The sequence below is a fragment of the Rhodanobacter humi genome (assembly GCF_041107455.1).
In the GTDB taxonomy this organism is placed as follows: Bacteria; Pseudomonadota; Gammaproteobacteria; order Xanthomonadales; family Rhodanobacteraceae; genus Rhodanobacter_A.
In genome coordinates this window covers 1,363,707-1,421,377 of record NZ_JBGBPY010000001.1, presented here as the reverse complement: position 1 = coordinate 1,421,377, position 57,671 = coordinate 1,363,707, and the positions used below count along the sequence as shown (strand labels likewise).

The 57,671-nt window shown below is 65.1% G+C and carries 42 protein-coding genes, 1 other RNA gene and 1 riboswitch (2 of these 44 cut by a window edge); of the genes, 27 read left to right on the top strand and 16 right to left on the bottom strand.

Annotated elements, in window-relative coordinates; translation table 11 throughout:
• The 3 genes in view from AB7878_RS06280 to AB7878_RS06270 are tightly spaced (at most 47 nt apart) and all read left to right on the top strand, a layout consistent with a single transcriptional unit that may run on beyond the window.
• A protein-coding gene (locus AB7878_RS06280; protein WP_369493536.1) for a serine/threonine-protein kinase crosses the window boundary here: on the top strand, positions 1–1,809 show its 3' portion. The gene continues 1,089 nt to the left of window position 1, outside the view; 1,809 of the gene's 2,898 nt are visible here — the last part of the coding sequence; the start codon falls outside the window, past its left edge; the stop codon is at positions 1,807–1,809.
• A 47-nt stretch (positions 1,810–1,856) separates the two neighbouring features.
• Positions 1,857–2,009, top strand: coding sequence for a hypothetical protein (locus AB7878_RS06275; protein WP_369493535.1), 153 nt, complete (start codon positions 1,857–1,859; stop codon positions 2,007–2,009).
• Between the two features lie 27 nt (positions 2,010–2,036).
• Positions 2,037–3,089, top strand: coding sequence for a GSU2403 family nucleotidyltransferase fold protein (locus tag AB7878_RS06270; protein WP_369493534.1), 1,053 nt, complete (start codon positions 2,037–2,039; stop codon positions 3,087–3,089).
• 85 nt (positions 3,090–3,174) lie between these two features.
• On the opposite strand, the gene metK is transcribed toward AB7878_RS06270, so the two are convergent.
• Positions 3,175–4,374, bottom strand: a complete 1,200-nt coding sequence (gene metK / locus AB7878_RS06265; protein ID WP_369493533.1) for a methionine adenosyltransferase — start codon at positions 4,372–4,374, stop codon at positions 3,175–3,177.
• A 166-nt stretch (positions 4,375–4,540) separates the two neighbouring features.
• Positions 4,541–6,847 (bottom strand): 5-methyltetrahydropteroyltriglutamate--homocysteine S-methyltransferase, encoded by a 2,307-nt coding sequence (metE, locus tag AB7878_RS06260; RefSeq protein WP_369493532.1) that lies wholly within the window; start codon positions 6,845–6,847, stop codon positions 4,541–4,543.
• A 188-nt stretch (positions 6,848–7,035) separates the two neighbouring features.
• A riboswitch (cobalamin riboswitch) is annotated at positions 7,036–7,255 on the bottom strand.
• Between the two features lie 185 nt (positions 7,256–7,440).
• Here metE and olsF point away from each other — a divergent pair.
• Together olsF and AB7878_RS06250 are read left to right on the top strand one after the other, a co-directional pair.
• Positions 7,441–9,147 carry a bifunctional ornithine lipid synthase OlsF gene (gene olsF / locus AB7878_RS06255; protein ID WP_369493531.1) on the top strand — a complete coding sequence of 569 codons (1,707 nt, stop codon included), beginning with the start codon at positions 7,441–7,443 and terminating at the stop codon, positions 9,145–9,147.
• The gene (locus AB7878_RS06250) at positions 9,144–9,971 is read left to right on the top strand and encodes a UDP-2,3-diacylglucosamine diphosphatase (protein ID WP_369493530.1); all 828 of its coding nucleotides are present in this window, start codon (positions 9,144–9,146) and stop codon (positions 9,969–9,971) included. Before olsF ends, AB7878_RS06250 begins: the two co-directional genes overlap by 4 nt.
• 7 nt (positions 9,972–9,978) lie before the next feature.
• Here the strand turns inward: AB7878_RS06250 and dusB are convergent, their stop codons facing one another.
• The gene (gene dusB, locus AB7878_RS06245; RefSeq protein ID WP_369493529.1) at positions 9,979–10,965 is read right to left on the bottom strand and encodes a tRNA dihydrouridine synthase DusB; all 987 of its coding nucleotides are present in this window, start codon (positions 10,963–10,965) and stop codon (positions 9,979–9,981) included.
• Between the two features lie 159 nt (positions 10,966–11,124).
• Between dusB and AB7878_RS06240 the strand changes: the two genes are divergently transcribed.
• Entirely contained in the window at positions 11,125–12,903 is a 1,779-nt protein-coding gene (locus tag AB7878_RS06240; RefSeq protein WP_369493528.1) for a GGDEF domain-containing protein, read from the top strand.
• A 12-nt stretch (positions 12,904–12,915) separates the two neighbouring features.
• Here AB7878_RS06240 and AB7878_RS06235 read toward each other — a convergent pair whose 3' ends face one another.
• The 4 genes from AB7878_RS06235 to AB7878_RS06220 form a co-directional block, all read right to left on the bottom strand.
• Complete coding sequence (locus tag AB7878_RS06235) at positions 12,916–14,202, bottom strand: nucleoside permease (protein WP_369493527.1); 1,287 nt, start codon at positions 14,200–14,202, stop codon at positions 12,916–12,918.
• 112 nt (positions 14,203–14,314) lie between these two features.
• Positions 14,315–14,926: a uracil-DNA glycosylase family protein gene (locus tag AB7878_RS06230; protein ID WP_369493526.1), complete on the bottom strand. Its 612-nt coding sequence runs from the start codon at positions 14,924–14,926 to the stop codon at positions 14,315–14,317.
• The gene (locus AB7878_RS06225) at positions 14,923–15,741 is read right to left on the bottom strand and encodes a hypothetical protein (RefSeq protein WP_369493525.1); all 819 of its coding nucleotides are present in this window, start codon (positions 15,739–15,741) and stop codon (positions 14,923–14,925) included. The genes AB7878_RS06230 and AB7878_RS06225 overlap by 4 nt, the downstream gene beginning before the upstream one ends.
• Before the next feature lie 31 nt (positions 15,742–15,772).
• Positions 15,773–17,146, bottom strand: a complete 1,374-nt coding sequence (locus AB7878_RS06220; RefSeq protein ID WP_369493524.1) for an FAD-binding oxidoreductase — start codon at positions 17,144–17,146, stop codon at positions 15,773–15,775.
• 206 nt (positions 17,147–17,352) lie between these two features.
• Here AB7878_RS06220 and AB7878_RS06215 point away from each other — a divergent pair, with 206 nt between their 5' ends.
• The 5 genes from AB7878_RS06215 to AB7878_RS06195 all read left to right on the top strand — a co-directional run bounded on the left by AB7878_RS06215 (position 17,353) and on the right by AB7878_RS06195 (position 26,682).
• A complete protein-coding gene (locus AB7878_RS06215) occupies positions 17,353–17,994 on the top strand; it encodes a hypothetical protein (RefSeq protein ID WP_369493523.1) in 642 nt (213 codons plus the stop codon).
• A gap of 6 nt (positions 17,995–18,000) precedes the next feature.
• Positions 18,001–19,167: a helix-turn-helix domain-containing protein gene (locus AB7878_RS06210; protein ID WP_369493522.1), complete on the top strand. Its 1,167-nt coding sequence runs from the start codon at positions 18,001–18,003 to the stop codon at positions 19,165–19,167.
• A 202-nt stretch (positions 19,168–19,369) separates the two neighbouring features.
• A complete protein-coding gene (locus AB7878_RS06205) occupies positions 19,370–25,213 on the top strand; it encodes a hypothetical protein (protein WP_369493521.1) in 5,844 nt (1,947 codons plus the stop codon).
• Positions 25,214–25,358: 145 nt separating this feature from the next.
• Positions 25,359–26,294, top strand: coding sequence for an RHS repeat-associated core domain-containing protein (locus AB7878_RS06200; RefSeq protein WP_369493520.1), 936 nt, complete (start codon positions 25,359–25,361; stop codon positions 26,292–26,294).
• A complete protein-coding gene (locus AB7878_RS06195) occupies positions 26,275–26,682 on the top strand; it encodes a hypothetical protein (protein ID WP_369493519.1) in 408 nt (135 codons plus the stop codon). The genes AB7878_RS06200 and AB7878_RS06195 overlap by 20 nt, the downstream gene beginning before the upstream one ends.
• A 551-nt stretch (positions 26,683–27,233) precedes the next feature.
• Here AB7878_RS06195 and AB7878_RS06190 read toward each other — a convergent pair.
• Positions 27,234–27,554, bottom strand: coding sequence for a DUF3761 domain-containing protein (locus AB7878_RS06190; protein WP_369493518.1), 321 nt, complete (start codon positions 27,552–27,554; stop codon positions 27,234–27,236).
• A 269-nt stretch (positions 27,555–27,823) separates the two neighbouring features.
• On the opposite strand from AB7878_RS06190, the gene AB7878_RS06185 reads away from it, so the two are divergent.
• Positions 27,824–28,066, top strand: coding sequence for a hypothetical protein (locus AB7878_RS06185; RefSeq protein WP_369493517.1), 243 nt, complete (start codon positions 27,824–27,826; stop codon positions 28,064–28,066).
• Between the two features lie 519 nt (positions 28,067–28,585).
• Here AB7878_RS06185 and AB7878_RS06180 read toward each other — a convergent pair.
• Together AB7878_RS06180 and AB7878_RS06175 are read right to left on the bottom strand one after the other, a co-directional pair.
• A complete protein-coding gene (locus tag AB7878_RS06180; RefSeq protein WP_369493516.1) occupies positions 28,586–28,921 on the bottom strand; it encodes a helix-turn-helix domain-containing protein in 336 nt (111 codons plus the stop codon).
• A 185-nt stretch (positions 28,922–29,106) separates the two neighbouring features.
• On the bottom strand, positions 29,107–29,349 hold the full coding sequence (locus AB7878_RS06175; RefSeq protein ID WP_369493515.1) for a helix-turn-helix domain-containing protein: 243 nt from the start codon (positions 29,347–29,349) through the stop codon (positions 29,107–29,109).
• A gap of 223 nt (positions 29,350–29,572) precedes the next feature.
• Between AB7878_RS06175 and AB7878_RS06170 the strand changes: the two genes are divergently transcribed.
• Together AB7878_RS06170 and AB7878_RS06165 are read left to right on the top strand one after the other, a co-directional pair.
• Positions 29,573–31,975 carry a TonB-dependent receptor plug domain-containing protein gene (locus AB7878_RS06170; RefSeq protein WP_369493514.1) on the top strand — a complete coding sequence of 801 codons (2,403 nt, stop codon included), beginning with the start codon at positions 29,573–29,575 and terminating at the stop codon, positions 31,973–31,975.
• A gap of 5 nt (positions 31,976–31,980) precedes the next feature.
• On the top strand, positions 31,981–34,152 hold the full coding sequence (locus AB7878_RS06165; protein WP_369493513.1) for an Atxe2 family lasso peptide isopeptidase: 2,172 nt from the start codon (positions 31,981–31,983) through the stop codon (positions 34,150–34,152).
• Here the strand turns inward: AB7878_RS06165 and AB7878_RS06160 are convergent.
• The 4 genes from AB7878_RS06160 to AB7878_RS06145 form a co-directional block, all read right to left on the bottom strand.
• Positions 34,075–35,817, bottom strand: a complete 1,743-nt coding sequence (locus AB7878_RS06160; RefSeq protein ID WP_369493512.1) for an asparagine synthase-related protein — start codon at positions 35,815–35,817, stop codon at positions 34,075–34,077. The genes AB7878_RS06165 and AB7878_RS06160 overlap by 78 nt on opposite strands.
• Positions 35,817–36,494 carry a lasso peptide biosynthesis B2 protein gene (locus AB7878_RS06155; protein WP_369493511.1) on the bottom strand — a complete coding sequence of 226 codons (678 nt, stop codon included), beginning with the start codon at positions 36,492–36,494 and terminating at the stop codon, positions 35,817–35,819. The genes AB7878_RS06160 and AB7878_RS06155 overlap by 1 nt, the downstream gene beginning before the upstream one ends.
• A 48-nt stretch (positions 36,495–36,542) precedes the next feature.
• Entirely contained in the window at positions 36,543–36,686 is a 144-nt protein-coding gene (locus AB7878_RS06150) for a benenodin family lasso peptide (RefSeq protein ID WP_369493510.1), read from the bottom strand.
• 169 nt (positions 36,687–36,855) lie between these two features.
• Complete coding sequence (locus AB7878_RS06145) at positions 36,856–37,485, bottom strand: GntR family transcriptional regulator (protein ID WP_369493509.1); 630 nt, start codon at positions 37,483–37,485, stop codon at positions 36,856–36,858.
• A 340-nt stretch (positions 37,486–37,825) separates the two neighbouring features.
• On the opposite strand from AB7878_RS06145, the gene AB7878_RS06140 reads away from it, so the two are divergent.
• The 5 genes from AB7878_RS06140 (at position 37,826) to AB7878_RS06120 (ending at position 47,737) form a co-directional block, all read left to right on the top strand.
• Positions 37,826–38,059 carry a hypothetical protein gene (locus tag AB7878_RS06140; protein WP_369493508.1) on the top strand — a complete coding sequence of 78 codons (234 nt, stop codon included), beginning with the start codon at positions 37,826–37,828 and terminating at the stop codon, positions 38,057–38,059.
• A gap of 367 nt (positions 38,060–38,426) precedes the next feature.
• Positions 38,427–44,369 carry a hypothetical protein gene (locus AB7878_RS06135; RefSeq protein WP_369493507.1) on the top strand — a complete coding sequence of 1,981 codons (5,943 nt, stop codon included), beginning with the start codon at positions 38,427–38,429 and terminating at the stop codon, positions 44,367–44,369.
• Between the two features lie 95 nt (positions 44,370–44,464).
• The gene (locus tag AB7878_RS06130; protein ID WP_369493506.1) at positions 44,465–46,201 is read left to right on the top strand and encodes a hypothetical protein; all 1,737 of its coding nucleotides are present in this window, start codon (positions 44,465–44,467) and stop codon (positions 46,199–46,201) included.
• Between the two features lie 158 nt (positions 46,202–46,359).
• A complete protein-coding gene (locus tag AB7878_RS06125; RefSeq protein WP_369493505.1) occupies positions 46,360–47,352 on the top strand; it encodes an RHS repeat-associated core domain-containing protein in 993 nt (330 codons plus the stop codon).
• Complete coding sequence (locus AB7878_RS06120) at positions 47,345–47,737, top strand: SCO4402 family protein (protein ID WP_369493504.1); 393 nt, start codon at positions 47,345–47,347, stop codon at positions 47,735–47,737. Before AB7878_RS06125 ends, AB7878_RS06120 begins: the two co-directional genes overlap by 8 nt.
• A 166-nt stretch (positions 47,738–47,903) precedes the next feature.
• Here the strand turns inward: AB7878_RS06120 and AB7878_RS06115 are convergent, their stop codons facing one another.
• On the bottom strand, positions 47,904–48,260 hold the full coding sequence (locus tag AB7878_RS06115) for a YraN family protein (RefSeq protein ID WP_369493503.1): 357 nt from the start codon (positions 48,258–48,260) through the stop codon (positions 47,904–47,906).
• Positions 48,260–50,212, bottom strand: a complete 1,953-nt coding sequence (locus tag AB7878_RS06110; protein WP_369493502.1) for a penicillin-binding protein activator — start codon at positions 50,210–50,212, stop codon at positions 48,260–48,262. The genes AB7878_RS06115 and AB7878_RS06110 overlap by 1 nt, the downstream gene beginning before the upstream one ends.
• Positions 50,213–50,296: 84 nt before the next feature.
• Between AB7878_RS06110 and rsmI the strand changes: the two genes are divergently transcribed.
• The 8 genes from rsmI to AB7878_RS06070 all read left to right on the top strand — a co-directional run.
• On the top strand, positions 50,297–51,124 hold the full coding sequence (gene rsmI / locus AB7878_RS06105) for a 16S rRNA (cytidine(1402)-2'-O)-methyltransferase (protein WP_369493501.1): 828 nt from the start codon (positions 50,297–50,299) through the stop codon (positions 51,122–51,124).
• A gap of 96 nt (positions 51,125–51,220) precedes the next feature.
• An RNA gene (gene rnpB / locus AB7878_RS06100) (RNase P RNA component class A) lies at positions 51,221–51,583 on the top strand.
• A gap of 333 nt (positions 51,584–51,916) precedes the next feature.
• The gene (mraZ, locus tag AB7878_RS06095; RefSeq protein ID WP_369493500.1) at positions 51,917–52,363 is read left to right on the top strand and encodes a division/cell wall cluster transcriptional repressor MraZ; all 447 of its coding nucleotides are present in this window, start codon (positions 51,917–51,919) and stop codon (positions 52,361–52,363) included.
• 46 nt (positions 52,364–52,409) lie between these two features.
• The gene (gene rsmH / locus AB7878_RS06090; protein WP_369493499.1) at positions 52,410–53,336 is read left to right on the top strand and encodes a 16S rRNA (cytosine(1402)-N(4))-methyltransferase RsmH; all 927 of its coding nucleotides are present in this window, start codon (positions 52,410–52,412) and stop codon (positions 53,334–53,336) included.
• Entirely contained in the window at positions 53,333–53,605 is a 273-nt protein-coding gene (gene ftsL / locus AB7878_RS06085) for a cell division protein FtsL (protein ID WP_439653770.1), read from the top strand. Before rsmH ends, ftsL begins: the two co-directional genes overlap by 4 nt.
• An 89-nt stretch (positions 53,606–53,694) precedes the next feature.
• Complete coding sequence (locus AB7878_RS06080; protein ID WP_492614707.1) at positions 53,695–55,467, top strand: peptidoglycan D,D-transpeptidase FtsI family protein; 1,773 nt, start codon at positions 53,695–53,697, stop codon at positions 55,465–55,467.
• A complete protein-coding gene (locus AB7878_RS06075) occupies positions 55,464–56,954 on the top strand; it encodes a UDP-N-acetylmuramoyl-L-alanyl-D-glutamate--2,6-diaminopimelate ligase (protein WP_369493497.1) in 1,491 nt (496 codons plus the stop codon). Before AB7878_RS06080 ends, AB7878_RS06075 begins: the two co-directional genes overlap by 4 nt.
• Positions 56,951–57,671: the 5' portion of a UDP-N-acetylmuramoyl-tripeptide--D-alanyl-D-alanine ligase gene (locus tag AB7878_RS06070; protein WP_369493496.1), read on the top strand. It continues 662 nt past the right edge of the window; 721 of the gene's 1,383 nt are visible here — the first part of the coding sequence; it begins with the start codon at positions 56,951–56,953; the stop codon falls past the right edge of the window. The genes AB7878_RS06075 and AB7878_RS06070 overlap by 4 nt, the downstream gene beginning before the upstream one ends.

The following is a 57,671-nucleotide window of genomic DNA, read 5'->3' as shown; positions in this document are numbered from 1 at the left end:
CAGCGGCCGGTGCTGGCGCGGCGCGGCCGCCGCCTGTACCGGCTGCGCCGCTTCCTGCAACGCAACCGCTGGCCGCTGACCGCCGCTGCCGCGCTGCTGCTCAGCGTGTTCGCCGGCCTCGCCACCTCGCTGTATTCGCTGCAGCAGACGCGCGTCCAGCAGCGGCTGGCCGAGCAGCGCGAACAGCAGCTGGAGCGCATGGTGCAGTTCCAGCAATCCATGTACGACAGCGTGGACATCGGCGCGATGGGCCACGCCATCGTCGCTGCGACACAGCAGCAGGTCGACGCGGCGCTTGCGCCGGCCGCATCGAACGCCGCTCCACCCGCCGCCGGCACCTTGACCAAGGCCTTCGCCAGCGTGCAGGCCACCGACATCGCGCGCGAGGCGATGGACGACTACGTGATCGGCCATACCTTGAATGGCCTCGACCGCGCGTTCCCGGACGCGCCGTTGCTGGACGCCAGCCTGCGCCAGTCGCTGGCGCGGGCGCTGCTCGGCATCGGCAGCTACACGCACGCCGCCGACGAGTTGCGCAAGGTGCTGGCGGTGCGTGCGAAGCTGCTGCCCACCGACGACCGTGACCAGCTTTCCGTGCGCGTGGATCTGGCGCAGGCGCTGGAGAAGCAGGGGCGTACCACCGACGCGGCAGCCATGTATGCCCAGGCCGAGAAGCTGGCGCAGTCCAAGCCACCCATCGATGCGCTGCGGATCGCAGCCGAAGCCGGCTCGGCGCGCATGCTGGTCGAACAGGGGCATCTGCAACAGGCGTTGCAGCGGCAGGATGCGCTCTATACCGAGCTGAAGCCGCGCCTGCCCGCCACCGATGCCGGCCTGATGCAGTTGCAGCGCGACCTGGTGATGACGCTGATCGGGCTGGGCCAGCGCGACCGCGCGCTGCAGCTGACCGAGCCACTGGTGGCGCTGGACCAGCACACGCTGGGGCCGGACAACCCGCAGACCCTCGACGCCATGCTGGTCCAGGCCCGGCTGCTGCACTACCGCTATGAGTACGAGCGCTCGCTCGCACTCGCGCGCCAGGTGGCGACCGTCCGTACGCAGCGCCTGGGCGCGGATCACCCGGATACGCTGGCCGCCGAATACATGGTGGCGATGGATGAGGTTTATCTCGCGCAGGATCCCAAGGCCTTCGCCGCGGCCGCCACGGACCTGCAACGGGTGATAGCCGTGCGCCGCCGCGAACTGGGCAGCGATCACCCGGACACCATCGCCGCCGAGACCGTGATGGTGCGGCTGCTGGCCAAGCAGGGCAGCTACGCCAAGGTGCCGGCAGAACAACGCGCGTACTACGCACAGGCGATCGCGCTGGAGCGGCAGATCCTCGCGGCCCACGAACGCCAGCTCGGTCCCGACCACCCCAAGACCCTGATGGCGCACGGCAGCCTCGCCAGCCTGCTGGACGACGCCGGCGAGTACGCGCAGGCGCTGGCCGAGGCGAAGCTGTGTCTGGCCGGCCAGCTGCGCGTGCTGGGGCCGCAGCACCCGCTGATTTCCGCCACGCGCACCCTGATCGGCGACATCGAGGACGACGCCCACCACTGGGAAGCCTCGCGCGACGCCTACCGGCAGGCGCTGCAACAGCGCGAGCAACTGCTGGGCCTGCGCGACGCGCATACCATCGAGAGCGCCTCGCGGCTGTACTCGGTGCTGGTGGAACTGCACGACGGCGCCGAGGCGACCAAGGTGCGCCAGCGCTACATGGATCCGGTGATCGCGATGGACCCGAAGACGCTCAACGCCTCCATGCGCAGCGTGCGCGACGAGGCGATGCGGATGCTGAAGGAGTAACGGATCGCGATGGCATTCAATGGACGCCGGGCGCTGAGCGAGCGGGGATGACCCTCGCCGCGCCGCGCAACATCGACGCCGTGCCGAAAGCGCTGCTCCAGGCCAGCAGGAATACCGGCCACCTCGTGCTGGACTCCGAACCCGTGCACGCAGGCGTGCCGGCCAAGGCGTTGACCCACATATTGGGTTGGTTATACTAGCTCAGCGAAAAAACTAGTATAACCGTCATGGACCACTACACGCCGCTGTCGTTGTCCGCGCAAACCGCCTACGCCCAGCTGCTGGACGCGGTCCAGGCGGTGGAGTTGGCGCGCTCCGTGGCCAACCTGCGCGGTTCGTTTGCCAGCAAGACGGTAAAGGGCGGCGTCTACTGGTACTTCCAGTACACCGAGTTGTCCGGGCGCCTGCGCCAGTTCTACGTGGGGCCGGATTCGCCGCAGGTGCGCGAGTTGATCGCACAGCACGGCGACGGCCGGCCGACGGCGGCGCTGGAACCGTTGGCGCGTTCGGCCATCGCGCTGGGTTGCGCGCCGGTGCTGGTGCCGCACTTCCGGGTGATCCGCCGGCTGTCGGACTACGGCTTTTTCCGGGCGGGTGGGGTGCTGGTGGACACGCACGCGTTCCTCGCGTTCGGCAACATGCTGGGCGTGAGCTGGGGCGATGCCTCGCGCACGCAGGATGTCGATTTCGCCCATGCCGGCAAGCAGCTGGCGATTGCGCTGCCATCGAACATCGAGATCGACACGCCGGCGGCCATCGATTCGCTGAAGATGGGCTTCCTGCCGCTGGGCAGTTCCGACGGCAAGCTCGGGGGCACCTGGCTGAGTCCGCGCGACCCGGACTTCCAGCTGGATTTCATCACGCCGCAACACCGCGGCGGCGTGCCGTACCGGCATGCGCAGTTGGGCATCACGTTGCAGCCATTGAAGTTCATGGAGTACCTGCTGCAGGACGTGCAGCAGGCGGTGTTGTTCTGCGCCGACGGCGCGGTGGTGGTCAACGTGTCGCATCCGCTGCGCTACGCCATGCACAAGCTGATCGTGGCGGGCGAGCGTGGAGCGACGCGTGCGGCGAAATCGAACAAGGATCTGCGCCAGAGCGCCGCCTTGCTGGCGCATTACCGGCAGGGTTCCGATTGGGAGGCACGCGAGGCGTGGGGCGACCTGGTATCGCGCGGACCCGGATGGAAGACGCGCGCGCTGCGCGGGCTGGGCGCCGTCGAAAAACTCGCACCGGAGCTGGGCGTGCAGGATTGGCTGGATTCCCCCAACCAGCGCTGAGGTGGCTCAGGCCGGTTCGTGAAGGCGCGCAAAAAAACGGGCCGCGCGAGGCGGCCCGTTTCGTGTTGCTTTTCGGCAGTGCGGCTTACTTCAGCTTGGCGGCCTTGCGCAGCGCCTCGGCCTTGTCGGTCTTTTCCCACGAGAACGCGGTGTAGGACTTGCCGCTCTTGTCCTTGACCTCGACCGGGCTGCGGCCGAAGTGGCCGTAGCTGGCGGTCTGTTGGTACATCGGGTGGATGAGATCCAGCATCTGCAGGATGCCGTACGGGCGCAGGTCGAAGTGCGCGCGGATCAGCTTCTCGATCTTGTCGTCGCTGATCTTGCCGGTGCCGAACGTGGTCACCGAGATCGAGGTGGGATGGGCCACGCCGATCGCGTAGCTCACCTGCACCTCGCAGCGGTCGGCGATGCCGGCGGCCACGATGTTCTTGGCCACGTAGCGCGCGGCGTAGGCGGCCGAGCGGTCCACCTTGGACGGATCCTTGCCGGAGAACGCGCCGCCACCATGACGGGCCCAGCCGCCGTAGGTGTCGACGATGATCTTGCGGCCGGTCAGGCCGCAGTCGCCCACCGGGCCGCCGATCACGAACTTGCCGGTCGGGTTGATGTGGAACTTGGTGCCCTTGTGCAGCAGCTTGGCCGGCAGCACCGGCTTGAGGATGTACTCGCGCACGGCCTCGATCAGGTCCTTCTGCTTCACGTCCGGATCATGCTGGGTCGACAGCACCACGGCGTCGATCGCGGTGGCGACACCGTTGTCGTAGCGCAGGGTGACCTGGCTCTTGGCATCCGGGCGCAGCCACGGCAGCGGCGAATTCTTCTTCTTGCGGACCTTGGCCTGCTGCTCGACCAGACGGTGCGAGTAGTAGATCGCCGCCGGCATGTAGTCCTTGGTCTCGTTCGTCGCGTAGCCGAACATCAGGCCCTGGTCGCCCGCGCCCTGTTCTTCCGGCTTCTTGCGGTCCACGCCCTGGTTGATGTCGGGCGACTGCTTGCCGATCAGGTTGATCACGCCGCAGGTGGCGCCGTCGAAGCCGACGTTGCTGGAGTCGTAGCCGATGTCGAGGATCACCTTGCGGGTGATCGCTTCGAGGTCGATCCACGCGCTGGTGGTGATCTCGCCGGCGACGATGGCCACGCCGGTCTTGACCATGGTTTCGCAGGCCACGCGGGCACGCGGATCCTGCGCGAGGATCGCGTCGAGCACGGCGTCGGAGATCTGGTCGGCGACCTTGTCCGGATGGCCTTCGGAGACCGATTCGGAAGTGAACAGATGGCTGGACATCGCGTTTTATATCCTCGTGTACGGATAAAGAGATAAAAGAGGGCGGCATGATACAACGCCGCCCCCGGTTTTGCAGCCCGCGGAAATTCTGGCGGGCTGCCGGTTAGCTGCGTGTTCAGACGTCTGGATGGCCGGGGGCCCTGCTGCGGGGCCGCCGGCCACCCATTCAGACGGCGGCAGTGGCGGCCGCCGCGGCCAGCTCCGCACGCAGCTGGCGGGCGCAGGCCAGCATGCCGCGCAGCGCGGCCTCCACCTCGGGCCAGCCGCGGGTCTTCAGGCCGCAGTCCGGATTAATCCACAACTGCTCCGGCCGCAGTACTTCCAGTGCCTTGCGCAGCAGGCCGAGCATCTCCTCCTGCGTGGGCACGCGCGGCGAGTGGATGTCGTACACGCCCGGGCCGATGCCGTTGGGGTAGCGGAAGCGCGCGAAGGCGTCCAGCAATTCCATCCGCGAGCGGCTGGTCTCGATCGAGATCACGTCGGCATCCATCGCGGCCACCGCCTCGATGATGTCGTTGAACTCGGAGTAGCACATGTGGGTGTGGATCTGGGTGGCGTCGCGCACGCCGCCGGCCGCGATGCGGAAGCTTTCCACCGCCCAGGCGAGGTAGCCCGGCCAGTCGGCGCGACGCAGCGGCAGGCCTTCGCGGAGCGCGGGCTCGTCGATCTGGATCACCTTGATGCCGACGGCTTCCAGGTCGTGCACCTCGTCGCGCAGCGCCAGCGCGATCTGCCGGCATACGGTTTCGCGCGGCAGGTCGTCGCGCACGAACGACCACTGCAGCATGGTGACCGGGCCGGTGAGCATGCCCTTCATCGGTCGCTCGGTGAGCGATTGGGCGTAGGTCGACCAGCGCACCGTCATCGGCGCGGGCCGCGCCACGTCGCCCCAGATCACCGGCGGCTTCACGCAGCGCGAACCGTAGCTCTGCACCCAGCCCAGCCGGGTGAACAGGTAGCCGTCCAGCTGTTCGCCGAAGTACTCCACCATGTCGTTGCGCTCGGGCTCGCCGTGCACCAGCACGTCCAGGCCGATGACCTCCTGGAAGCGCACCACGCGTTCGACTTCCGCCTGCAGCAGCGCCTCGTAGGCGGCATCGTCCAGCCTGCCGCCGCGGTGCGCGGCGCGCGCCTGGCGCAGCTCGTCGGTCTGCGGGAACGAGCCGATCGTGGTGGTGGGCAGCGGCGGCAAGGCTAGGGCCTCCGCCTGCGTGACGCGGCGCGTGGCGTAGGGCGAGCGGCGCAGCATCGTCTGCGGGCTGAGTTCGTGCAGGCGGGCACGCACGGCGGGATTGCACACGCCGGGTTGTTGCGCCTGCCGGTCGAGCAGGGCCTGCTGCGCCTGCAGCGCGGCTTCGGCTTCGGCGTGGCCGGCCAGTGCGTCGGCATAGACGCGCAATTCCTCCAGCTTCTGCCGCGCGAACGCCATCGTGGCGCGGCGTGCCGGCTCCAGTGCCGTTTCCGCGGCGAGGTCGATCGGCACGTGCAGCAGCGAGCAGGACGGCGCCAGCCACAGCCTGTCGTCGCCCAGCCGCGCCAGTGCCTGGCGCAGCAGCGGCAGCACGCGCGCGGGGCGGCTGCGCCAGACGTTGCGGCCATCGATCACGCCGCAGCTGAGTACGCGGCCTGCGGGCAACGCGTCGAGCACGGCGCCGAGCTGCTGCGGCGTGCGCGCCAGGTCGATGTGCAGGCCGTCCACCGGCAGGCTCGTGGCGAGCGCGAGGTTGTCGCCCAGCGCACCGAAGTAGCTGGCGAGCAGGATCTTCGGCCCGTTCGCCGTGGCCAGCGCCGCGTAGGCACGGCGATAGGCGGCGTGGTCGTCGCCGTCCTGGTCGAGCACGAGGCAGGGTTCGTCCAGTTGCACCCAGTCGGCGCCCGCTTCGGCCAGCTGGCGCAGCAGTTCGGCATAGGCGGGCAGCAAGGCATCGAGCAGGGCCAGCCGGTCGCTGCCATCCACGGCCTTGGACAGCAGCAGGAAGGACACCGGCCCCAGCAGCACCGGCCGCGCGTGGTGGCCCAGCGCCTTCGCCTCCAGGAATTCCGCCAGCGGCTTGGCGCCGGCGAGGGCGAAACGCTGGCCGGCGTGCAGTTCCGGCACCAGGTAGTGGTAGTTGGTGTCGAACCACTTGGTCATTTCCAGCGCGTGCAAGTCGTGGCCGCCGCGCTTGTGGCCGCGGGCCATCGCGAAATAGCCGTCCAGACGGCTTTCGGCGAACACCGGGCGGTAGCGTTCCGGGATCGCGTCGAACAGCACGGCGGTGTCGAGCACGTGGTCGTACAGGCTGAAGTCGTTGCAGGGTACGACGTCGGCGCCGGCGTCGCGGGCCAGCTGCCAGTGCCGTGCGCGCAGCGCGCGGGCGGTGTCGGGCAAGGCTGCGGCGGGCGCTTCGCCGCGCCAGTGCGCTTCCAGTGCGCGTTTCAGTTCACGCTTGAGGCCGATGCGCGGAAAGCCGAGATGGGTAACGAGTGACATGGATGATTCCTCTTGCATGTAGGGCAAAGAGGAACGAAGGCGGGTTGGGCGAGATCGCCCGAGCCGTTGACCTTCGCCCCCGCGGGCGAGCCGGCGGCGCGGGCAGGCGAAGCCGGCGCGGGCCGTGAGGGCGGCAGCGCGCAGGCTCCGGCCCTCCCCGCGGAGATGCCAGGTCGTGCGGAAGCGGCGTGCCGCTTCCGGCCGAGGCAGGTATTCGGGCTCGTGGACGTGACCGGCAAAGTGTCGGCCGCCTACTGTCCGTCGCTTCCCGGGCGTGTTGCACCCAGTGCCGGTGACGGAGGTCGTTTCCACATACCGCTGCGGGGCAGCGCCGGATTCGCACCGGCTTCCCTTGAGATATCTCTTCATTCGCATAAAGAGATAGTTACCTTGGGCGTTGCGAAAATTAGCCGTACGGACGGCCAAAGTCAATGCGAGGCCTTGCTGCGCCCGGGCGCGTCCGGCGCGATCCGCGCGCCATGGCTGCGCGGCCGCCCCGCCGGCGTCGCTGTCACGTCGCTGACGCGCAGGCGCAACGCCGGCGTCCCGGTGGCCGCGCAATCTTGCGACGGGCCAAGCCGAGGGTCGTCGCCATGCAAGCGATCGAGCAGCGTCTGCAGCAACGCTATCCGCACTGGTTCCGCGGCCGGCGCGGACGCCTGGCCGTGCCGCTGCTGCACGGGCTGGCGCGCTGGTCGGGCTTCGACGGCATCGACGCCTTCTGCGCCGGGCACGGCCACCTGCGCGGCTTCGCCTTCGTCGAGGCGGCCATGCGGTGGCTGGAGATGCGTTACGACGTCGACACGGATGCGCTGGCGCGCATACCCGCGCACGGACCGTTGCTGATCGTGGCCAACCATCCGTGCGGCGCGCTCGACGCGCTGACGCTGCTGGACATGGTGGGGCGGGTGCGGCGCGACGTGCGCATCGTCGCCAACGAGGTGCTGGCGCTGGTGGAGCCGCTGGCGGAACTGCTGCTGCCGGTGCGCGTGTTCGGCGGCCCCGCCGGCGCGGCCAGCCTGCGCCGGGTGGAGCGTGCATTGCGCGACGGCGAATGCGTGATCGTGTTCCCCGCCGGCGAAGTCTCGCGGCTGGGTTTGCACGGCGTGCGCGACACACGCTGGCGCCCCGGGTTCCTGCGTTTCGCGCGGCGCGCGTCGGCGCCGGTGTTGCCGGTGCGCATCGACGCGCGCAATTCGGCGCTGTTCTACGGGGTTTCCGCGCTGTGCCGCCCGGCATCGACCGCGCTGCTGGCACGCGAGATGCTCGCCCGTCGGCGCCGGCCGGTGCGCCTGCACGTGGGCGAGCCGGCGGCGATCGCGGGCGACGAGAGCGAACGCGGTGCGCTGCGGCGCATCCGCCGGACGCTGCACACGCTCGGTCGCCGCGGAACGGCGGCCGTGGCCGGTCCGGCGCCGCTGGCGACGCCCGTCGATGCGGTTGCGCTGGCGGAGGCGATGGCAGCCACCGAGTTGCTCGGTGCCACCGGCGACGGCAAGCAGATTCGCCTGGCGCGCGTCGCCGGCGGTTCGCCGCTGCTGCAGGAGATCGGCCGGCTGCGCGAGCTGACCTTCCGCGAGGTGGGCGAGGGCACCGGCCGCAGCCGCGATCTCGACGCCTACGACGCGCACTACGACCACATCCTGGTGTGGGACGCGCAGGCCACGCGCATTGCCGGCGCCTACCGCGTGATGCGCGGCGCCGAGGCGCTGGCGCGCACCGGGCTGGCCGGGTTGTACACGGCCTCGCTGTTCCGTTATGCGGACGCGGCCGTGCCGCGGCTGGCGACGGGGCTGGAACTGGGGCGCAGCTTCGTGGTGCCGGACTACTGGGGCAGCCGCAGCCTCGACTACCTGTGGCAGGGCATCGGCGCCTACCTGCAGCGCTATCCGGGCGTGCGCTACCTCTATGGCGCGGTCTCGATCAGCGCCGCGCTGCCGCGCGCGGCAAGCGAGCAGATCGTGGCCTATTACCGGCGCTACCACGGCAGCGCGCAGCCGCTGGCCAGCGCCCGCCGGCCGTTTGCGTTCGAACAGGCGGAGCCATCGTTCGACGGACTCGACGGTGCCGCCGCGCACGAGGCGCTGAAGCTGGCACTGGACCGGCTCGGTGCCTCGGTGCCGATGCTCTACAAGCAGTACACCGAGTTGTGCGAGCCCGGCGGCGCGCGCTTCCTCGCCTTCGGCGTGGACCCGGACTTCAGCGGCTCCATCGATGGACTGATCGAGGTGGACCTGGAGCAGGTACGGCCACGCAAGCGCCAGCGCTACCTGGAGCGCCGGCAGGACGCGATGGCATGAAGCGCCCGACCGCCCCGTCCGAGCGGCGGCTGCGGACGGTGTTCCTGTCCGATGTGCACCTGGGTGCCAGGCATTGCCATGCAGCGGAGCTGGCGGACTTCCTGGGCGGCCTGCGCTGCGAGCAGCTCTACCTGGTGGGCGACATCGTCGACCTGTGGTGGATCGCGCGCTGGCGCACCTGCTGGGGCGGCGCGCACGCGCGCGTGATCGAGGCGCTGCATGCCTTGCACCGGCGCGGCACGGCGATCACCTACGTGCCAGGCAATCACGACCGGCCGCTGCGGCGGCTGTGCGGCCTGTGGATACCGGGCCTGCGCATGCGGCGGCGCGCGATCCACGTGACCGCCGATGGCCGTCGCCTGCTGGTGACGCACGGCGACGATTACGACAACGTCACCCAGTTCGGCGGCCTGCAGGAGCGCCTGGGCGACTGGATCTACTACCGCATCCTCAGCTGCAACCGCTGGCTGAATCTGGCACGGCGGCGGCTCGGCCTGCGCTACTGGTCGCTGTCCGCCTTCGTGAAGCGGCAGAGCGGCGCCGCCGAACGCTACATCGCGCGCTTCGTGCAGGCCGGGCTGGACGATGCCGCGCAGCGCGGCCTCGACGGCATCGTCTGCGGGCACATCCATCGCGCCGCGTTGATCCGGCGCGACGACCTGGTCTACGCCAACGACGGCGACTGGGTGGAAAGCCTCACCGTGCTGGCCGAGGACATGGACGGCACGCTGCGCCTGCTTGGCCATCGCGGCGAAGTGCTCGCCGAGATACCGCCGCGGTTGCGCCTGACGATGGTGGAGTTGCCACACGAGCTGGCTGCCTGAAGAGGCGTCAGGCGGCGAGGCGCTCGCCTACCGACAGCGCGGTGAAATAGTCGCGGGTCAGCCGGAGCTGTTCGACCGCCGTTTCCGCACGGTTGACCACCCCGCGGAAGGCGGCGTTCTCAGGGCGATCCTTCGCGTACCAGCCCAGGTGCTTGCGCGCGATGCGCACGCCGGGCACTTCGCCGTAGAACGCATAGAGATGCTCCAGGTGGCCGAGCAGGATCGCGGCCACCTCGTCCGGCGTGGGCTCGGGCAGTTGTTCGCCGGTGGCGAGGTAGTGCGCGATCTCGCGGAAGATCCACGGCCGGCCCTGCGCGCCGCGACCGATCATCAGCGCATCCGCGCCGGTGGCGGCCAGCACCTGCTTCGCGCGCTCGGGCGTGGTCACGTCGCCGTTGGCGAACACCGGGATGCGCACGCTGGCCTTCACCGCGGCGATGGTTTCGTACTCGGCCTCACCCTCGTACTTGTCGGCGCGGGTGCGGCCGTGCAGCGCCAGCGCGGCGATGCCCGCGTCCTCGGCGAGGCGGGCGATGCTCAAGGCGTTCTTGTGCCCGCGGTCCCAGCCGGTGCGGAACTTCAGCGTCACCGGCACGTCCACCGCATCGACGACCGCCTTGCAGATGCGCGCCACCAGCGGCTCGTCCTGCAGCAGGGCGGAGCCGGACCACACGTTGCACACCTTCTTCGCCGGGCAGCCCATGTTGATGTCGATGATCTGCGCACCGTTGGCGGCGTTGCAGCGCGCCGCCTCGGCCAGCATCGCCGGGTCGTAGCCGGCGATCTGCACGCTCACCGGCTCGGGCTCGCCGGCATGGTCCATGCGGCGCAGCGACTTGGCGGTGTGCCACAACCGCGGATCGGCGGTGGTCATCTCCGACACCGCCAACCCCGCGCCCAGCCGCTTGCACAACAGGCGGAACGGCTTGTCGGTGACGCCGGCCATGGGGGCCAGCGCCAGCGGCGGGTCGATGCGGTAGGGGCCGATCTGCATCCGCACATTCTATAAGAGCCTGTTCCATGTCTCCGCATGGCGGCCACGGCAAGGCAACGCGGACTATGCGGAGACATGGAACAGGCTCTGGTGGGTGTGACGGCGGCCCGGAAAAGCTATGATCGCGGCGAGAGGCACTTGACAGGGAATGGGCTTCGGATGTTTCGGGGGGCGTGGCTGGGTCTGCTGCTGGCGCTGATCGCGACGCCTGTCGTCGCGGCGCCGATGAACGCGTTCCGCGAAAGCGCGGTGACCAATCCGCATGGACTGATCGCCTTCGTGCGCCAGCAACTCGACCAGGCGGGTGTTGCGCTGCAGCCCGCGCGCGAGCGCGAGTTGCTGTGGGGCATGGGCACGGCCGCGATCAACAGCAACGACGATGCGGCGCTGGCCGAGGCCACGCTGCGGCTCGACGGCCTGGCCACGGTGGCGCACGACCCGGTGGCGGCCGCGGCGGCGGGCTTCCTGCGCGCTCGCCACGATATCGCCAACGGTCTCGGCGACGGACTGGGCGAGGCGCTGAAGGCGGCGGACAAGGTGCTGGGAGAATCCGATTCGGAGGTCGTGGCCTGGGCACGCTTCCAGCTGTGCGATGCCTATGCGCTCGACGAAAAGCCGGCCAAGGCCTTGCCGCTGTGCCAGCAGGCGGTGGCGGCGTATCGCGCGCTGGGCGACGACTTCGGTATCGGCGATGCCGAGAACGACGTGGGCATCGCCCTGGCCACGCTGAACCGGGTCAACGACGCGGCGGCGGCCTATGAGCGTTCGCGCGAGTACTACGCCAGGGCCAAGGCGGAACAGCTGGTGGTGATGGTGGGCGACAACCTCGCACAGATGTACCTGAAACAGGGGCGTGCTCGCGAAGCGCAGGCCTTGTCCGAGGCTTCGTTGAAGCAGGAACTGGCCACCGGGCGCATCAGCGACGCGCTGGGCTCCAGCACCAATATCGCCCGGGCCGAGGCGGCGCAGGGCCAGCACCGCCAAGCCTACGCGCGGATGCGGGCGGCCGTGGCACAGGCGCGCAAGGCCGGCATCAACGGCCAGCTGATCGATATGCTGAAGGTGGAGAGCCAACTGGCCGAGCAGGCTGGCGATCTGCGCCAGGCGCTGGCCGACGAGCGCGAGGCGGCTCAGCTCGGCAGCGCTTTCGAGACGCCGGCGCTGCGTGCGATCGAGGTCGAACTGGAGCAGCGCTATGCCACGCGCGAGAAGGAGCTGCGCATCAGCGAGCTGGAGCACGCCAACGAACTGAAGGACCTGCAGCTCAAGGCGGCGGAGGCCGAGACGGCGCGCCGGCGCGAGCAGCAGCAGCGCCAGCGCCTGGTCAACCTGACGATCGCGCTGCTGGCGGCGGCCTTGCTGCTGATCGTCGGCCTGCTCGTGCTGTTGTTGCGCTCGCAGCGCCGGCATACCGCCGAATTGCAGGCGCAGACCCTGCGCGATCCGCTCACCGGCATGGCGAACCGGCGCGCGTTCCAGCAGCGCGCCATCGAACTGCTGGGCCGTCCGCGCGAGGCGTCGGCGCCGTTGCACGTGCTGCTGCTGATCGACATCGACCACTTCAAGAGCATCAACGACAGCATCGGCCATCCGCAGGGCGACCGGGTGCTGCGGCTCCTCACCGACTACCTGCGTGGCGCGGTGGGCGATGCCAGCTTCGCGGCGCGCATCGGCGGCGAGGAATTCGCCGTGTTGTGCCCGCAGGCGGGCCTGACGGCCGGCATGCGGTTGGCGGAAACCCTGCGTGCGGGATCGGCCGCGCTGGCGCTGCCGAAGGACCTGCCGGTGGACAAGCTGACGATCAGCATCGGCGTGGCGCAGTTCGACGGCGTGCGCTGCCACGACTTGTCGAGCTGGATGCGCGCCGCCGACCTGGCGCTGTACTCCGCCAAGTCCGGCGGTCGCGACCAGGTGGTGGCGAGCAAGCTGGTGGGTTGATCCCGGCGATCCCTAGTGCGTGGGTACCACGCGACCGGCCGCGGCCGGGTCGTGCCGGTGCTTGAACAGCGGCACGAACAGCAACGCCATCAGCAGTGCATAGCCCGCGAAGGCCAGCCAGATGCCGGGCCAGTCCTTGCAGATCAGCACGCTGTCGTCGCAGGCGTGGTTGGTGAAGAAGTGGTCGATCACGAAGCCCGCGATCAGGCTGCCCAGCACCGCGCCGACACCGTTCGTCATCAGCATGAACAGGCCTTGCGCGCTGGCGCGGATCTTCGGGTCGGCCTGGCCTTCGACGAACAGCGAGCCGGAGATGTTGAAGAAGTCGAATGCCATGCCGTAGACGATGCACGACAGCACGATCATCCACAGTCCGCCGAGCGGCTCCGGGTTGCCGAACGCGAACAGGCCGAAGCGCAGCACCCAGGCCAGCATGCTCATCGTCATCACCGCCTTGATGCCGAAGCGCTTCAGGAAGAACGGAATGGTGAGGATGAATGCGGTTTCGGAGAACTGCGAGATCGAGATGATGATGGTCGAGTACTTCACCGTCAGCAGGTTCGCGTACTCGGGCACCTTGACGAAGTCGCTGAGGAAGGCGTCGCCGTAGGCATTGGTGAGCTGCAGCGCCGCGCCCAGCAGCATGGCGAAGACGAAGAACACCGCCATGTTGCGGTTCTTGAACAGCACGAACGAGGTGAGGCCGAGCCGGTCCACCAGGGTGCGGCTGTGCGCGGCATCGAGTTTGGGCGGGCACTTCGGCAGGGTGAAGGCGTACAGGCCCAGCAGCAGCGAGGCGCCCGCGGCCACGTGGAACTGCGCGGGCGAGGCCTTGAAGCCCAGCAGGCTGGTGGTCCAGGTGGCGGCGATGAAGCCGATCGTGCCCCACACGCGGATCGGCGGATAGGTGGCGACCACGTCGAGGCCATCCTGCTTCAGCGCGTTGAACGCCACCGTGATCGCCAGCGAGATCGTGGGCATGTAGAAGCACATGTTCAGCAGCATCACCCAGAACATCTGCTGCGGGTCGGTGACGTGGGGTATCGCGAACAGCACCACGGCGCCGGCGATCTGGAACAGCCCATACAGCCGCTCGGCGTTGATCCACTTGTCCGCCACGATGCCGGCCAGCGAGGGCATGAACAGCGAGGCGATGCCCATGGTCGAGAAGATCGCGCCGAAGCTGGTGCCCGACCAGTGCTGGGTCTGGAACCACCACGTGCCGATGGTCAGCAGCCAGGCGCCCCAGATGTAGTACTGGAGGAAATTCAGGACGGTGAGGCGGAGCTTCAGGCTCATGGATGGATGCATCCCCTGTGCGGCCGGGGACGATCCCGTGGCCATGCGTCGAATCACGGCAGGTTAGAGGAAGCCTCGGCGAGGCGGCAAGGCGCGCCGCAGCGCGGTCCGGTCAGTCGCGCAAGGCCGCGGCCACGCGTTCGCGCAGCACCGGCAACAACTCCGCCTCGAACCACGGGTTGCGCGTGAGCCACAGCCGGTTGCGCGGGCTGGGGTGCGGCAGCGGCAGCACGCCGCGCGCGAGGTGCTCGCGCCAGGCCAGCACGGTATCGGTGAGCGTGCGGCCGCGCCGCTCGCCGAGCAGGCCGGCCTGCGCGTACTGGCCGATCGCCAGCGTCAGCCGCACCTGCGCGAGGCGTGGCAGCAGGCGCGGATGCCAGGTCGGTGCGCACTCCGGGCGCGGCGGCAGGTCGCCGCCCTTGCCGGTGCCGGGAAAGCAGAAACCCATCGGCACGATGGCGATCCTGTCGGCGTCGTAGAACACGCTCTTGTCGACGCCCAGCCACTCGCGCAGGCGGTCGCCGCTGACGTCGTTGAACGGGGTGCCGGTCTCGTGCACCTTGCGCCCCGGCGCCTGGCTCACGATCAGCAGCCGCGATTGCAGCGACGCCTGCAGCACGGGGCGCGGCCCCAGCGGCAGGTGCGCCTCGCACAGGCGGCAGGCGCGAACTTCGGCGAGCAGCGACTCGAACGCGATGGTGTCGCGGTGGGCAGATGCAGTCATGGCGAGACGGCGGTATCCGGCAGCGGGGGCGGCGCGGAAGCGGCGATCAGGCTGCGCCGTACGGCCAGGAACCAGATCGCGCCGAGTGGGATAGACAGGCCCAGCACCCACGGCCCGTAAGGCTGCGCCATCGCCGACCCGCTGAACAACTGCACGCTGATCGGCTGGAACGCGAAATGCCCGCTGCTCCAGTCGAAACGCAGCGTGGTCACGCCGAGCAGGGTGAACAGCGCCCACAGCCACTTGCGCCGCGCGATCGGCGTGCGCAGGCACAGCACGAAGGCGTACAGGCACAGCAGCATGTCCGCCACGGTCAGCGCGAACATCAGCCAATGCGTGATGCCCTTGCCCTTGAAGGTGAATGCGTTGCTGGCTTCCAGCGAGTCGGCCATGCGTTTGGCGTGCAGGCCTTCGATCATGAGCTTGTCGTGCTGCCGTTCAAGCACGACGTTGGCGACGACCCAGGCGTCGCGAAATTCGTATTCATACGTCAGGTTGAACACGGCGCCCTGTTGCGGCGAGCCGAGCTTGCTGAAATACGAGGTATACGCGCCGACGATCTTCACCGACTCCGGCTGGCCTTCCGGAAACGCCGCGGCCAGCTCGTGCAACTTGTCGCCGATGTCCGGGCTCAGGTACTTCGGGTCGAGCCGCGCCTTCACCGCATCGAACTCGCCGCTGCGCAACTGGTCGATGATGGCCTTGGCTGTGGACGACTCGGCCTTGGGCTCCAGCTTGCCGATGAGCGCCTGCTGGCTGCATGCGCTCAGCGCGAGGCACAGCACCGCCAGTACCGCAAGCAACGCACGCTTCATGCAGTTCCCCTGCCGAATGGATGAGCGGCAGCTACGGTAGCAGCTTGCCCGGATTGAGGATGCCGTCCGGATCGAACGCGGCCTTGATGCCGCGCATCAGGTCCAGCGTGGCGGCCGGCAGCGCCAGCGGCATGAACTCGCGCTTGACCACGCCGATGCCGTGCTCGCCCGACAGCGTGCCCTCGAGCGCGATCACCAGCGCAAACAACTCGGGCAGCGCGGCGTAGGCGCGCTCGATCTCGTCCACGTCGCGCGGCAGGAAGTTCACGTGCAGGTTGCCGTTGCCCGCATGGCCGAAGCTCACGATGGGCACGGCGTGTTTTTCCGCCAGCCGGCGCACGCCATTCACCAGTTCGGGAAGGCGGGATACCGGCACCACCACGTCCTCGTTGACCTTGTGCTGCGTGGCGGCGCGCTGGGCGAGCGAGAGCGCCTTGCGCGCGGCCCACAGCGCGGCGGTTTGCGCGGCGTCCGTCGCCACCACGAGATCGGTCAGCCCGTCGCCGCGCGCGGCGCGGGCCACCGCATGGGCCGCCACGTCCAGCGTCTCCGGCTCGCCGTCCACCTCGATCATCAGCAGCGCGTCCGCCTCGGGCACGCCGGCCTCGGGCTGATGGTCGCGCGCCAGTTTCAGCGCCAGCGCATCCATGAACTCCAGCGCGGAAGGCGTCACCGGCTGCGCCATGATGCGCGCCACCGCGCGCGCCGCCGCGCCCGCGTCGGTGTAGCTGGCGCGCAGCGAACGCACCGCGGCGGGTCGGGGCGTGAGCTTGAGCGTGGTCTCGGTGATCAGCGCCAGCGTGCCCTCCGAACCGATCAGCAGGCGCGTCAGGTCGTAGCCGGTGGAATCCTTGGTGGTGTGCGTGCCCGCGCGGAAGCTCTCGCCCGTGCCCGCCACGGCGGCGAGGCCCAGCACGTTGTCGCGCGTGCTGCCGTACTTCACCGCGCGCGGCCCGCTCGCGTTGCAGGCGAGGTTGCCGCCCACCGCGCACCACGGCGCGGAACCGGGATCGGGCGCCCAGAAAAATCCGTGCGGTGCCAGCGCCTGCTGCAAGGCCTCGTTGGTCACGCCCGGCTCGACCACCGCGAGGCGATCGTCCGGCGCGATGCGCAGGATGCGGTTCATCCGCGTGAAACACGCCACCACGCCACCCGCCATCGGCACCGAAGCGCCGGTGGAACTGGTGCCGCCGCCGCGCGCGGTGAGCGGCACGCGATGCTCGCGGCAGGCGCGTACCAGTGCTTCCACCTGATCGTGCGTGGTGGGAAACACCACCGCATCGGGTATCTGCGCATGGCGCGAGTTGTCGTGGGCGTAGGCGCGGCGTTCGACCTCAGCCGTGGACACGGCGCCTTGTGGAAAGGTTTCGTGTAGAAGGTTCAACAGGGTAAGGGGTAGTGGCATCACGGCAGTTTAACGCTGTGCATCGGGGGGCACGCGGGTGATGTGAGGTGCAACGCGAGCGGCTGCGCGGTTCCAGGTGTTGAGACTGGCGCGAGCGTTCAGGTGCTACTGAGCCGACGGCGTGTACTTCTTGTTTTTCTTCCGCAAATGAGGGAGGATTTCAGGAAGCAGGGGGACTTCCAATCCAGTTGACCTGAGCGAGATCTATGAAGACAAACGTCGTGTACGTCGAGCCGCAAGCGGTAGAAGAGCGATTGGCGCAGATGGAATTGGCGGAAGAGGTGCTAGTCGAGGCTCTCCGTCTTGCGCATGTGCATGCTGCAAGACTCACCGGGAACCACCCGCGCATCTACCCAGGCATTGTGATGTGGGCTGAGGTCGTCGCGTCTCTTCGCAACTTGCTCAGGCCTATGGGCTGGCATCGATCTGACTCCAGCGTCTATGAGCTGGTGATCAATGGGTGCGAGACGCTGGGTATTGCCGTTGCGTCAGGAGATGAGGGAACCGGGATCGAAGCGGGCCATCCTTCAAACAAATCACCTAAGGGTCGCTACACCGTGAAGGCAGTCGATGCGAACCGGCAGGCCGACATGTTTGCCGAAATGTTGCCGCCACAGTCCGCCCCTTCTGTGCTCGACACTTGGGTCTTGCTCCATCACTTTGACCCCAAGAGAAAGGAGAGACGCATTGAGCTCTCGAGGCCGTTGGATATGGATTCAGACGGCAAAATCATCGAATGGTCGGAGCGCATCATCCTTACTCCGCTGTCGTTTGATGATGATTTCGATGACATCGTTTTACCCGAAACGCCTGATATCGATTTCGAGGTCCATCGTAAGGTCGAGTAACTGCCTATGTTCAATGAAAAAAGGTTTGCCCTTGCCCGAAGGAGGCGAGGGATGACTAAAAAGATGCTTGCAGAACGTGTGGGTGTAAGCGAACGATCTATCACTGGTTATGAAAGCGGAACGCAAGAGCCAGAAACACCCACCATTCGGAAGATCTCTGACGCGCTTCGGTTTCCCGAAGCGTTCTTTTTGGGTGACGTTCCGGAGTTGCTCACTCCTGATGCCGCCAGCTTTCGATCACTTTCAAAAATGAGTGCAAAGCAACGCGATTCTGCGCTGGGAGCCGGGTCGATTGCATTGATGCTCAACGATTGGATTGAATCAAAATTTGACCTTCCGATCCCTGACGTCCCAGATCTAGGGCGTGACCACGTGGCACTTGATGCTGACTTGGGGGACTCGTCTTCGATAGATAGCTCCGACGACTACCCAAGTCACACGGGTAGTCAGGATCCAGAGGCTGCGGCGGAGACGCTTCGGGCGCACTGGGGGCTGGGTGAGCTGCCCGTCAAGAACATGATTGCTTTGTTGGAATCGAAGGGTATCCGTGTCTATTCTCTGGCAATTGACGCCAAAGAGGTTGATGCTTTTTCGGTCTGGAATGGCGGTAAGCCGTTTGTGTTCCTGAACACTTACAAGTCGGCGGAGCACTGTCGGTTCGATGCTGCGCATGAGCTTGGTCACTTGGTGTTGCACAAGCACGGTCAAACGCAAGGGCCGGAGCTCGAACGGGAGGCAAATGCATTCGCCTCCGCGTTCTTGATGCCACGTGGAAGTGTTTTGGCAAACTCACCACGTGTTGCAACGCTGCCCGCGCTGATCAAGCACAAGAAGTACTGGTCGGTTTCGGTTGCTGCCTTGAACTATCGGTTGCATTCGTTGGGACTGACGACAGACTGGGCTTACCGCACTCTATGCATCCAATTGGCTGAGGCAGGGTTTCGGAAGAGCGAGCCTGAGGGTGTGCCTCATGAACGGTCTTTGTTGCTGGAGAAGGTGTTCTCGGTCTTGCGCCAGGAGGGTACGACTAAGGCATCTGTTGCCAGTCAACTAGATATTGAGCCAAACGAAATCAACGAACTCACCTTCGGGTTGATGCTGAACGTGCTAAGCGGGGGGGGCTCAACCACCAAGCCATCTTCTAGTAAGAAGGCGAGACTGCGTCTTGTCTAAGAATTAGCGTCCCTTCCCATAACGGCTGCCAGTCATTTCGGGAATGACTGAACATCGTGCCGTGACTTCCTGACCATCGTGCTATCGAAGCTGATTGCGGCGGGTAGTGTCGCAAAAACTTGCTTGTTGACGCGATGCTCCAAGTGGCAGTAGTTCTAAAAAAAGCACCGCGCGCAACGCGCGGTCTCATGGGGACAACACGATGCGTGCACGTTGGCAAGGGAACTGCCTGTGGGCAGTGGCGATGCTGGTGCTGTCGGGCTGGTGCCACGCCCAAACGGTGACCCCGGAAGACGAATACAAGCAACTCATCAAGGTCAACCAGGACATCCAGCCGCTGGGTGCGCACCCGTTCGGCGAGAACATCAGCCTGTACGACGGCACGTTGTCGTTCGAGGAGACCGACGTCAGTTTGCCGGGTAATGGCCCAACGATACGGCTGGGTCGATCATTGGCATCCGAGGTGTGGGCCGGGTCTGGGGTCAGTGCACCCTATCCTTTCGGCGATTGGGATCTGGCTATCCCGCGCATTGAGACCATCACGGCGAATACGATGGGTTGGAAGACATCGACGCCCGGCACGATGGCGGGCGACGCGAATCGTTGCACCAACTTCACGCCTCCGCCATACGCGCCCTCTACGGTCGGCGGTGGTAGCTCATGGGCGCCGGAGCAGTTTTGGTACGGCTACCACCTGCTTATCCCCGGACAGGGCAGTCAGGAATTGATGCCACGCGCCACGGCGAACACGCTCACACCCACGATGAGCGGGATGAGCTTTTCGATCGTCACCAAGAACAACTGGATGATCGGTTGCGGCGTCACCGCCAGTGACGGTGGCGAAGGTTTCATCGCGATCGCGCCCGACGGCACGCGCTACACCTTCGCGCATCTGGTCTATCGCCCAGCGGCAATGCTTTCCGAGCCGTACGGTACCCCGCCTCCGCCGTCGACGTACACATCCGCCCAGAGCGGCCCTCACCCCATGATGGCGACCAGCAACATTCTGTATCGCAGTGACGCTCTGATGTACGTCACACAGATCCAGGATCGCTTCGGCAATACGCTGACCTACAACTACGATCCGAGCACAGGCTATCTCTCGAATATCACGGCGAGTGATGGACGGAAGGTGGCGCTCAGTTATGTGCCGGGCACGCCGTTGGTGCAGACGGTGACGGTACAGGCCAGCAACGCCACGCCCCGCACGTGGACTTACAGTTATGCCAATGACCGGTTGACCGGCGTGCAGCTACCCGACGGCAGTGCTTGGTCATACAACTTGAGTGGCCTCGATGTCGCCTTCTCGGGGGCGCCGATCATCCAGCCGAACGATGGCGGTTTCTGCCAGTCCAAAACGTTGCCTACCTTGCCGACGGGCACCGTGACCGGCAGCATCACGCACCCTTCGGGTTTGACTGCCACGTTCACCTTGACACCGATGCTACACGGGCGTTCCTACGTTCACTGGGAGTGCTACGGATCGGGATACCTAGCCTCCCTCTATCCGGAGTACTACGCCCAGTATTCGATGACCAGCGAGGTGGTGTCGGGCGCCGGCGTGTCCACGGAGAGCTGGAACTACAGCTACTCGCCGATGAACGAGAGCTGGGACAACGATCCCTGCGCGACGAGCGGCACGTGTCCCACGGCGGTCTATACCGACGTCGCCGATCCAGGCGGCAACGCCACACGTTACTCCTTCAGCAACCGCTTCGATGCAACCGAGGGGCAGCTGCTGCGCACGGACTACTACAGCGGCGCGGCTGGCGGCACGGTGTTACGTTCGGTGGCCAACCTCTACGCCAATCCCACGGGAGGCCCGTGGCCGACTTCGTATGGTGTCGATCTGCAGGGTCGCGACAACACCGCGCAGACCACGGAAGATGCGCCGCTGCAACAGCGCACGATCACCCAGGAAGGCCAGAACTACACCTGGCAGGCGCTGGCCTTCGACGCCTACGCGCAGCCCACCGACGTGAAGCGCTACAACGACATCGCCGGGCAATCGCCGATCGAGGAGACCACGGCCTACCTCAACGACACGAATCTGTGGGTGCTGGGCCTGCCGCAGACCGTGACCAACGTGGGCACGGGCGAAGTGGAGTCGCACAACACCTACAACAGCCTGGACGAACTGACCGCGCGCGCCCGCTTCGGCGAGACGCTGATGAACTACACGTGGAACAGCGCCGGCCAGTTGGCCAGTTTTGAGGATGGCGACAACCACACCACCAGCTTGAGCAACTACTACCGCGGCATTCCGCGGACCATCGCCTATCCCGACAGCACCAACGAGACCTTGGCCGTCGATGACCTCGGCCAGATCACGGCGATCACTGACCAGTCCGGCCACACCACCGGCTACAGCTACGACGCGGTCGGCCGGATCGCGCAGATCAACTACCCCTACGACAGCAGCATCGACAGTGCGCAGTGGTATCCCAAGGTGTTCACCTACGCCTACGTGACCGGTGCGGAGCGCGGCGTGGGCGCTGGCCACTGGCGACGCACGGTCACCCAAGGCAGTGCCACCGACACCACGTATTTCGATGCCGAGCTGCGCCCGGTGCTGGACGACACCTCCAATGGCAGCGCGGACATCAGCACCGCCACCGGCTACGACTGGCGCGGCCTGACCACCTTCGCCGCGTATCCGGAGGCCGGTAGCCCGGATCTGTCGGCGATCACCACGGGCACGCACCGCACCTACGATGCCCTGGGTCGTCTGACCCAGAGCCAGCAGGACTCGGAGCTGGGCCTGCTGACCACCACCACCCAATATGTGGGCGGCCCCGGCACCCAGGTGACCGACCCGAAAGGCAAGGTCACCACGACTTACTTCCAGGCCTTCGACCAGCCCGTATACAGCGCGCCGTGGTCGATCAGCGCTCCAGACGGCGTGAGCCAGGGCATCGCGCGCGATATCTACGGCGAGCCGACCGCGATCACCCAATCGGGCAGCTACGGCACCGAGACGGACAGCGTCACCAAGACGCTGATCTATGACAGCTACCACCGCCTGTGCCGCACCACCGAGCCTGAAACCGGCAGCACGGTCATGGCCTACGACGGCGCGAACAACCTCGCGTGGAGCGCCGAAGGCCAGACCATCACCGAGAGCGGGTGTGGTCAGGATCAAGTGGCTGCCGCCGTACAGACCGCGCGCAGCTACGACCCGATGAACCGCGTGCTGACGATCGCGCCGCCTGCGGGCACGCAGGGCACGACCTACACCTACGATGCGCTGGGCCGCGTGCACACCGCCGTCTCGGGTGTCGCCACGCAAGGGTTTGCCTACAACAGCTTAGGTTCGCTCACGGGCGAGAGCCTGCAGGTGGCCGGCAGCGGCTTCACTTGGGCGCTAGGCTACGGCTACGACGCCTACGGTCACCGCGCCACGGTGAGCTACCCGGCCGGTACCGGCACGAGCGAAAGCGTGAGCTACGCGCCCGATGCCTGGGGCCGCCCCACGCAGGCGGGCAGCTACGCCACCGGCGTCGGTTACTTCCCGAACGGTCAGGTGGAGAGCTTCGCCTACGGCAACGGCCGCATCTATGCCGCCACGCAAAACGCCCGCCTGCTCACCAGCGGCTTCAGTGACGGCACGGGGAGTACGACGGATCTGCAGGAAGCGCTCACTTACGATGCCGACGGCAACATCACGGCGGTGACCGACCCCAGCGGCCTGCGCACCAAGAGCTTCGGCTACGACGACCTGAACCGCCTGACCAGTGCGACCGCCGCCAACCTCTACGGCACGGAAAGCTACACCTACGATCCGATCAACAACCTGCGCACCCGGCTGACCGGCGGCCAGACGCTGACCTACAACTACGACGCTACCAACAAGCTGGCGAGCATCACCCAGGGCGCCAGCACGATCGACAGTCTCCGCTACAACGCACAAGGCGACACGATCGCCCAGAACAGCACCACGCTGGCCTTCGATGCCAAACATCAGCTGACCAGCCTGCCGGGCGTGGAGAGCTACACCTACGACGCCGCGGGGCGGCGGGTGGTGAAGCAGCCGGCGAGCAGCTCGCCCACGTACTACTTCTACGATCAAGCCGGCCAGCTGATGTATCAGTACGCTCCCGGTACGGCCACGACCACCAACTTCATCTACCTGGGCACCCACCTGGTCGCCCGGCACGACCACGTGCAGCTGTCTCAGCCCGGCGCCATCAGCTTCGGCACCAATCCCACCGCCGGCAGCTCGGCGGTGAGCTGGGGCAGCGCCTTGGCCGCCACCAGTTACACCTTGCAGCAGAGCAGCGACGGTGGCGGCAGCTGGAGCACGGTGTACGGCGGTGCAGCGACCAGCACGACGGTGTCGGGCCTGGCCGCTGGCGGTTACGTCTACCGGGTGCAGGCCTGCATCAGCAGCAACTGCAGCGGGTGGACGACCTCGGCCACGCTGGGCGTCTGGCCGGCGATCCCGACGGTCAGCGTACCGGGCGGCACCATCAACGGCCCCTACACGGTGAGCTGGACGGCGGCGACAGGTGCGACAGGCTACACGGTGCAGGAAAGCCTCAATGGCGGTGCGTGGGCCGCGGTCGCGACCAATACCACCGCCACCTCGATCAGCCGGCCGGGCACCACGACGGGCAGCTACACCTACCAGGTGGAGGCGAGCGATGCCTATGGCACGGCGGGCTGGAGCGCGACCTCGGCGGCCGTGAGCGTGAACACCAATTACGGCGTGGTGCCATCACCGGTGCCGACCTTGAGTGTGCCGGCCGCCAGTTATACGGGCAGTGCCACGGTGAGCTGGACGGCGGCGTCGCCGGTGACGAGCTACACCCTGCAGCAGAGCAGCAATGGTGGCGGCACCTGGGCGACGGTGTACAGCGGCACGGCCACCAGCGCGGCTCTGACCGGGCTGGCTGACGGCAGCTACACGTACCACGTGCAGGCCTGCAATGACACGGCCGGCAACTCGGTGTGCACGGCGTGGCAAGCTGGCAGCACGCTGGTGGTGACGCTACCGCCGACGAGTGCCCCCAGCCTCAGCGTGCCGGTAAGCAGCACCAACGGCAACTACACCGTGAGCTGGGGTGGTGTGGCCACGGCGACCAGTTACACCTTGCAAGAGAGCGTCAACGGCGGCAGCTGGAGCACAGTGCAGTCGAACGGCAATGGCAGCTGGAGCACCAGCGGTCGGGGCAACGGCAGCTACGGTTATCGCGTGCAGGCCTGCAACGTGGGCGGCTGCGGGCCGTGGAGCGGTACCGGCACGACCACCGTGTTGTTGCCGCCCGCCGGCGCGCCGAGCCTGAGTGTGCCAGCCAGCAGCACCACCGGCAGTTACACGGTGAGCTGGGGTGGTGTCGCCACGGCGACCAGCTACACGCTGCAAATCAGCATCGACAGCGGCGGCTGGAGCACGGTGCAGTCGAGCGGTGCGGCGAGCTGGGGTGCCAGCGGCCAAGCCACCGGAGCCTATGCATACCGCGTGCAGGCCTGCAACGCGAGCGGCTGCGGGCCGTGGAGTGGCACGGGCACGACCAACGTGCTGTTGCCACCAGGCAGCGCGCCGAGCCTGAGCGTGCCGGGTAGCAGCACGAACGGCAGCTACACGGTGAGCTGGGGCGCGGTGGCGACGGCATCGAGTTATACCTTGCAGGAGAGCGCCAACGGCGGTGGCTGGAGCACGGTGCAGTCGAGCAATGCGACCAGTTGGGGCACCAGTGGTCGCGGCGACGGCAGTTACGCGTACCGGGTGCAGGCGTGCAACGCGAGTGGGTGTGGGCCGTGGAGCGGTGCCGGTACGGTTGCAGTGGCACTGGTTCCTGCAACGCCTACGCTCACGGTGAAACAAACCCCCGGCGCGAGTGGGCACATTTTTGCATCGCTCACTTGGACCGCAGAGCCCAATGCAACGACGTACGTGGTGCAAGAAGAGAGTGGCGCCACTATCACCCAGATGTACTCGGGATCCAGCACAACGTGGACGGGCGCCTATACCGGCCCCGTGCGCTCCTTCCGAGTGGAGGCATGCAATAGCAGCGGGTGTTCGCCTTGGACCAGTTGGGATTAGTACCGTCGACGATGATGAGGTCGTCGCCGAGGCGTGAGGCCATTGCGATAGCGTCACGCATGACGCTTCGCAATATGTTTGATCGCTCATGCATGTCTATATGCATCGGGTTACGTCTATGCCATGGCTTGTCCGTGATACGGCCATGACGATCGAGAAAGGACACACGATGAAGATCAGTCAGCGCGTCATTCGCTCCCTGTGCCTGTTCGGCCTTTGGTTGGGTTTGGGGCTGCAAGCCCATGCGCAAACGGACACGGTGACCTACGTCTACACCGATCCGCAGGGTACGCCGCTGGTGGAGGCGGACGCGTCGGGCAACGTCATCGCGCGCTACGACTACACGCCCTACGGCAGCTCGGTGGCGTCGCTGGGGAGTCCGCCGGACGGGCCGGGCTATACCGGACACGTGAACGACCCGGAGACGGGGCTGGTGTACATGCAGGCGCGGTACTATCAGTCGATCGGGCGGTTCTTGAGTCCGGATCCGGTGGGGCCGAGTCCGGGCAATATCTACAGTTTCAATCGGTATGCCTACGTAAACAACAATCCAATCAATCGCACTGATCCTGACGGTCGATGCGCTGACGGAGTGACTTGTGACCAGATGGTTCAGAGCTACGGAAAATGGGCTAACGATCATCCACAAGAAGCTGACAAGATAGGCGGCACCGTTGGAGTAACTGGCGTAGGAATAATGCTGACAGCCTCCGGTCTAGGCGAACTCGTCGGCGCAGTGAAAACCATCATCCTAATTGACAAGGTGACGAGCCAGACTGGTGAAAAGGTCGTAACAAATCTGGCCAAAAATGCAATTAAGGATGATGTCAAAGGTAATGTCCGACAGATCGTAAAGAGCGGCGGAAATAAGCAATTTCGCAGTGACACAGCTTCCGCAATGAAGGGCGCGGCGGTAAAGGCCGTCGAGACTGAACGAGGAACCGTACAGGTCGGCACGCACAGCGATGGTTCAACGGTCAGCGCAAGGTCTTTCTCTACTAGTGACCGCCCCACTATTCAGGTCAATCAGCCCAACACCTCGACTACGACCAAAGTGCGGTATGAAGAAAATGACCAATAAGGCAGACGAACTGAGCGCAAAATTATCTGCGCGATATGGCCTGGCCGCACTGAATTGCAAAGACTGGGGCGAACTTGAGCTATTTGGCGGGCTGGGAATGGACGCCACGACCTTCAATGCCATTGCGAATGCAGCAATCATGCGCGGAGACACTGGCGTCACGATCTATGAGCTGGAGTCAATCAAAATTGAATTCCCTCCGGTATCGATCTATCTTAATTTTTACTCATTCAATCACCTCAAAGGGGACATAATTTCTCATTTTGAGGTCGCCGCCCTCCCACCTTCTAAAACATGGGCCGCCCTATTTACGAATGAGCTAAAGACCTTTGTCTATGGGCCTGTAGCGTTCCTTTCGGATGTCGCCTCGAACATTCCCAATTTATAGCTGCACGACTTGCCACCCCAGTTTCTTCGCCAAATCCTCGGCTCGCGGGTGGTGGTCAGGTTCTGCGCCGGAACTGGTCAGTTGCGCTGGCAATCTCTGGTCAGTGCTATGGCAATACGCAAATGAATGCCTCGCGTTGCCGTTGGCCACCTGCCGTTGTGTTTCCTGCGGTGCCAAGATCGCTCCAGTCACCATTTTGGTTAGGGCCGCGCCCGCGGCCCTTGCTGCTTGCCAAACACTCATCGGTCATCGTGGAGTCCGCCCACGTGCGCGTCGTGCGTTGCACAGAGTCATGGGCTCAAGGCCCAGCCCTTGATGGCTCGGTCCGCGTGCGGCCCGATGCGCGAAACGGGTGCCAATGGCTACGGCCTTTTAGAGCGACTTGCCCTGGATCAAATCACATTCCGGCCTACGATTGTCAGCGTGATCATCTGAAAGCGCAGGCATGATCGAACGTCGTATCTTCGTGCAGCGTGAGTGGCACGATCAGTAAGCCGACAGTGCGTACGAGCTGAGCGGCGGTGGCCAAGGCATCGCAGATGCTAGGAAGTTCACAGCCAGCGCGACACGCCGCCATGATGCGAACACGTCTCTCGATGGCTTTGGCTGAAGCTGTAGCTGCCATCCCTGCATTGAGCTGTCGCTCCGTTGGGGGCATTGCCTGACACGGTGTGCGCGGGTCGGTGGACTGTGTTTCCGGCTTTGTTGACGTAGCTTCCCGGCTCGATCAGACGGTCATCGTGTGCGGGTGCTGTCGGCCGCTGCTGCGTCGGCTGCGCTGGCTGGGACGGTGCGAGCCGGTAGGCGGGTGCGGCTGTAGCAAAGACACAGGCCAAGCCAAGCGCAGTGGCCAGGATGAGTTGCCGGTACATGAGTTTTCCCCTGTTTGCCGGTATGCGTCGACAAGCGCGCACCCTTGGTACGTGGGGCAATATAGTCTGACCGCAGCATGATGTCAGATTTTGCCTACGCCGTTGCGCAGCGTCTTCCGATAGCTGCTTGGTCGCGAGCGCTGCAAATTAGTCGGGCCCGGGAAGTGTGGGTCCTCGCCAATGCCCCGAGCGCCCCGAGCCGTCGCAATCCCCCTTGCACGGTTCACTGGCCCCCGTAAGGGGGCCTTTCTCATATGGATGGGTGGCCGATGATCGTCTACACCCTGCAGCAGACTGACGATGGACAGTGGAACATCTGCCGCGAGCAAACCTGCTTGGCGAGCCGCCTTACCTTGGCGCGAGCCATCACCGAGGCGCGCAAGCTGGCGCGGGACCAGCACGCTCGAACTGGTTTAACCACCTCGGTGGATCTGATCAGTCCGGAACGTACGACTCGCTTGGGCCACTATGCTCACCCCAACGCCGAGTCTGACGACACTGCCGTGGCTTGACTGCGGGTATCGCACATAACAAGTGGATGCGCACACCTCGTCGGCCCGGATAGTGGCCACTCGCGCACAGCTCACTCGCCAGCCGCTACAGACGCACATTGCTCTCGCGGTTGCTGCTCGGTTGTACGTTGCAAGTCGTACGTCGCACGGACCCCGGATTTGATCCTTGGTCGGATTACCTGCCGTGGCTGACGTTCTGCGAGGGGGTTTCCTACATCGCTAACTGCGATGCTGCGGCAGAATCAAGCTGCTCCCGAAGTCTGGCCCGATCCGACCAAGCTGCCAGGCGTAAGCCAGCCGGCACGGAAAGTCAGGTGGAACCGACGACGGGGGCACAAATCCAAGTGCCGCAAATCCGTGCCTTTAGCGCTTCCACTCGCGGCAGCCATGGCGGATTTTTCTAGGCCGCCTAGATCGTCAGCGCTTGCGTTTACCCAAGCCCTTGAAGTTCTTGGTCAACCGCGCGAGCTCGTCGTCTGCGCGACATCCTGGGAAATCTGACGCAACCGCAGCATTCTCCTACGCTGGGGGTTGCAGCAACTCGACGATATCCACTCCCAGAGCCTGAGCAAGCCGTTCGAGGCCATCGACGGAGATGTTGGTAACGCAGCGTTCGAGTTGCGAGACGTATGTGCGGTGGAACTCTGCTGCCTCAGCCAGTTGCTCTTGGCTGAGTCCTTGATCTGTGCGTAAGCGGCGAATATTCGCGGCAGCACGGGCGCGTGCTTTTGGCAGGGATCGCGGCGAGGACTTTGAAGGCATGCCTCCAGCCTGACCATCTACCGGCTTGCGTTCTACAGAGTATAAATCTACTTCTTTTAACTCTACATCCCGCTCGGTCGGTGCGAACGCCATAGGACGGTCACGCTGTGCAGCGCGGGTGGCTGGTGCCTCCAATAGAAGGGATGTATCCCCCTGCACGTCGCCTTGGCCCCGATGTCCGCATGCGACCTCGGCCGTCGCCTCAGGCTAGACGACCTTTGGGGCGTGGACACTCCAAGTGGCGGCAATTTCGCTGGGGTCCCTAAGGCGCCATCCCTCTACGCAGGGGGCTGGAGCAACTCGGCGGCGTCCACCCCCAGAACCCGAGCGATCCGCTCAAGGCCGTCGATAGAGATGTTGGCCTTGCAGCGCTCGAGCTGTGACACGTAGGTGCGATGCAGCTCAGCCAATTCACCGAGCTTCTCTTGGCTCAGGCCTTTGGCCTTGCGTTGACGGCGAATGTTCGCCGCGACGTGAGAGCGAGCGCTTGATGGGAATGCGTGCAGAGACTTGGAAGGCATGGAGTCAAGCCTCCGCCTCTACTGTCTTGCAATCTACAGAATATAAATCTACTGTATATATGCTACATATCGGTTGTGGCTGCGGATCTGTGCCTGATCGGCTGTGGCAGCCGCCTGCGCAAGCCACACGCAACCGGCCTCGCCCGACGACAGTGCGCACCCAGGAACACGACTGGGCCGGCACGCGAAGAGGGCCAACCCAGGGGAAAGCAAAGGACGCAGCATGAAGACAAGCACGCTACGCAATGCCATTTCCATCGCCTTGCTCGCCGCCGCCATCGGGCCCGGCGAGTGGGCCATGGCTCAGGACGCCACGAAGGACACGACCGCGCAGGGCAGGGCGCCAGTGACCGACGCTCCGGCCAAGACGCACCCGAAGAAACCGGCCGGCACATCCACACCGCCAGCGGCCACCGACCTGCAAGCCGTCACGGTCACTGGCACGCGCATCCGCGGCGGCAACACGCCGTCGCCGGTCATCACCATCGGCAGCGAGCAGATCCAGCAGGAAGGCTTCACCGACCTCGGCGAGCTGATCCGCAGCGTGCCGCAGAACTTCTCCGGCGGCCAAAACCCGGGGGTGACAGTAGGGGCGATTCAGGGGGACCCCAGCAATCAGAACGTCACCGGGGGCTCGGGCCTGAATCTGCGCGGGTTAGGGCCGGATGCGACGTTGACCCTGCTCAACGGTCGCCGCCTGTCCTACGGCGGGTTTTCCCAGGCCGTAGACATCAGTGCCATTCCGTTGGAGGCGGTGGAGCGCGTGGAGATCGTGCCGGACGGCGCCTCGGCCATCTATGGGTCCGACGCGGTGGGGGGCGTGGCCAACGTGATCCTCAAGCGCGACTTCGACGGCGTGACCGTGGGCGCGCGTTATGGCGGCGCCACCGACGGCGGGCTGATCACCCACGAATACAACGCCACCGCCGGCACTGCGTGGGCTACGGGTGGCCTGATCGTGGCGGGGGAGAAAACCTCCAACGATCCGATCTACTCCGACCAGCGTGATTACACCCAGTCGATGTACCGGTCTTCGACGCTGTGGCAGGGCAACGACCTTCGCAGCGGTTTGCTCAGCCTGCACCAGTCGCTGGGAGATGCCGTCGAACTGCACCTGGATGCGCTCAGGAGCGAGCGGAACATCATGACCGCACAGGCGTACGCCAGCGCCTATTACCCCAGCAGGACGGCGACCAGTGTCACCACGGTGGCGCCCAGTCTCGACGTATGGCTGCCAGGCGACTGGACGCTCACGTTCGGCGGGGATGTGGGAAAAGACAAGGCTTCATCGGTCCAGTTGGCGGTGAGCAGGGCGAACGGGGCTATCACCGGGCGCAACGCCAGCGAGTTCATCAACAAGATCCTGGCTTATGAAATCGGCGCAGAAGGACCGTTGTTCACGCTGCCAGGCGGTGAAGCGAGGCTCGCTACGGGTGCCGGCTACCGGTACAACGATTTTCAGTATCCGAGCGGTAACACGGTCTACGCCAATGGCGATGAAAGCAGCCGTTTTGCCTACGCCGAGTTGAGCCTGCCGCTGGTGGGGCCGGAGCAGGGCATCGGCGGAATCGAGCGGATTGAACTGACAGGTGCGGTCCGCACCGAAGATGGCGATTACGGAAGGGTGACCACGCCCAAGTTCGGTGTGATCTATGCGCCCAGCGCCGATTTCTCGTTGAAGGCCACCTGGGGGAAGTCGTTCAAGGCGCCTACGCTCGTGCAGCGCTATTACACCCAGTTCGCCGTCTACTATCCGGCGGCGACGCTGGGGCGTGGTTATCCCGTGGATGCCACGGCATTGTGGCTGTCGGGTGGAAACGCGGACCTGCATCCGGAGCGGGCACGGACCTGGAGTGCCTCGCTGGCATTCCATCCGGAGGCGTTGTCTGGCCTCGAGATGGACTTGGCCTGGTTCGATATCGACTACAACGCGCGGGTCGTGCAGCCCATCACCACGGCCAACAACAACGTGCTCGGCAATCCGATCTACGCGAGTTTTGTCGATTACGAACCCGCCGCGGCGGTTCAGGCCGCAGCGCTTGCGAACATCGCCAAGAGCAACTTCATCAACGCCGTTGGAGTGCCTTACGACGCCAGCAAGGTCGTGGCGATCATCGACAGCAGGTATGTCAACGCATCCCGACAACGGGTCAAGGGGCTCGACCTGTCGGGATCGTATCGGTTCGACCTGGGCTCAGGGCGGTTGGTGGTCCGTGGCTCGGCCAGTTGGTTGGATAGCTCCCAGGCTCTGACAGCAGCTCAAAGCCCTTACGCCCTGGCCGGCACGTTGTTCAATCCGGCCAGGATCAACAGCCGGATCGGGGCAGTCTGGCAGCAAGGTGGCTTCACCGCTTCGCTGTTCGGCAACTACAAGAGCGGGGTGACCAACCCTGCCGACGGCAGGAAGGGCGCCTCGTTCACCACCTTCGACGCCATGTTGCGCTATGACACCGGCGCGCGCGATGACGCATGGTCGAATGTGGCGCTGGAGTTGTCGGCGCAGAACCTGCTCGACCGTGCGCCGCCGCTGTATGCCGTCACCTCGCTGACCTATACGCCTTATGACTCGACCAACTATTCGGCAGTCGGCCGTCTCCTGAGCCTTTCTTTGTCCAAGCACTGGTGACGACGATGAAGATCTTGCCAATTCTTGTGCTCATGAGTGGGCTCTCGTATGTCGCCCATGCCCGGGCGGTCGAGCCTCGCGACCTGCTGGAGGTGGCCGACTTCAGTGGCCCTGTCGTATCTCCGAATGGGAAGCTGGTGGCATTCCGGGTCGAGCAGGCTTCGGTTGAGCGCAACACTTACGATGCGTTCTGGTATGTGCAGGATGCCGATGGAGCGTCGCTTCCTCACCGGATCGGGGAGGGTGGCGCGGTTCTGCGCGACTACGTAGGGGATTCTCTGCCAGCTACCGTCGTGTGGTCCCCTGACAATCGCTGGATTTACTACCGCGCCATGATCGATGGGAAGCTCGATGTGTGGCGTGCGGCGGTGGACGGCTCGGGCGCGGAACCCATCACGCATGACGCGGCGGACGTACGCGATTTTGCATTGGGCAAGGACGGACGTGTGCTCAGGTACAGCGTCGGCGCGACCCGCGAGGAGGTCCGGTCGGCGGAGCAGGCCGAGTACGACCACGGCATCCACATTGACGCCACCGTGCCGGTTGGCCAGGAGCTGTTCCGCTCCAGTTATGTCGGTGGGCGCATGGCGACGCAGCGCTTCAGTGACAAGGGTTGGTCCGATGGCGATGCTCCATTGCTGTCCGGCGTGCCGGATCGTTGGATGGAGATCGACCTAGCCACGGGAGCAAGGCGGGTAGTCGCGGGACCGGACGTGCCTGCCGCGCCATCGCTGGCTCCGGGCAAGTTCGGCGTCGCTGGCGACCCATGGAAATCCGTCCGCGACCCGCATGGCGGCAGGACGGCTTGGCTGACACGTGTCGGCGACGGCAAAGGGCAGATGTATCGGCCCGATGTCTTGCTCTCGGCGCTTCCTGGTGGGCACGCCCGGAGGGCCATCACATGCGAGTCGGAATGGTGCACGGGGAAGGCCATCACGGGGATTCAATGGCGTCCGGGGCATGACGAAGTGCTGTTCACCGTCACCGATCCCCGCCTGGGTCTGGCGCAGTCGATCTTTCGATGGAATGTCGAGACCGGGAAGGTGCGCTTGGTCGTGGAGGCCAAAGGGCTGATCAATGGCGGCCGTGATCCAGCATCGGAGTGTGGTGTCTCGGCCAAGGCGCTGGTGTGCGTGACGGCAGAAGCCGATCGTCCGCCGCGGCTGGAGAGGGTCGATCTGGAAAGCGGGCAGCGTCGTGTCCTGTTCGATCCCAACGAGGCGCTCGCGATGGACATGGCCAAGGTTCCGGTGCGTTTGCTGCGGTGGAAGGACAAGCAGGGCCGATGGTTCACGGGCCAGTTCTATCCGGCGCGACGCAGCGGCACCGGGGCGGCGCCATTGTTCATCACTTACTACAGTTGCCCGGGCTTCGTACGTGGTGGGCTGGGGGACGAATGGCCATTGGTCTCCCTGGCGCAGGCTGGTATTTCAGCGCTGTGCATCAACCGGCGGCCGGGTTACACGATGGACGCGGTCGCACGGTATGGGGAGGGACTGGCAGCGGTAGAGAGCGTGATAGATCTGCTGGCCGGGCAGGGTGAGGTCGACCGTGCGCGGGTGGGCATGGGCGGATTGAGCTTCGGCAGCGAGGTGACGATGTGGACGGTCATGAAGTCGGATGTGCTGGCCGCCGCATCGGTGGCCAGTCCGGTGATGTCGCCTCTCTACTACCTGATGAGAAGCCTGAAGGGCAAAAAAACCTTCCTCGACGGCCTGCACGACATGTGGGGACTGGGTTCGCCAAGCGAGACGCCGGAGCGTTGGAAGGTGCTCTCGCCGGTATTCAACCTGGACAGCATCCGCGCGCCGATCCTGATGCAGACACCCGAACAGGAGTACGTGTACGGGTTGGACTACGAGATTCCGCTGATTCGCGAGCATCGGGCGGACCTCTACGTGTTCCCGAACGAGTCGCATCAGAAGTTCCAGCCAAAGCACAAGCTCGCCGTGTACGAAAGGAACCTCGACTGGTTCCGATTCTGGTTGCAGGGCTACGAGGATCCGGCGCCCTCGAAGAGGGCACGGTACATGCGCTGGCGTGTCATGCGGGAGCACACGCAGGAGAGGCGGTCGGCTACCGGCCTTCGCGGCTCCCGGTTAGGCATGGTTTCTTACCCAGTTCTCGATCATGCACAGGTCGAAGATGCGCATGAACGAATGGTCGCGGGCTGGTAGTGGACTTTCCAGAAAGAGATTCAATTTGTGCGGATCCAGCAGGCCGCGGGAGCGGAGATGGCCGTCCAGCAGGAAGCGGCCGATCGCTTCTTTGTTCTTGCGGTACACAGCGAAGGTGTAGTTCATGAAGGTGCCTTTGCTGCGCCGCTCCAGCACGTCTTGCGGAAGCCGCGCGGCGAATGCGGCTCGGGCGACGGTCCGGTTCTGGCCGCCCGATATCCACATCCAGGAGGGAACGCGGAGACAGGCCTCCATCACCGGTTGAGAGAGCAGCGGCATTCGCACTCTTCGATGACCGGCACGAAGCGTGGCGTCCGCAAACATCTGGTTGCCGGCGAGGTCGAAGATCCGTTCCCGATCGCCATGAAGCGCATTGGATGGTGCAGAGAACCAGGGGTGGAGTTCCAGAGGGGAAATCTCGTCGGTCCGTGGCAACAACAAGTAATCCGGTTTGTACGGAGCCCTAGGGTTGAGGGACAGCTTCCGCAGCGCCAGCCGCGCTGCTTTTGTTACGGTGCATCCATGCAGCCTGCTCAGATTGACGATGGCCTTGTAGCCTGCTGCCAACCCGCGCGCCCTGAAGGCGTCGGCTGCAGGCGCGGCGGATCGGAGATAACAGAAGACCGTATCGCCGCCCCCTCCAGAGAACAGGCTGTTCACCCCCTGCGACTCCGCTGCATTGTCCATGGCACGAGCGACTGCACGGCCTAGGGCCCAGACCGCTGGTCGCGGTGAGTGCTTCGGCAGTTCAAAATCGATGTCCGCATCTGCATAGTCGAGTGGCTGCTGTAGCAGCTCGATGCCGAGCCGCTCTGCAATCTGGCTTGCGTAGCTGCGTTCATCGGCGCCTGGTAACGGTGTGATGACTGTGCAACAGGCAACTCGCGCGTTCGCATTCGACAGGCAGACGCCGACGATCGACGAATCCAATCCTCCAGAGAGCTCGAGCAGCACGGTGCGGTCGGTCTTAGCCATGGCGTGAATCACCGAAGTGGTGACCTCCCGAATCATTCGCGCCGCCGTGATGGGGTCGCTCTGCCGGCCCGTTGGCGAGACGAAGCGCCACGGGGACCAGGCCATGCTGGTGGATGTCTTTTTCCCGCCCATCGAGAGGACGCAGCCGGGCAGCAGTTCGCTGATTTCGGCAAGACCAGTACGGGATATCTTCATGTGCGGATAGATCAGACTGTGCCGCACGAAATCCCAATCGATCCGATCGCGATGCAGGCCGAGGCTTGACGCTATCGCCAAGTCGGAGGTGATGAATCCGTTGCCGTGTTGCAGCGAATAGACGCACGCGATGCCGCCGGAGGGGTCACGCATGAGGGTGGTGCTGTTTACTTCTTCTTCGGTGGGCTGGAACAGCAGGTATTCGCCCCAGTGGTGGTCGAGAAGATGCTGTCGAAGTGTCGACTGCGTCGACAGATGCTGAAGATCCACCAGATCGTTGACGGGCCTACCACCCTCGTCATACAGGTCGCCGAGAAGTATGCCGCCGCCCGGCAAATGCAAGGTAGGGGTCTCTTTGGGTGCAAACAGTACGACGCCACCGACGCGGCCGCGGCATTCCATGCCCAGGTCCCGCAGTGGACCTGCGAGCGACCATTCGGAAGCTTCCGGACGGCCGACAGAATTGCCAGACAAGGCGATATAGAGGTAGCACATCAGATCACCCGGATCGGGACATGCGCTTGGGCCGTCCCAACGGTTTCGTTCAATACCAGCGGACCGTGTTGCACCCAGGCATGAGCGGAGAACGGATCGCACGCCACTCCCATGACGAGGTGGGCATGCAAACCGCGCTTGGCGAGGAACCTGACCATCGACAATGAGTCGATCAGACAGCTCATTTCGATGGGTACGTAGGGGCGCGCACGGTTGAATGCGATCGCAGCTTCTGACAAATGCTGCCGGAGTTTGGCTTGATCGCGGACAAGCGGCGATGTTCTGTTGTTGCGGTAGTCGCTCAGGGCCTGGAGGATGGGTTTCAGGCGCCGTACTTTCAGTTGCCAACGCGTCATGGCAACCACAAGAAAGATATCTCGCACCGCATCGAAGGGGACCCGTCTATCGGGGTAGGGCATTTCAATCGCACTCTCGTTGGGGATGGCAAGGTCCGTTGCGGCCCCGTCGCACCCTGCTGCCGTGGTTAGCGGGATAAGGTTGCGCTTGACCAGCCCACCGATGTCGGCGCCCGCATCGTCAGGGTCTTCCAGATAGCTGAGAAGGCTGCGCTCGAGTGCTCTGGAAAGCTGGAAGTATCGGTCGTTCTGGATATCCAAGAAGAACAGCCGGCCATCGAGTTCGCAGAACGATATGTCCGCATTCAGATGCCTGATCATCGTCGCTCCCCTGAAGAGGGGCGCGCTTTTCAGCGCGCCCCTTGGGGGTCAATCTTCGGAAATGCCCGGAAGAACGGGGCCGGCGCCGATCCCCTCGCCGGTTGCGGGGCCTCCCTGGGTTTCGACGCTCGCAACACCGAGCACGATGACTTCTTCCGACGCGTTGTTGCGGGTGTTCTCGTTCGTGTTCATCTCGATCTCCTGCGGTCGCGTCATGGCAGTCCCATGACGCGGGCAGCGTAGGAGGCGGAAATTTTGATTTTCAAATGATTACTGCGCTGTCATCCGGTGATTATTCCGGGGCGTGATGATCGTCACGCCATACCGGATTCTGATGCGATGCTTCTTCGGTCGACGAGCGCTAGTGAAGGAAATCGCTGCGGTCGTTCAGCAGGGCCACGATGCACGGAACAAGTTGCTTCCGGCGTTCGTGGTAGTCGCGTAGCGCGGACTTCAGGGCCGGAATGTCGCGTGCCTGCCAGTGCCGGTTCAGTTCCGAAAGCTCTTCGAAGCCGTGCTCGATCAGTCCCTGCTTGGCCCGGCGTATCGGTGCCAGCCGGTCGTTGGCCTGCTTCACGGCGTGGTGTAGGGATCGGTGGGCAGTCGCGCGGGCGATCGTGTCGAACAGTTGCCATGTCGACTTGACCAGATCGTCGTCGGCGGACGCGATCTCCAGCGTTCCGGTCTCCTGTGCCGTTGGCGCCACGCCGATATCGCATGCCATCAGCAACAGGCGTTCCATCCAGTCGTAGAGATCGCGCAGTGCGACTTCGGTGAGCAACGGTACGTGCAGTCCGGCGCGGGCGTGATCGGCGATCAGGGCTTCGCCGACCAGACGGTACAGCGCGAAGCGGACCGGAGTGGGACTGGTGTTGAACTCTACGGCGAGCGTGGCGGGATCGATCCGCTGCCCGGGTGCATAGCGTCCTGACCGCAGGGCGCGTCTGACCTGTCCATACACGAATGCACTCTTGGAGTGGGTCGCATCCATAGCTCAACTCCATGTCTGCGGATGGTTGACTCCAGAAGCGGATGTTACAAGATCTTACGGAATACGTCGCATGGTGCTGCGGCGAAGGTGCGCGGAATCCGAACCTGGGTCACGAAAACTGGGTCGGTCACTTAAATTTCTATGTGGAAGTGACAGCCCCCTTGTGCTTCCGTCCCGTTCTTCCTCACCCTCCTATCCGGTGAGGTGGAAGGTGTTGACGATGCACTCGGCATGGCCGCACACACTGCGCGCAGGCCGAAGCCGGCGTGATAGCAAACGGTGAGACAGGCGATCGGCAAGCTATCGAAGCAAGCTCACTCAACAGCCAAGGAGAACGACCATGATCCATGACAACGGCATCAACCAAGGCGTGGATTTTGAGAGAGCGCTGGAGCACCTGCACCGCGCTGCTGGCGAGATTTTCCGGCATTACTGGGCAGCCAAGCGCGGCAATGGCAGCGAGGAAGAGATCGCGCGGCTGCGTCAGGCTTACATCGATGCGCAGGCCAAGGCCGAGGCGCTGTCGCGCCACGACAAGGCGGCGATTCAGGCGGTGCTGGACACGCCGGTGTAGATCGCCCACCCAAAGAAGAAAGCCGGGCAGGGTGGGCCGCACGCTTGTGCGCTTCTCGACGCAGATCCCACCAGACCAGACGACACATGGGTCTGGACCTTTGTCAGCCATTCACTACGGATACGTCACGTACCTCAAGAACCAGATGACCGAGCAAGTGGCAGTCGACAGCCGTCGCGCCTTGCAATGCGCACCCCGGTAATGACGCGGACCATTCCAGCAATTTCTGAACTTGGTGCTGGCAATCCGTGACCAACTTGTCGGTATCAATCTCGTAAAAACTTGCTTGTTGACACGATGCTCTGAGCGGAAGTAGTTCTAAAAAAAGGTGCCGCGCGCAACGCGCGGTCTCTCAGGGGACAACACGATGCGTGCACGTTGGCAAGGGAACTGCCTGTGGGCAGTGGCAATGCTGGTGCTGTCGGGCTGGTGTCACGCCCAGTCGGTGACCCCCGATGTCGAATACAAAAAGCTGATCCAGGTCGATCAGAGCATTCACCCGCTAGGGGAGCATCCCTTCGGCGAAAAGGTGGATCTGTCCACCGGCGAGCTGTCCTTCGAGGAAACCGATGTCAGCTTGCCGGGCAATGGCCCGCTGCTGCAGCTGTCGCGCTCGCTCGGCACGACCCTTGGGGTGGGGAACTTCTTTGCCAAGCGGCCCTTCGGGGACTGGGATCTAGACATCCCGCGCATCGAAACGGCGACGGCCAATCAGTCCAATGTCACCGGTTGGGAAGTTCAGGCCACCAATCCCTTGCAGCGTTGCACCTACTTCGGCGCCCCGCCGGATGTCGCGGGCGGGACGATCAACAGCGCCGACTCGTGGGGCTCGGACCAATGGTGGTACGGCTACCACCTGATCGTTCCCGGCGAAGGGAGTCAGACCTTGCTGGCCGACGGGAACTCCTTGACGCCCACGATCGGCGGGCAGACCTTCTGGATCGCCACCAAGCAGAACTGGGTGATCGGTTGCGGGGTGACTGCGGACGATGGTGGCGAGGGCTTCCTGGCCCTTGCTCCGGACGGTACGCGATACACCTTCGCGCACCTGTTCTATCGTCCCATGATCAACATCACCAAGCCGGGCGGCACGCCGCCTGACGGTGTCACGGCTTTCAGCAGTGGAAGCGCCCAGCCGCAGGTCATTGTCGGCGGCACCGACTCCCTGACCCGGCGCGAAGCCTTCATGTACGTGACGCAGGTGCAGGACCGCTTCGGCAACACGCTGACCTACAACTACGATCCCAGTACAGGGTACCTATCCAGCATCAAGGCCAGCGACGGCCGCGAAATCGATGTTACCTACGTGTCGGGCTCGCAGCTGATCCACTCGGTCACCGCCAAGGCGACGAATGTTCCGTCGCGTACCTGGACCTACAGCTACGACACCGCCACCAACTCGACGTTGCCCACGCTGACGGGCGTCACGCTGCCCGATGGTAGCGCTTGGTCGTACAACCTCGCGGGATTCCAGAACGATCTCATCCAGGTGGGTGGCGCCAACTGCAACCTCAACCAGGTGGGAACAGCTACCGTCACAACGACGACAGGCACCGTCACGGCGCCCTCCGGCCTCCAAGGCAGCTTTGCCGAAGAGCCGGTGCTACACGGTCGGTCCTATGTACCCAAATCATGTTGGGGTGGCCTCAACCCTCCCCAACAGGTGTACTTCCTGATCCCCAATGCGTATTACCAGCAGTCGATCACCAGCGAGACGATCACCGGTGCGGGGCTGCCGACGGAAACCTGGAATTACAGCTATTCGGCGGCGAACCAGAGCTGGAAAAGCGACAGCTGCGCCAGCACCAATAGCTGCCCGTCGACCGTGTACACCGATGTGACGGATCCGGGCGGCAACGATACGCGCTACACCTTCAGCAACGTCTTTGACGCCACGGAAGGGCAACTGCAGCGCACGGACTACTACAGCGGCGCGGCGGGCTCCACGTTGTTGCGCTCGGTGGCCAACCTCTACGCCAATCCCACGGGCGGCCCCTGGCCGACCGCCTATGGCATCGACCTGCAAGGGCGCGATAACTACCTGCAGACCGAAGAAGGCTCGCCTCTGCAGCAGCGCACGATCACCCAGGAAGGCCAGAACTACACCTGGCAGGCACTGGCGTTCGACGCCTACGCCCAGCCGACCGATGTGAAGCGCTACAACGACATCGCCGGCCAGTCGCCGATCGAAGAGACCACCGCCTACCTCAACGACACCAACCTCTGGGTGCTGGGCCTGCCGCAGACTGTGACCAACGTGGGCACGGGCGAAGTGGAGTCGAGCAACAGCTACAACAGCCTCGATGAGCTGACGTCGCGCGCCCGCTTCGGCGAGACGCTGATGAGCTACACGTGGAACAGCGCGGGCCAGCTCGCCAGTTTCACCGACGGCAACAGCCACATCACCAACTTAAGCAACTACTACCGCGGTATCCCCCAGGCCATCGGCTACCCGGACAGCACCAGCGAGACGTTGGCCGTGGATGACCTTGGCCAGATCACGTCGATCACCGACCAGTCCGGCCACACCACCGGCTACAGCTACGACGCCATCGGCCGGATCTCGCAGATCAACTACCCCTACGACAGCAGCATCGACAGCGCGCAGTGGTACCCCAAGGTATTCACCTACGCCTACGTGACCGGCGCGGAGCGCGGCGTGGGTGCTGGCCACTGGCGGCGCACGGTCACCCAGGGCAGTGCCACCGACACCACGTATTTCGACGCCGAGCTGCGTCCGGTACTGAACGACACCTCCAACGGCAGCGCGGACATCAGCACCGCCACCGGCTACGACTGGCGCGGCCTGACGACGTTCGCCGCGTATCCGGAGGCTGGTAGCCCGGATCTGTCAGCGATCACCACCGGCACGCACAGTACCTACGACGCGCTGGGCCGGCTGTATCAGACCGTGCAGGATTCTGAGCTTGGCCCGTTAACCACCACCACCAACTACGTGGGCGGTCCCGGCACACAAGTGACCGATCCGAGAGGCAAGGTCACCACGACGTACTTCCAGGCTTTCGACCAGCCGGTCTACAACGCACCGTGGTCGATCAGCGCGCCGGACGGTGTGAGCCAGGGCATCGCGCGCGATATCTACGGCGAGCCAACAGCGATCACCCAGTCCGGCAGCTACGGCACCGAGACGGACAGCGTCACCAAGACGCTGGTCTATGACAGCTACCACCGCCTCTGCCGCACCACCGAGCCGGAAACCGGCAGCACGGTCATGGCCTACGACGGCGCGAACAACCTCGCATGGAGCGCCGAAGGCCAGACCATCATCGAGAGCGGGTGTGGTCAGGACCAGGTGGCTGCTGCGGCGCAAACCGCGCGCAGCTACGACCCGATGAACCGCGTGCTGACGATCGCGCCGCCGGCGGGCACCCAGGGCACGACCTACACCTACGACGCACTGGGCCGCGTGCACACCGCCGTCTCGGGTGTCGCCACGCAAGGGTTTGCCTACAACAGCCTGGGCATGCTGACGGGCGAGAGCCTGCAGGTGAGCGGCTTCACCTGGGCGCTCGGCTACGGCTACGACGCCTACGGCCACCGTGCCACGGTGAGCTACCCGGCCGGCATGGGTACGAGCGAGATCGTGAGCTATGCACCCGATGCGTGGAGCCGCCCCACGCAGGCGGGCAGCTACGCCACCGGCGTCGGCTATTTTCCCAACGGCCAGGTCGAGAGCTTCACCTACGGCAACGGCCGCATCTACGCCGCCACGCAGAACACCCGTTTGCTCACCAGCGCCTTCAGTGACGGCGCGGGGGGTACGACAGATGTACAGGAAGCGCTCACCTACGATGCCGACGGCAACATCACGGCGGTGACGGACCCCAGCGGCCTACGTACCAAGAGCTTCGGCTACGACGACCTAAATCGCCTGACCAGCGCGACGGCCAACAACCTCTACGGCACGGAAAGCTACACCTACGATCCGATCAACAACCTGCGCACCCGGCTGACGCAAGGCCAGACGTTGACTTACAACTACGACGCCACGAACAAGCTGGCGAGCATCACGCAGGGCGCCAGCACGATCGACAGTCTCCGCTACAACGCCCAAGGCGACACGATCGCCCAGAACAGCACTACGCTGGCCTTCGATGCCAAACATCAGCTGACCAGCCTGCCGGGCGTGGAGGGCTACAGCTACGACGCCGCGGGACGGCGGGTGGTGAAGCAGCCGGCGAGCGGCTCGCCCGCGTACTACTTCTACGATCAAGCCGGCCAGCTGATGTACCAGTACGCTCCTGGCACGGCCACGACCACCAACTTCATCTACCTGGGCACGCACCTGATCGCCCGGCACGACCACGTGCAGCTGTCCCAGCCCGGCGCCATCAGCTTCGGCACCAATCCCACCGCCGGCAGCTCGACGGTGAATTGGGGCGGTGCCCCTGCGGCGACCAGTTACATCTTGCAGCAGAGCAGTGATGGCGGCGGCACGTGGGGCACCGTATATGGCGGCAGCGCGACCAGTACCACCGTATCGGGTCTGGCCGCCGGCGGTTACGTCTACCGGGTGCAGGCCTGCATCGGCAGCAACTGCAGCGGCTGGACCACCTCGGCCACGCTGGGCGTGTGGCCGGCGATCCCGACGGTCAGCGTGCCGGGCGGCACGATCAATGGCCCCTACACGGTGAGCTGGACGGCGGTGACGGGAGCTACCGGCTACACCGTGCAGGAAAGCCTCAACGGCGGAGCATGGAGCACGATCGCCACCAACACCACCGCCATCTCGCTCAGCCGTCCGGGCACCACGACGGGCAGCTATACCTACCAGGTCGAGGCAAGCGATGCCTACGGCACGGCGGGTTGGAGCGCGACCTCGGCCGCCGTGAGCGTGAACACCAATTATGGCGTGGTGCCATCACCGGTGCCCACTTTGAGCGTGCCCGCCGCCAGCAGCACCGGTAGCGCCACGGTGAGCTGGACGGCGTCGGCGCCGGTGACCGGGTATACGCTGCAGCAGAGCAGCAACGGCGGCAGTACCTGGACGACGGTGTACAGCGGCACGGCCACCAGCGTGGCGCTGACCGGCCTGGGCAACGGCAGCTACACGTACCAGGTGCAGGCGTGCAACGACACGGCGGGGAACTCGGTGTGCACGGCGTGGGTGACGGGCAGCACGCTGGTGGTGACGCATCCGCCGGCGAACGCGCCCAGCCTCAGCACGCCGGCAAACAGCTATACGGGCAGCTACACCGTGAGCTGGACCGGCGTGGCGACGGCGACGAGCTACGCGCTGCAGGTCAGCAGCAACGGTGGCAGCACCTGGAGCACGGCGTACAGCGGCGGGGCGACTAGCTGGGGTGCCAGCGGCCAGGGCGACGGCAGCTACGTGTACCGCGTGGAGGGCTGCAATGTGGGCGGCTGCGGGCCGTGGAGCGGCAACGGCACGACGACCGTGCTGTTGCCGCCGGCCAGTGCGCCGGGCCTCAGCGTGCCGGGCAGCAGCGCCACCGGCAACTACACGGTGAGCTGGGGCGGCGTGGCCACGGCGACCAGCTACACGCTGCAGATCAGCATCGACAGCGGCGGCTGGAGCACGGTGCAGTCGAGCGGTGCGACGAGCTGGGGCGCCAGCGGCCAGGCCACCGGCACATACGCCTACCAAGTGCAGGCCTGCAACGCGGCTGGCTGCGGGCCGTGGAGCGGCACCGGCACGACCAACGTGTTGTTGCCGCCGGGGAGTGCGCCCAGCCTGAGCGTACCGAGCAACAGCGCCACCGGCAGCTACACGGTGAGCTGGGGCTCGGTGGCGACCGCGGCGAGCTACACGTTGCAGGAGAGCCTCAACGGCGGTGGCTGGAGCACGGTGCAATCGAGCAGTGCGACCAGTTGGAATGCCAGCGGCCGAACCCCCGGCACCTATGCGTATCACGTGCAGGCGTGCAACGCGAGCGGCTGCGGGCCGTGGAGCGGCTCGGCGACGATCAGAGTGATGCTGCCACCGGTAGCGCCAGCTTACGTCTCCGCGCCGGACTCGGAGCCTTACCCGAGCGGTACCTGGGTAGTGAGCTGGGCGTCGGTGAGTAGTGCGACTAGCTACAACGCCAAGCGCACCAACACCGGGACGAACACGGTGGTGGCGGTCTACAGCGGTAGCGGAACGAGTGTTTACCAATCGAATGTCGTGCCCGGCACGTATGTCTACTCAGTACAGGCATGCAACGCCTGGGGATGCTCGGGGTGGCAAACGTCGGACCCGGTCACGGTGTCGTGCACGACGATGAGTATGGCAACCCAGACCAATGGCAAGGGCGTGAAACAACCCGATCTCATTAAATGCCCGTGATACGGCGATGGCAAATATTTCTCTATGGTCTGGTTGACTTCCTTCTCTCTAACGGTTGACTTGACTCATGGAAAATACTTAAAGGAGAAAGCGTCGTGAATCTTCTATCTTTGCGCAGTCTGAATGCCGGTACGGCGAGGTTGCTGCTATATCTGGTGGCGATATTGATGCTTGGGGTCGCGTCACAGGTCGCGCATGCCACAACAGCAACCAATTGGAAATTCCCGGACAAACTTCGCGCCGTGCATTTCTGGCAGCCATGGATCGATACCAATCCATCTGGAAGTAAGGGGGCTTGGTTGGAATATAGCTTGTCGGGGCTTGATCTGCAGCGGGCTGATAGCGAGCTTAAAATGGTATCCGAGCAGGGATTTAATACGGTAGTGCTCTGGGTTCCATGGGGCAATATCATGTCCTCTGTCAATTATGTTGACTCAAGCCCATCCAGCATGACATATGTCTTCGATAGCAATAATGAAGCCAAGTTGCAGGGGTTTGTCCAATCCGCTGCTCACTATGGGCTGAGTGTCGTTCTTATGCCACTCACGGCCGCAAACCCAACGCTGTACCATGACAACGGCGTGACGCCAAGTACGCGCGTCTGCAGCACAAATTTCAATGTCTTTTACAATCCAGCCGGAAATGGGGCGCCATGTACCTGGTCCAGCAATTTGGTGTATGCACTTTTCACTGATACCAATTTGTTTGACGCATACAACGCATTTCTCGTTGAACTGAGTCGAGCGGTGGCTGGCATGGGGAACGTGTACGGCTTCATCATTCCATGGGAGACGGATAATGCACCCCAAGGACAAATAACCGTTAGCCAAGTGACCTCGATGGCCAACAGCCTAAAGGCATATGACAAAACCAAAGCGGTCGCTTACTACCCGAGGCCTGGTGACCCTAGCGCCATGTACTACATTGCTGGTACAGATTTTGTTGCCATGGGATGGTACGGAGCAGGGAGTGGAGCAATGCCGCTGCCATTGGCCGACGATACTGCCTATGTGGTGTCGATGAGTAGGCAGGCCCAACCGGTCGGTGCTCCACCCATGAAGGTATTCATATACGAATTTGCCTACGATGCTCATACGGTGTGTGAGAATTTTGATGTCAAGGGTGGCTGTTCAACCGCCGCAAAGCATGATCCAACATCTGGTGCCGACCAGCCGGTGGCCGGATGGGATACACGAGGGGAGATGTGGCAGGACATATTTGTTGGCTACCAGAGTTCGACATGGAAGGACATCGGCGTAGTAAACCAAATGGAGTCGAATTCCAATTTGCTCGGATACTCTTATTGGGGTCTGTATGATGCGGACCCCTACAGCCCGCTTTGTGATCCAAGTACGGCAACTCAAGACTATTACAGTACATGGGGCTTTGGGCTTATCAAGCTGGTTCCAACGCAAGCCAGCCAGACGGCAACAACGTGCCAAGCTTTTGTGAATGCGAATCTTTCGGGGTTTACCGAAAAGCCGCGTGCCGCGTGGAACACGTTTGGTCGTATTCTTAAAACACCTCAGATCGATGCTCTGGGTCTCGGATGCGCCAACGACCAGTGCATTTGGATAACAGGCGAGCGTTTTGCAGGGCAGTTCGAGGATGCTTCGATATTCCCGTCAACGTGTCACGTTGACTTCTATACGCCAGACTGGAGCGCGCCGGGGTTTCTGCAGACGGTAGTGCCTGACTACTGCGACGACAGAGGAATCACGCTTACGATCCCGTCCAGCATTTTGCAGAAATACCGGGCTGTGAATGTCACGGTGGTCAACAAGTACGGCATGTGGTCAGTACCGAAGCTGATTAGCCTTTCTGCTCCATAGTGGTCGAGCAACGCCTTCTATATGTGGATAGTGCGCAAGGGCAACTCATGTCGAGTTGCCCTTGACTAAGAAAATGGAATGAGGTTATGGCTTACTGAGCAACACGATGATTAATGCCGCCTCAAGTATCGGACACGGTCATGGTGTGGTGCGCGACGATGGGTTTGGTCACCCCCAGACCAATGGCAAGTGCAAGTGCGAGAAAAACCATCTCATTACTTGCCCGTGATACGGCGATGGCGATCCAGAAAGGGCACACCATGAAGATCCGTCAGCTTGTCATCCGTTCCTTGTGCTTGCTCGGCCTGTGGCTGGGCTTGGGATTGGAGGTCCACGCGCAAACGGACAAGGTGACCTATGTCTACACCGATCCGCAGGGCACGCCGTTGGTGGAGGCGGACGTATCGGGTAATGTTATCGCGCGGTACGACTACACGCCCTACGGCAGTTCGGTCGCATCGCTGGGGAGTCCGCCGGACGGGCCTGGCTATACCGGACACGTGAACGATCCGGAGACTGGGCTGGTGTACATGCAGGCACGGTACTACCAGCCGGTTGGGCGGTTCTTGAGTCCGGATCCGGTAGCGCCGGAGCCGGGTAACCTCTTTGGATTCAATCGATACGCCTACGCCAATAACAACCCAATCACGAATACCGACCCGACTGGCAGAGAATCGGCAGAGATCTCGTATGAGACGACAAAATCCCTGACGGAGGCAATGAACCAGCGTCATGACCCTAAGGAGGCAAAGGCGGGGTTGATCATGATGGGGGTTGTGTATGGGGGCGCGGTGGCCATTGTGGCTGGACCAGAGATGACGGCTGTCGGAGCGGTCCGTGCGTATCGTGCATGGAAATTCGAGCGGTCATTGAACCAAGTCAGAAAACGACTGGATGGATGGACGGAAACCCCGAACAAAAAGGGAGTGGGAAGCCGCTTTGAAGATCCAGCAAACCCAAAGGGAAATAGAGTGAGGGTTGATATGGGTACGCCTGATCATGTGTATCCATCACAGCGCGTTGATCATGTGGTCGAGCAGCGTAATGGGTCTACAGTGGATGCAAATGGTAAGCCGATAATATCGAATAAGCCGACATCCACCCCAGAGGCGCATACCCCTCTTAAGACATGGCTGAATAAAAATGGCTAACCGTATCGAGCATGGCGACATGGACATAACTGCGCCACGGAAGAGGCTTGAGATGATCTCCTTGCTTGATGAGTTGTCTGATAAAAGCAAGCAAGACCACTTATGGTTGATGCACGAAGACTATCCATCTTCGTCTGGAATAGATGATGTTTTTCATTTTTTCTTCGATGATACTGACCTGAATAAGGATGTTGATTCGGAAATTGGCCGTATATTAAAAGATCAAGTTGAGGCTGTCGTAATCAGTAATGTCTGTAATGCCTTGGATCAATTGTTTCAGAAATTGGGTGATGCTGATTCAAGCGTGTATATGTCTGATCCCGCGTGGTTATCCTTGATGCACCTTGCACAAGCTGCACTGATAGTCTTGCGGGATTCAGAATAGAGATGAGCGTAAGATTGGGTTCCGGAAGAGAGTGTGCTGTGACTAAGTGCGCCAGCGCTTCGGAGAGGGGGCGGCCGCGAACTAGATAGGCTAGATGGCAGCATCCGTGGTTGCTGCTGTGCGGCTTGGGTGTTGCGATCGCACCGTAGCGCTTGCAGGCAACGCATCAGTTCGCCTCGAACGCACCACGCAGCCACTGCATGCGCGCGTCGGCAGCAGAGCCGTCGTAGCTCACCACGTCGAATCGGCAGGCGCGTTGCGCGTGTTGCGGATGGGCGGCCAGCCACAGTTGCGCGGTGCGGATCAGCTTGTCCTGCTTGCTGCGGGTGATCGAGGCGAGTGCGTCGCCGTGGCCGGCGCGCACGCGGTAGCGCACTTCGACGAACACGATGGTGTCGCCGTCGAGCATGACGAGGTCGAGTTCGCCGTGGCGGGTGGTGTAGTTGCGCGCGAGTGGTTTCAGGCCGGCGCGTTCGAGCTCGGCGCCGGCGCGCTGCTCGAACGCGGCGCCGGTGCTGCGCATCAGCCGGCCGACGAGGCGGCCGCCGGCTGTTCGCTGCTGCTGGCCGGTGCCGGTGCCGGTGCGGTGCCGGACGGTACGGGCTGGTCGTCCACCTGCAGGCTGCCGCCCAATGGGCGGGCGAGGCCGTTCTGGAATTTCGCCCAGATCAGCACGCGGCGGATGCGGCCGAACTGGTCGGCGGTGAGCTGGCCGCTGGCGCCGGGCAGGTAGCTGCCGGGGTGGTCGCGCAGCCAGTCCAGGTAGGGCACCAGGTTCCACGCGTCCATGCCGAACGCGAACAGCCGCGCGCTGCCGTCGCGTGCGGCGGGCAGCAGGGTGGCGATGTCGTCGTGGTGCGGCAGGCCGGGCTGGGCGTCGAACAGCCAGGGCGCGTCGCAGAATTCCACGCCGTTGAGGTCGCCGTCGGCGGTGGGGTTGTCACTACCGGCATAGACGTGCGAGGTGCCGAACACCGGCAGTGCGATCTTGGCGATCTGCAACTGCGGCAGCAGCAGGCGCGCCTGGTTTGGGCGCATGCTGATGAAGATGCCGGCGTCGCTCGCCGTCGTGGATGCGACGGCGCTCGTGCTGGCGCTGCTGGCGGGGTTGGAAGTGTCGGGTGTCGCGGCGCCTGGCGTGGCGCTGGCGGGCAGGTGCAGGTTGGCGATCAGGTTGGCGTAGTTCGCGCCGCCGGCGGGCAGCGTGGCCATGCCGGTGACCTCGCCGCCGCGGGCGAGCAGTTCGGCCTTGAACGCGCCGGCGGCGCGCTGGGCGAAGTCGTCGCTGGAGATCACCACGTAAGCCTGGTGCAGGCCGCGTTCGATCATGTGGTCGGCGGCCTGGGCACCCTCGGTTTCCGGCAGCAGGCCGAATTCGCTGGCATCGGTCGCGGGCAGCTGCTTGCTGTCGGGGTGATTCAGCGCCAGCACCGGCACCGGCAGCTTGGGCTGGCCGAACAGTGCAGCCACCGCGCCGCGGGTGAGCGGGCCGACCACCAGTTGCGCGCCGTCGCTGGCCGCCTGCTGGTAGGCCTTGAGCGCGCCGTCGGCGCTGCCCTGTGTGTCGTAGATGCGGACCGAGGCGCGCGGTGCGTGGGTGCGGGCGTCTTCCGCATAGGCGGCGAAGAAGCCCTCGCGGATCGCGTCGCTGGCAGCGGCGAAGGCACCGCTGGTGGGCAGCAGCAAGGCCACGCGGGCGGGCATCTTGTAGCCCTCGCGCACCTCGGCATTGGCGCCGGGCAGCAGGGTGCCCACCGGCTGCTGCAGCGAGGGCGGTGGCTGCGCCACGGCGACGCCGAGCTGGCTGAGTGCCTCGTTGGTCCACGACAGCATGCGGTCGCCCGGCTTCATCGCGGCGGCGCGCTGCTTCAGCGAGGCCACGTCGAGCTGGGTCAGTTCGGCGAGGACCTGCTTGCGGTTCTCCGCGCGATCCAGTCCCTGCAGGCTGTCGTCCATCTGCACGCGGGTGCGCGCGGCGCCCCAGTGGTCGCCGCTGGCGGACTGGGCGCGGGCGCGCAACTCGTACAGGCGCAGCTGCAGCTTGCCCGGTACGGCGACGGTGGGCTGGGTGGTGAGCCGCAGCGCGGTGGCCGCGTCGTGGTGGCGCAGCGCGAGGTCGGCACGCAACAGGTCGAAGCGCACCGCGTCGTCGCCTTGCAGGTTGGCGCGCTTGATCTGCGCCAGCGTGGGCGCGGCGTCGTCGATGCGGCCTTCCTCGCGCCAGGACTCGGCTGCGAGCAGACGGTAATGGTCGGCATGGCCGCCGTATTGCGCGGCCAGCGCGAGATAAGCCTGCGCGGCCTGGTCGAACTGGCCTTGCCGCGCCAGCGCGGCGGCGCCGTCCGCTGCGCTGATCTCGGCGGGCGAAGGTTTCGCGTTGCCGGGGACGCAGCCGCTCAGCGCGAGCGTTCCGGTCAACAACAGGGTCAGGCCGAGGGTCGTCAGGGATGGCCGGGGAACGGAACGCAGGCGCATCGGAGCTCTCTTGTCGGTATTCGCGGCGAGTGTGCGCGATGATAGCCGATCGTTTCCGTGACTCGGGTCCGCAGGAGCTTGCACATGTCATCCGTCCAACCCGGTTGCCTGTGGGTGGTTGCCACACCGATCGGCCATCGCGACGATTTTTCCGCGCGCGCGATCGCGACGTTGCGCGAGGTGGCGGTGATCGCCGCCGAGGACACCCGCCACAGCCGTCCGCTGCTGCTTCACCACAACATCGCCACGCCGCTGCTCGCGCTGCACGAGCACAACGAGCGCGAGGTGGTCGAGGCCGTGGTGCGACGCCTGCAGGGCGGCGAATCGGTGGCGCTGATTTCCGATGCGGGCACGCCGCTGATTTCCGATCCCGGTTTCCGGCTGGTGCGCGCGGCACGCGCGGCGGGCATCCGCTGCGCGCCGGTGCCGGGTGCCTGCGCGGCGATCGCTGCGCTGTCGGTGGCGGGACTGCCCAGCGACCGTTTCGTGTTCGAGGGTTTTTTGCCGCCGAAGTCCGCGGCACGCCGCGCGCGCCTGCAGGAACTGGCGGGCGAGCCGCGTACGCTGATCTTCTACGAATCCTCGCATCGCGTCGCCGAGAGTCTGGCCGACATGCGCGCGGTGTTCGGCGACGGGCGTGAGGCGGTGCTGGCGCGCGAACTCACCAAGCTGTTCGAGACGGTGCTCGACGAGCCGCTGGCGCAACTCGCCGAACGCGTGGCGAACGATCCGGACCAGCAGCGCGGCGAATGCGTGATCCTCGTCGCCGGCCGCGGCGAGGAAGCCGATGCGAAGCTTGCCGAAGGCCAGCGCATCTTCGCGATCCTGCGCGAGGAACTGCCGCCGGCGAAGGCCGCCAAGCTCGCGGCGGCGATCAGTGGCGCGCCGCGCAAGCTTCTATATGAGGGGTAGTGTGGGTTGGCACCGATGGGAGTCGATGCAGCGCCGGGCACCCTCTCCCGATGGGAGAGGGAAAGTTGTTGGCGCTATCGCGCTACAATCCTCGATGGAGTCGGCCGGACAGTCGCGTCGCGCGCAAGCGCATCGAGGAAAGTCCGGGCTCCACAGGGCAGAGTGCCAGGTAACACCTGGGCGGCGTGAGCCGACGGCCAGTGCAACAGAGAGCAGACCGCCGATGGCCCGCAAGGGCACAGGCAAGGGTGAAAGGGTGCGGTAAGAGCGCACCGCGTACGGGGCCAACGCCGTACGGCACGGTAAACCCCACTCGGAGCAAGACCAAATAGGGGGACATTGGCGCGGCCCGCGTCGTCCCCGGGTAGGTTGCTGGAGCCAGGCGGCGACGCCTGGCCGAGAGGAATGACTGTCGCGCCGCAAGGCGTACAGAACCCGGCTTACAGGCCGACTCCACCTTTCCCTTCCCAGTCCCGGCGCGCCACGCGTGCGCCGGGACTGGCCATGGGTGCGTGCATGCGGCCGCGCATGGTGCGAGGTGAACAGCGGTTCATGCCCAACCGCTCCCGCCGGCGCAAGGAGCGGGTTTTTGCGATCCGCTGGGACGGATGCGTTGCAGAAAAATTTCCCTGCATTCAAGCACCTTGGGGATGTTCCTCAGGAAGTGCTGGAAACGCCGCCACAACTTCGCCTTTCTCCTTGATTCACAAGCAAAAATCCCTTGACAGTCTCAGGGGGCGAGACTATCGTGGCTTTCAGTGTGAAATCGTGGGTTTTCGTGGAGTCTATTGCGTGTTCCAGGGCGAAACCGCCATCACCGTCGACGACAAGGGCCGCCTGGCCATACCGACCGCGTATCGCGAGTTGGTGGCCGGTGCCTGCGCGAACCGGCTGGTGGTCACCTACAACCCGTTCGAGCCGGGCTGCCTGTGGCTGTTCCCGCACGAGGAGTGGGAGAAGGTGCGCGACCAGGTCAACGCGCTGTCCAAGGTGGTCAAGTCGCACCGCGACATGCAGATGAAGATCGTCGGTGCCGCCGCGGTGGTGGAACCCGACGGCGCCGCGCGCATCCTGCTGCCGGCCAGTCAGCGCGCGACCACCGGCATCGAGAAGAAGGCGGTCCTGCTGGGCATGGGCAACAAGTTCGAGCTGTGGAGCGAACAGGCCCACCTGGCCAAGATCCGCCAGACCATCGGCGAAGACGAAATCACCAACGAGATGGCCGCGCTGCAGCTGTAGTGCGGCGCACGTTTTTGCGGGCGGGATACGGGACGGGAGGTGCGGCATGGCCGAGTTGCGGCACATCCCGGTAATGCTGGACGAAGCGGTGGAGGGCCTTGCCGTGCAGGCAGGCGGGCGTTATCTGGATGGCACGTTCGGACGCGGCGGTCACGCACGCGCCGTGCTGTCACGCCTTGGCCCCGGCGGCCGCTTGCTGCTGATGGATCGCGATCCGCAGGCCATCGCCACGGCGCAGGCGACGTTCGCCGCCGAGCCGCGCGTGTCTATCCGCCATGCAAACTTCGCCAGCCTGGCCGACTGGGACGAGACCGCCGCCGGCCTCGACGGCGTGCTGCTCGACCTCGGCGTCTCCTCGCCGCAACTGGACGAGGCCGCGCGCGGCTTCAGCTTCATGGCCGACGCGCCGCTGGACATGCGCATGGACACCACCCAGGGCGAGAGCGCGGCGGACTTCCTCGCCCATGCTCCCGAGCGCGAGATCGCCGACGTGCTGTGGCAGTACGGCGAGGAGCGCTTCAGCCGCAAGATCGCCCGGGCCATCGTGGAACGCCGCGTGGAAAGCCCGCTCACCCGCACCGGCGAACTGGCCGCGCTGATCGAGCGTGTGGTGGGTCGGCGCGAGCCGGGCAAACATCCGGCCACGCGCAGCTTCCAGGCGCTGCGCATCCGCGTGAACGGCGAACTGGATTCGGTGCGACGCGGGCTGGATGCCGCGCTGGCGCGCCTGAAGCCCGGCGGCCGGCTCGCGGTGATCAGCTTCCACTCGCTGGAAGACCGCATCGTCAAGCAGTTCATCCGCGACCATTCCGGCCGCGTGCTGGGCAACCGGCGCGGCCCGCCGGTGGCCGCGAAGTCGGCCGAACTGGTCGCGGTGGGCAAGGCGCAGTTTCCCTCCGAGGCCGAGCTCGTCGCGAATCCGCGCGCCCGTTCCGCCGTGTTGCGGGTGGCGCAGAAGGTGGGCTCCGCATGAGGCTGATCCAGTCCCTCTTCATACTCGCGCTGCTGGCCGCCGTGCTGGCCAGCGCGATCAGCGTGGTGTGGGCGCGCCACGAGAGCCGCGTGCTGTTCGTCAAGCTCACCGCGCTGCAGAACCAGCGCGACGACATGAACATCGAATACGGCAAACTCGAACTGGAGCAGGCCACGTTCGCCGAGCCGCGCCGCATCGACGAAGAGGCGCGGCAGCAGCTGGGCATGCTCGATCCGCGCCCGCAAGACATCCGGTTGCTGCGCCGATGAACTGGCGCGACCGCACCCGCCCGCAGCCGCAGCGCGCCACGCCGTCACCGGGCCGCCGGCGCGGCGCCGGCCCCAGCGCGCGCAAGCGCATGGTGCTGGTGGCGGGCGTGCTCGGCCTGGTCTCGCTGGGCCTGGTGGCGCGCGCGTTCGACCTGCAGGTGGTGCGCAAGCAGTTCTACCAGAAGCAGGGCGACGCGCGTTTCCTGCGCGAAGTGCCGATCCCGGTCTCGCGCGGCACCATCTTCGACCGCAACGGCGAGCCGCTGGCGGTGTCCACGCCGGTCACCTCGATCTGGGCCAACCCGGCCGAGGTGCTTGCCAACGACGACCGCATCCCCGCGCTGGCCAAGGCGCTGGGCGGCAACGCGGCCGACATCAAGAGTTATCTCGAAGCGCGCGCGAGTCGCGAGTTCGTCTACCTGCGCCGGCAGATGGCGCCGGAGGCGGCGCAAGCCGTGCTCGATCTCGACATCCCCGGCGTCAACGGCCAGCGCGAGTTCAAGCGCTTCTACCCGTCGGGCGAAGTCACCGCGCACGTCCTGGGCTTCACCAACATCGACGACCACGGCCAGGAGGGCCTGGAACTGGCCTACGACGACTGGCTGGCCGGCAAGCCCGGCGCCAAGCGCGTGATCCGCGACGGCAAGGGCCACATCGTCGAGGATCTCGAACAGGTGCGTGCGCCCAAGCCGGGGCAGAACCTCACGCTCAGTGTCGATCGCGGCATCCAGTTCCTCGCGTACAACGAGCTGAAGTCCACGCTGGACAAGTTCCAGGCCGCTTCCGGTTCGATCGTGGTGCTCGACGTGCGCACCGGCGAGATCCTGGCGATGGCCAGCATGCCGACGTTCAACCCGAACGCGGTGACCGGCAGCAAGCCGGCGCAGCGGCGCAACCGCGCGCTCACCGACGTGGTCGAGCCCGGTTCCACGATGAAGGCGCTCACCCTGGCGGCGGCGCTGTCCAGCGGCAAGTACACGCCGACCGGCCCGATCATCGATACCGGCAACGGCCACTGGTACTTCTACGGCCACGACATCCGCGACGACGACCCGAACGGCCTGCTCACCCCCACCGGCGTGCTCACCCGCTCCAGCAACGTGGGTGCGGCGAAGATCGCGATGACGCTGGACACGCCGCTGATGTACGACACCTACCGCGCGTTCGGCCTGGGCAACAGCACCGGCAGCGGCTTTCCCGGCGAGGCCTCCGGCTACCTCAAGATCGGCCGCGATTGGCGCCCGCTGGAAAAGGCGATCATGGCCTACGGCTATGGCCTGAACGTCACTCCGCTGCAGCTGGCCAACGCCTACGCCACCATCGCCGACGGCGGCGTGATGCACACGCCCACCTTCATCAAGGGCGACGACAGCGCGGGCAGGCAGATCATCTCGCCGCAGGTGGCGCACGAGCTGGTCAGCATGCTGGAGACGATCACCGGTCCCGGCAGCACCGGCGCGCGCGCGCGCATCGCGAACTACAGCGTGGCGGGCAAGACCGGCACCTCGCACCAGGCGATCGCCGGCGGCTACTCCAAGAGCACCTACAACTCGCTGTTCGTCGGCATCGTGCCGGCCAGCAACCCGCGCCTGGTGACCGCGGTGGTGATCAACGGCACCACCGGCAAGAACGGCTACTTCGGCGGCACCGTGTCGGCGCCGGCCTTCGCCGCGGTGACCAGTGGCGCGCTGCGCCTGCTCGACATCCCGCCGGACAACATCGGCCGCTGGTACGTGGGCGGTCCGCTGCAGGGCAACGGTGGCCTGGTCGGCAGCCAGACGCCGGTCACGCCGGCGGTCAACGACGTGCCGATCCAGGAGGCGCCGGTCGACGAGGCGCCGACGGAAGGAGGCGCGCCATGAGCACCGGCCATCTCGACCAGCTGCTGCTGGGCCTCGCCGACGCGCCGCTGGCCGCCACGCCGGGTGCCGCGCGCATCGTGGTGTCCGGGCTGACGCTGGACTCGCGCAAGGTGCGCCGCGGCGACGCCTTCCTCGCCTTGCGCGGCACGCAGAGCCACGGCATCCAGTTCGCCGCCGGCGCGGTGCAGCGCGGCGCGGAAGTGGTGCTGGCCGAAGGGCCGGCGATCGGGATCGAGCCGCTGGACGTGCCGGTGCTGTGGATCGACGGCCTGCACGGCCTGGTCGGCGAGATTGCCGCGCGCTTCCACGGGCGTCCGTCCGAAGCGCTGCGCGTGATCGGCGTCACCGGCACCAACGGCAAGACTTCCACCGTGCAGTTGCTGGCGCAGGCACTGACCTTCCTCGGCCATCGCGCCGCGAGCATCGGCACCCTGGGCGCCGGCCTGCACGGCCGGCTGCGCGAAGGCGAGCGCACCACGCCGGACGCGATCAGCGTGCACGGCCTGCTGGCCGAGTTCCGCGACGCCGGCGCCACCCACGTGGCGATGGAAGTGTCCTCGCACGCGCTGGAACAGGGCCGGGTCGGCGCGGTGGATTTCGAAGTCGCCGCGTTCACCAACCTCACCCGCGACCATCTGGATTACCACGGCAGCATGGAAGCCTACGGCGCGGCGAAGGCGAAGCTGTTCGCCTGGCCGGGGCTGCGCGCCGCGGTCGTCAACGGCGACGACGCGTTCGGCGTGCAACTGCTGGAACAGCTGCCGGCCGGCGTGCGCGCCCTGCGCGTGAGCGCGCACGGCGATGCCTCGGCGGACGTGGTGGCCAGCAACGTGGTCAGTTCCGCCGAGGGCCTGGCCTTCGTGCTGCGCACGCCCTGGGGTACGCATACGCTGAAGAGCCACCTGCTGGGCCTGTTCAACGTGGCCAACCTGCTCACGGTGGCGGCCTGCCTCGGCGCGCTGGACGAGCCGTTCGAGCGTATCGTCGCCGCGCTGGAGAACCTGCAGCCGGTCAACGGGCGCATGAGCCGGCTCGGCGGCCGCCACGGCCTGCCGCTGGTGGTGGTGGATTACGCGCACACGCCCGACGCGCTGGAGCAGGTGCTGACCGCCGTGCGCGCGCATTGCCGCGGGCGGCTGATCTGCGTGTTCGGCTGCGGCGGCGAGCGCGACGCGGGCAAGCGCCCGCTGATGGGTGCGATCGCGGCGCGGCTGGCCGACGTGGCGATCGTCACCGACGACAACCCGCGCGGCGAGAACGGCGACGCGATCGTGGCGCAGATCGTGGCCGGCATGGGCGCGGCGCGCGAATACGGCGTGCAACGCGACCGCGCCGTCGCGATCGGGCAGGCGCTGGAGATGGCGGCGGCCAACGACGTGGTGGTGATCGCCGGCAAGGGGCACGAAACCTACCAGGAGAGCGCGGCCGGCAAGCGCCCGTTCGACGACATGCTGGTCGCGCGCGCGGCCCTGGAGCGGCGCGCATGATGCGGCTCTCCGCCATCGCGATGTGGACCCACGGCCGCCTGCTCGGCGACGACGCCGCGGTGGGCGGGGTCGCCATCGACACCCGCAAGCTGAAAGCCGGCGACCTGTTCGCCGCGTTCAAGGGCGAGCACGTGGACGGCCACGACTATCTCGCGCAGGCCGCCGCCGCCGGCGCCTCGGGCGCACTGGTGTCGCGCAAGCTGGACAGTCCGTTGCCGCAGGTGCTGGTGGACGACGTTGAAGCGGCGCTGGGCGACTTCGCCAGCGCAGTGCGCGCGCAGCGCCATGCACGGGTGATCGGCATCACCGGCTCCAACGGCAAGACCACGGTGAAGACGCTCGTCGCTTCCATCCTGTCGCTGCACGGGCGCACCCACGTCAGCGTGGGCAGCTTCAACAACGAGATCGGCCTGCCGCTGACCCTGCTGGCGATGCCGGAAGACGCCGAGTACGCGGTGCTGGAGATGGGCGCGGGCAAGCCCGGCGACATCGCCTATCTTGCCGCCATCGCGCGGCCCGAAATCGGCCTCGTCAACATCATCGCGCCCGCGCATCTTGAGCGCATGGGCAGCGTGGAAGGCGTGGCCGAAACCAAGGGCGCGCTGTACCAGGCACTGCCGGCGGACGGCGTGGCCATCATCAATGCGGACGACACGTTCGCCGGTTTCTTCGCGGGCCTGGCCGGCACGCGCCGCGTGCTGCGCTTCGGGCTGGAAC

What these genes read in the sequence shown, in the direction of transcription:
- AB7878_RS06275 (WP_369493535.1), top strand. Translation starts at nt 1,857, where the DNA reads ATGACCCTCGCCGCGCCGCGCAACATCGACGCCGTGCCGAAAGCGCTG.
- AB7878_RS06270 (WP_369493534.1), top strand. Translation starts at nt 2,037, where the DNA reads ATGGACCACTACACGCCGCTGTCGTTGTCCGCGCAAACCGCCTACGCC.
- metK (WP_369493533.1), bottom strand. Translation starts at nt 4,374, where the DNA reads ATGTCCAGCCATCTGTTCACTTCCGAATCGGTCTCCGAAGGCCATCCG.
- metE (WP_369493532.1), bottom strand. Translation starts at nt 6,847, where the DNA reads ATGTCACTCGTTACCCATCTCGGCTTTCCGCGCATCGGCCTCAAGCGT.
- olsF (WP_369493531.1), top strand. Translation starts at nt 7,441, where the DNA reads ATGCAAGCGATCGAGCAGCGTCTGCAGCAACGCTATCCGCACTGGTTC.
- AB7878_RS06250 (WP_369493530.1), top strand. Translation starts at nt 9,144, where the DNA reads ATGAAGCGCCCGACCGCCCCGTCCGAGCGGCGGCTGCGGACGGTGTTC.
- dusB (WP_369493529.1), bottom strand. Translation starts at nt 10,965, where the DNA reads ATGCAGATCGGCCCCTACCGCATCGACCCGCCGCTGGCGCTGGCCCCC.
- AB7878_RS06240 (WP_369493528.1), top strand. Translation starts at nt 11,125, where the DNA reads ATGTTTCGGGGGGCGTGGCTGGGTCTGCTGCTGGCGCTGATCGCGACG.
- AB7878_RS06235 (WP_369493527.1), bottom strand. Translation starts at nt 14,202, where the DNA reads ATGAGCCTGAAGCTCCGCCTCACCGTCCTGAATTTCCTCCAGTACTAC.
- AB7878_RS06230 (WP_369493526.1), bottom strand. Translation starts at nt 14,926, where the DNA reads ATGACTGCATCTGCCCACCGCGACACCATCGCGTTCGAGTCGCTGCTC.
- AB7878_RS06225 (WP_369493525.1), bottom strand. Translation starts at nt 15,741, where the DNA reads ATGAAGCGTGCGTTGCTTGCGGTACTGGCGGTGCTGTGCCTCGCGCTG.
- AB7878_RS06220 (WP_369493524.1), bottom strand. Translation starts at nt 17,146, where the DNA reads ATGCCACTACCCCTTACCCTGTTGAACCTTCTACACGAAACCTTTCCA.
- AB7878_RS06215 (WP_369493523.1), top strand. Translation starts at nt 17,353, where the DNA reads ATGAAGACAAACGTCGTGTACGTCGAGCCGCAAGCGGTAGAAGAGCGA.
- AB7878_RS06210 (WP_369493522.1), top strand. Translation starts at nt 18,001, where the DNA reads ATGTTCAATGAAAAAAGGTTTGCCCTTGCCCGAAGGAGGCGAGGGATG.
- AB7878_RS06205 (WP_369493521.1), top strand. Translation starts at nt 19,370, where the DNA reads ATGCGTGCACGTTGGCAAGGGAACTGCCTGTGGGCAGTGGCGATGCTG.
- AB7878_RS06200 (WP_369493520.1), top strand. Translation starts at nt 25,359, where the DNA reads ATGACGATCGAGAAAGGACACACGATGAAGATCAGTCAGCGCGTCATT.
- AB7878_RS06195 (WP_369493519.1), top strand. Translation starts at nt 26,275, where the DNA reads ATGAAGAAAATGACCAATAAGGCAGACGAACTGAGCGCAAAATTATCT.
- AB7878_RS06190 (WP_369493518.1), bottom strand. Translation starts at nt 27,554, where the DNA reads ATGTACCGGCAACTCATCCTGGCCACTGCGCTTGGCTTGGCCTGTGTC.
- AB7878_RS06185 (WP_369493517.1), top strand. Translation starts at nt 27,824, where the DNA reads ATGATCGTCTACACCCTGCAGCAGACTGACGATGGACAGTGGAACATC.
- AB7878_RS06180 (WP_369493516.1), bottom strand. Translation starts at nt 28,921, where the DNA reads ATGGCGTTCGCACCGACCGAGCGGGATGTAGAGTTAAAAGAAGTAGAT.
- AB7878_RS06175 (WP_369493515.1), bottom strand. Translation starts at nt 29,349, where the DNA reads ATGCCTTCCAAGTCTCTGCACGCATTCCCATCAAGCGCTCGCTCTCAC.
- AB7878_RS06170 (WP_369493514.1), top strand. Translation starts at nt 29,573, where the DNA reads ATGAAGACAAGCACGCTACGCAATGCCATTTCCATCGCCTTGCTCGCC.
- AB7878_RS06165 (WP_369493513.1), top strand. Translation starts at nt 31,981, where the DNA reads ATGAAGATCTTGCCAATTCTTGTGCTCATGAGTGGGCTCTCGTATGTC.
- AB7878_RS06160 (WP_369493512.1), bottom strand. Translation starts at nt 35,817, where the DNA reads ATGTGCTACCTCTATATCGCCTTGTCTGGCAATTCTGTCGGCCGTCCG.
- AB7878_RS06155 (WP_369493511.1), bottom strand. Translation starts at nt 36,494, where the DNA reads ATGATCAGGCATCTGAATGCGGACATATCGTTCTGCGAACTCGATGGC.
- AB7878_RS06150 (WP_369493510.1), bottom strand. Translation starts at nt 36,686, where the DNA reads ATGAACACGAACGAGAACACCCGCAACAACGCGTCGGAAGAAGTCATC.
- AB7878_RS06145 (WP_369493509.1), bottom strand. Translation starts at nt 37,485, where the DNA reads ATGGATGCGACCCACTCCAAGAGTGCATTCGTGTATGGACAGGTCAGA.
- AB7878_RS06140 (WP_369493508.1), top strand. Translation starts at nt 37,826, where the DNA reads ATGATCCATGACAACGGCATCAACCAAGGCGTGGATTTTGAGAGAGCG.
- AB7878_RS06135 (WP_369493507.1), top strand. Translation starts at nt 38,427, where the DNA reads ATGCGTGCACGTTGGCAAGGGAACTGCCTGTGGGCAGTGGCAATGCTG.
- AB7878_RS06125 (WP_369493505.1), top strand. Translation starts at nt 46,360, where the DNA reads ATGGGTTTGGTCACCCCCAGACCAATGGCAAGTGCAAGTGCGAGAAAA.
- AB7878_RS06120 (WP_369493504.1), top strand. Translation starts at nt 47,345, where the DNA reads ATGGCTAACCGTATCGAGCATGGCGACATGGACATAACTGCGCCACGG.
- AB7878_RS06115 (WP_369493503.1), bottom strand. Translation starts at nt 48,260, where the DNA reads ATGCGCAGCACCGGCGCCGCGTTCGAGCAGCGCGCCGGCGCCGAGCTC.
- AB7878_RS06110 (WP_369493502.1), bottom strand. Translation starts at nt 50,212, where the DNA reads ATGCGCCTGCGTTCCGTTCCCCGGCCATCCCTGACGACCCTCGGCCTG.
- rsmI (WP_369493501.1), top strand. Translation starts at nt 50,297, where the DNA reads ATGTCATCCGTCCAACCCGGTTGCCTGTGGGTGGTTGCCACACCGATC.
- rsmH (WP_369493499.1), top strand. Translation starts at nt 52,410, where the DNA reads ATGGCCGAGTTGCGGCACATCCCGGTAATGCTGGACGAAGCGGTGGAG.
- ftsL (WP_439653770.1), top strand. Translation starts at nt 53,333, where the DNA reads ATGAGGCTGATCCAGTCCCTCTTCATACTCGCGCTGCTGGCCGCCGTG.
- AB7878_RS06080 (WP_492614707.1), top strand. Translation starts at nt 53,695, where the DNA reads ATGGTGCTGGTGGCGGGCGTGCTCGGCCTGGTCTCGCTGGGCCTGGTG.
- AB7878_RS06075 (WP_369493497.1), top strand. Translation starts at nt 55,464, where the DNA reads ATGAGCACCGGCCATCTCGACCAGCTGCTGCTGGGCCTCGCCGACGCG.